The organism is Gilliamella sp. Choc6-1 (assembly GCF_001690385.1).
GTDB classification, from domain to species: Bacteria; Pseudomonadota; Gammaproteobacteria; order Enterobacterales; family Orbaceae; genus Gilliamella; species Gilliamella apicola_A.
Genome location: NZ_LZHI01000023.1, coordinates 1 through 57,671, shown reverse-complemented (window position 1 = coordinate 57,671; position 57,671 = coordinate 1). Strand labels below are relative to the sequence as shown.

The following is a 57,671-nucleotide window of genomic DNA, read 5'->3' as shown; positions in this document are numbered from 1 at the left end:
TCCAAGTATTATTGCCAGACGGCACTCAAGCTTATACCCGTAGTGGTGCATTTCAAGTTAACCAAAATGGTCAATTGGTGACAGCTGCTGGTTATGAAATACAACCAACCATTAGCATACCTTCAAATGCAACTAAAATGACGGTGGCACGGGATGGTGTGGTTAATGTAACATTGGCTAACCAATCAACACAAATTCAAGTTGGTCAACTTACTTTACATACATTCATTAATGACACAGGCCTTGAAAGTATTGGAGAAAATCTGTATTTAGAAACTGAAAGCTCAGGTGCACCAACTGAAAATACCCCAGGGTTAAATGGTGCTGGGCTGTTATATCAGGGGTATACAGAAACCTCAAATGTGAATGTTGCCGAAGAACTAGTTAATATGATCCAAGTGCAACGAGCATATGAAATAAATAGCAAAGCTATCTCAGCATCTGACCAGATGTTACAGCGGTTAAATCAATTATAAATCAAATAATATGATAAAAATCATGAGATACTTTTGCCTTGTTAGCATATTATTTTTAATTAGTTGTGCACAATTGCCTAAAAAATCTTTAATTAAAGGCGAAACCAGTATCGTGCCACAAATACCCGAAATTGTGAATACTACAGGCTCTATCTACCAGGCGGCACAACCAAGCAGTTTTGGTTATCAACCTATGTTTGAAGATCGCCGCCCGCGCAATATTGGTGACGTATTAACAATCATCCTACAAGAAAATGTCAGCGCCAGCAAAAGCTCTTCGATAAATGCAGGAAGAAATGGTGCAGTTAATTTAACTGCCAAAACCATTCCTACCTTTTTAGATGGTTTAGTAGGACGCAACAAAGCCGACACCGAAATGTCGGGCAACAGTGACTTTAAAGGATCGGGCGCAGCCAATGCTAAAAACACCTTTAGCGGCACTATAACCGTCACCGTTAAAAATGTCATGGTAAACGGTAATTTACAGGTCGTAGGTGAAAAACAGATCGCGATTAATCAAGGAACAGAATTTATTCGCTTTTCTGGTGTGGTTAACCCAAGAACAATCAGTGGTAATAATACCGTTATTTCAACACAAGTTGCCGATGCGCGTATTGAATATGTGGGTAATGGTTACATTGACGAAGTGCAAACTATGGGTTGGTTACAACGCCTATTTTTAAATCTTTCACCTTTTTAATGAATATCATTATGCTTAAAAAATTCTACCCAATTATTTGCATAACCATCATGATACTGACAATTGTACCTTACAGTTATGCCGAGCGTATCCGTGATTTGGTCACCATACAAGGGGTTCGAGATAACGCCTTAGTGGGTTATGGAATTGTTGTCGGACTTGACGGAACCGGTGACCAAACCTCACAAACACCTTTTACCATACAAAGCATTACCAATATGTTATCTCAATTGGGGATTACCGTTCCAACTGGTAGTAATATGCAATTAAAAAATGTTGCCGCAGTTATGGTCACAGCCAAACTACCGCCTTATGCACGCGTAGGTCAACAAATCGATGTAATTGTCTCTTCGCTTGGTAATGCCAAAAGTTTACGTGGCGGCACATTAATTATGACGCCCCTAAAAGGAGCGGATAACCAAATATACGCCATTGCACAAGGTAATCTATTTATTGGTGGAATGGGCGCAAGCGGTGGTGGAAGTAGTATTACGGTGAATCAAACCTCAGGAGCTACAATCCCTGGTGGGGCAATTATAGAACGAGAACTATCAACCCGATTAGATGAGCAAGACATTATCCATTTACACCTTAATCAGTTTGATTTTACACGTGCTTTAAAAATATCTGAAGCCATTAATAAATTACAAAAAAATACGGCTGTGGCCATGGATGGTATAACCGTCTCTGTCAAAATGCCTAAAGAAAACCAAGAACGCGTAAAATTACTCTCACGCATACAAAATCTTGAAATTGGCACTACACCTATTTCAGCTAAAGTTGTGATTAATACCCGAACAGGAGTAGTGGTAATGAATCAGAAAGTACAACTGGATAATTGTGCGGTTGCACACGGCAACTTATCGGTAGTCATCAACAATAATCTTAAAGTAAATCAACCAAATACACCATTAGCCGGCGGCGAAACTGCAGTCGTACCAGAAACACAAATTACAATAGAGCAAGACAGCGGTGCTTTACATAAAGTAGCTCCAGGCACTAATTTAAGCCAAGTCATTAAATCGCTGAATGTATTAGGAGCAAATCCGACTGAATTAATGTCGATACTTGAAGCATTAAAAAAAGCCGGCTGCCTACACGCAGCACTTGAAACGATTTAAAACTGTTTAAAGAGGCTAAAAACATCAAAAAGAAAGTATGTAATGAATAATAAAATTACCCAACAATTCAATCGATTTGCTTACGACTTATCGGGACTAAACCAGTTAAAACGCAATGCTATAACTGGTTCTACTGAAAGTATTAAACAAGTAGCAAAACAATTTGAATCCATATTTATTAATATGATGATGCAAAACATGCGAAAAGCTGTACCGGAAGGTGGTTTATTTAGCCCATCAACAACACAGCTTTTTACAGCAATGTTTGATCAGCAAATTTCACAACAAGCTGCGGGCAAAGGTCTAGGATTAGCTGAGATCATTACCAAACAGTTAATATCTAAAACATCGCCGTCTGTTAATGTAAATACTCATAATAATTTACAAGCTAATTCTAGTAACAATCAGACAAACCTACATTTAGCAAAATCATTATTTAGTGATACCTCATCGACTAACTTATCGCCTCAAGCTCTGGGACAAATGATATACCACAGTCTAAATACCAAAACTCAATCCTCTACAAATAACATACATGAGAAAGAATCGCTTAACTATATTGCCGAAGATTACGTCATACAATTTGTTCAAGAATGGCTAGAACCAGCCAAACAAGCCTCCAAAAGCTCTGGTATTCCTTATGAAGTGATTATTGCACAAGCGGCTTTAGAAACAGGTTGGGGACAAAAGCAGATAAAAACAGCGGATAATCAATCCAGCTATAACTATTTTGGTATCAAAGCGACATCATCATGGAATGGCAATTCGACCCGTTTAACTACCCATGAATTTGTCAATAATACCATGACAAAAATTAAAGATAATTTTAAAATTTACGAAAATAAAAAACAGGCACTAATCGACTATGTCAACCTACTGACAAAAACCCCACGTTACCGTGCAGTGGCAACCGCACCCGATGCTAGAACCGCCGCCAAAGCATTACAAGAAGCCCAATACGCAACGGATCCGAATTATAGCGATAAACTTATCCAGATCATTAATCGCATCGAACAAATTGCCAAAACTAAACCCATCACAACTATATCAGGATTTAAACAATTAGCATTCAATAAATAAGCGGCACATTATTGAACTAAAATATTACAAAACTAAGTACTGATAATGAGCCGAATAATTAACGCTATTTTGAACGATAAAAAAGGAGGCTGTGCCTCCTTAACATTGTAGATATATATTATTGTTATTAATTATTGTAGGTAAATTGATTTGTTCCAACTTATTTCATTTGAAACAATGACATATTTTGCATTGTCATAAATGTATATTGGGCTGCTTGTAAATTCGCTTGTAGCATTACATAATCTGAAATGGCTTCGTACCAATCAACGTCTTCAATTTGGCTAATTTGTGTTTCAAATTCGATATCTAAAGTTTTACCGAGTGTTGTTAATCGGTCCACTTCTTCTAATACCGATCCCCCTTTTGCTCTGAGGGTTGAAATATTATCAAAAGAGTTATCAACGCCACAGCTTGCTTTAGATAAGCCTTCTCTAAATTGTTTAATGGTATCTTCATTATTGTCACCCAGTTCGAGCGTTAAAGCCTCAATAGCATAATCGATACTAGCAAATATATTGCTTTCTGCAGGCGAACCGTCTGGCAGCTTCACAGTAGACCCTGACATAAAGGCTTCAACACCGGTGAAACTAAGTGATACTTCACGTGAATCATCGATAAAAACATTAATAGTGGTTGTGCCTCCAACATAATTGACCTGACCTGATTCATCAACAACAAAAGGAGGAGTGTCATTTTTATTACCAGCAAACAAATAGTTACCATTAGTGTCTTTAGAGTTCGCTAAAGCAACAAGTTGATCTTTTAAGCCTTGTAATTTATTAGCAAGATCACGCCTGTTCTCGTCATTTAATGTTTCATTACCAGCATAAACTAACATTTCTTGAATGTTTTGTATTACCGTATTAACTTCTTTCAATATGGTATCTTGGCGGCTAAGTGACTTATCAGCACTTTCACGAGCAGCTTGAAATTGACCATTTCTAGATTGTGCCTGCTTTAAGATTAATGACTGTGCAGCCCCCATCGGATCATCAGAAGGGGATAAAATCTTTTTACCCGTTGCTAAATGTAAACCTGATTTTTGCCACTTATTATTGGTATTTAAAATGCTATTTAAATTTTTTTGATACATTGAATTGGTACTTACACGCATTTTTTATCCTTTTATCACTTAGCTAAACTTAAAATGGTATCAAATAGCGTTGTTGCGGCATCAATAACTTTTGCATTAGCTTGATAATATTGCATATAAACCTGCATAGAGATATATTCTTCCTCAAGATTTACACCAGATATTGATTGATTTTGTTCATAAATCTGTTGCGTTATATTGTGGCTTGATTGTGCTGAAACTTTAGAAGTTTGTGTTTCACTACCAATATAATTAACCAACTTGTTATAAGCACTACTTAGTGTGGCAGTTCCATTAATTAATTTTTCATTCTGTATATCTAACAATTTAGTCACATTGCGGTTATCACCAGCACCATTTTCTTCATCATCAATACCGGTTGCCAATTTATCTACATCTTTGACTAACAACTCTAATGACGAAGCAATATCAGCAACAGGTTTAATTAGAAAAGAATCACCTTTAACCGGATTACCGGTTATTTCGATCGATAAACCATCAAAAACCAGTTTACCATTCTCAATTTGGGGAGTAATAGTTTGATTATCAGATAGCCTTGTTACAACCCAATCGCTTCCATTAAATTCGATTCTATAATCAGACGCTTTTACATTGTTAACTGAATCAAAATGAATTTTAGCTACAGCATTCCCTTGATTTTTAGAGTTGGTGATACTACTCGGTTGGCGATAATCAAATAATTTTTCACCAGCATTACCATTAATATCGACCCCAGACATATGTACTTCATTAAAACGCTCAGCTAAATTGAGTGCAATTAAGCCTAATTGATTGCGCGTTTGAGAAAGTGGTCCATCACGAAAAGTTAATATTCCATTTAATCGGCCTGATGCAATATTTTGACTTGTCAGTTCTTGAGTTGCACCAGAATTATGCGTATAAATAATAGTATTGAGTGAAGGATCCTCTTGCGAAGGTTGAACTGATAATAAATTCACTGACGAGCCTTGCACTAAACTTAAACCGTTAGATAACGACAGATTATATTGTCCATTTTGTTCGGTAACGGTGATGCCTATTATTTCACTTAACTGATTAACTAGTTGATCACGTTGATCAAGCAATGCATTGGGTTCATTGCCACCACTTACAGCTTGTAATTTTGATATTTTTTGATTTAACTCAGCAATTTGCTCTAAATAAGTATTTATTTGATCAACATTATTGGTTAGCTCTGTATTTATATTAGCAATTTGATTTTTCAGACTATTTTCAGTTTTGTTAAACTGCGCAACTAAAGAGGTCAAATCACTGATAACACTTTGCTTTGTTGATGCATCACCTGCATTTGAAGTTAATTTCTTTAAACTTGTAAAAAGATTATTCATTTGAGATGAAAGGCTAGTTTCGTTTTCGGCTAATAGATTATCAACTTTAGATAATTCATTATAATAAGCTTTTATTGAACCACTTTGTGATTCCGATTGACGCAACTGTCCTACTACAAATTGATTAAAAGCACGGTTAACTGCCGAGACTGATACGCCATTGCCAACAAAGCCAAAATTATGATGCGTTCCATTAGCTTGGGCTAAAACTTGTTGTTGACGATTGTAACCTGCTGTATGGGCATTACTGATATTATTACTAATTACATTAAGCATATTTTGCGCCGCATTTAATCCACTAATACCCGTATTCATCAATGAATTTGACATAAAAAAACTCCTAAATATAATTTTTATTAATAATATCAATAAAGCTAAATAGATTATTTTTTATATCGGCTTAATTTCTCAAAACTTTAGTAATTTTTGAAAAATTTTTAATACCTGCAACAAATAAACTCATTTATTATTTTTCATAATAGACATCTATTGTGATTATTTTGCTTCAATTGGCTTTGATTGCCTTAAAAAATCAATGCCTGTCATACTATTTTCTTCTTCAATATATTGTTGCGCTGCTTTATTTAAAATTAAGATACTAATACGGCGATTGGCGTCATTACTATAATTTGGATTGTTTAAGCCAACAGTATCAGCAAGTGCGATAATGCGAATAATTTTACCTGAATCTAATCCACCAGCAATCAGCTCTCTTCTTGATGAATTGGCTCTATCAGCTGATAATTCCCAATTACTATAACCACGGTCCCCTGTTATATATTGACGCTCATCAGTATGACCAGACAAAGTGATTTTATTGGGTAATGAATTGATAATAGGTGCCAATGCACGCAAAATTTCTCGCATATTGGGATCAATAGCTGCGCTACCGATATCAAACATTGGTTTATCATCTGAGGCTAAAATTTGAATACGTAGTCCCATTTCAGTTAATTCAATAATTAAATTAGGTGCTAGCTTTTTTAGGCGTGGATCTATTTCAAATATCTCGAAGATTTTACGGGCTGTTTCAATTAACTCTATCTGTTCAAGATGTTTTTTTTCCAATTCATATTGCTCCTCTAGGTGAGCAATATCATTTCTTTCTTCACCAAGTTGTTGAGTAACATCCTTACCACCACCAGGAATAGGGCTTTCACTGTCACTAATATTGTTACCACCATTTTGCCCCAGAATTAATGGCGTTCTAAAGTATTCAGCTATACCTTGTAACTGTTGTGGGGTTGAGTTGGCTATTAACCACATTACTAAAAACAACGCCATCATGGCTGTCATAAAGTCAGCATAAGCGATTTTCCAAGAGCCACCATGATGCCCTTCACCATGTCCCGACTTTTTTCGAGTTATAATTCTTATTGAGCTATTTTTCATTGTTAATTATTTTGATTTTGGTTGGTATTCTTATCTTTAACTTCTTGAATATATTTTTCTAATTCAAAGAAAGATGGACGCTCATCAGAAAATATCATTTTCCGTCCAAATTCAATACAAATTTGTGGAGCATAATCATGCATGCTTGCAATCAATATAACTTTGGCGCACTCAAGTATTTTGACTGAGTCAGCATTTCGTTGCTTTAATAAAGCCGCCAAAGGAGAAATAAAACCATAAGCAAGTAAAATACCCAAAAACGTTCCAACCATAGCGTGTGCTATTAACTCACCTAGCTCACTTGCTGGTCTATCCGCTTGAGCAAGGGTATTAATTACGCCCATAACAGCGGCAACAATACCAAATGCAGGCAACCCATCACCAATACTCGAAATGGCACTAACTGGTTTTTCTAATTCATGCACAAAAGTTTCAATTTCTTCACTCATTAGTGCTTCAATTTCATACACATCCATATTGCCACTAATTATCAACCGAAAATAATCTGTTATAAAATCTAAGATTCGAGAATTGGCTAAAATAAGTGGATACTGTTTAAATAGTTCACTTTCCTGAGGGTTATCTATATCAGTTTCAATGGATAATGAACCATTTTGGCGAATCTTAGTCAAAATAGTGTACATTAGATTAATTAATGTTAAATAAAGCGTTTTATTAAAACTCGAAGGTTTAAATAATTGTTTTAAGGCGTTAAGTGTAGTTTTTATTACTTTTTTTTCATTACTGACAATAAAGGCTCCGATAGCCGATCCCCCAATAATAAGAAATTCTAACGGCTGAAAAAGGACCGCTAAATAACCACCACTTAGCACATAGCCAAGTAAAGCAGAGGCGACAACAACAATATATCCTATAATAATTAGCATTGGCTTTCTTATTTCTCCATAAAATAACAATAAATAGGTTTTTATTCCTAAAATTTATTTAACTTGCTACCTGCTTTGCAAACGCTGTATTAAAACTATTAGGAATGGATAGTACCTGCAAACATTTAGCGTGATTATCTTTATGTGTCTTATGATTTTTTTCTGCTCTAGATGGTGGTTGACATAAGCTACATACAAAACTATTGTGTGGATGATAAGCATGAGTAATAAAACGCCCCTTGCATTCTTTACAGCAAGATTGTTGCATTACTTTACTTTCAACAAATTTGACTAAAATCCAAGCCCGAGTTAGCCCTAACACGGGCTCTTCATTGTGAGCAAATGGGCATTGTTCTAAATAAAGCTGGTAAGCTTTTAAAATCGTGTGGATACCTGGTTTTGTGCCATGCTTCACTAAAAAATGATAAGCATTATAAAAAATACTAGAATGAATATTTGGTTCCCATGTCATAAACCACGTGGTTGAAAAAGGTAATAAACCTTTAGGTGGTGGGCAACCTTGAATTTCTTTATACAATTTAATCAATTTTCCACGGCTTAAATTTGTTTCACTTTCAAGCATTTGGATTCTTGCACCCAGTGAAATTAAACGAATGGCTAATTGTACCTCTTTATATTTTTGAACAATACTTGTACATCTCATTCTATTTACCTACCTACTTATTGATTGAGTCTAATAGTAAACTAGATAAAAGAATCCCTGTATGCATCTGTTTAATATCGCTAACACGAGAGTCTTCAGTTAGTTTTTTAATCATTTCTGAATTTTCAAATCGTAATTGAAAATTTAATTGATTTGTTTCAGATAAAACTAACATTTGCGACGCAGTTAAATTACTAAGTATGTCAGCAGTTTCTTCATCAATACCTAATCGATACATCCCCATAACTTTATCTTTCTCAAGCATCCGTTGGCTTAACAGCAATGTTGAAAGATTCAAATGATGTATACATTTAAGAATATCGTTCTCTAGTATGTTACCCAATTTAATCACCAATCTTAGTTATCTTTAGTTCGCATTAAAAAAACAAAAACAGCAAAAATACAACATTAACTGTTTTTTTATATATAAAGTTACATTTTTAAACGAAAAAGGTCAATAAAAAAATCATTTCAATTTATTTTCGTTTAATTACACTTTATTTTACGCTGTTTAATTTTATTTTTCTATGGCTTCACTTTACTTTGTATTCTTTTTATCGCTTGGCTATGTAATTGGCTTACCCTAGACTCACTAATATCCATTACTTTTCCAATCTCTTTTAAATTGAGTTCCTCTTGATAATAAAGCGCTAAAATCATTTTTTCTTTTTCAGGCAAGTTTTCAATTTGTTGGGTTATTTGATCGCAAATTTCTTCATTGATAACAGACAAAAAAGGATCTTGATCCTCGCCATGATCAATAATAGCATCAATACTATCCCCCAATTTTTTCTGCATCTCATCATAAGAGCAAATCTGGCTACAATTTGAATCCAACAAAGCCTTGCGATATTCATAAATCGACAATTGTAAATATTCAGCGATTTGATAATCGCTTGGTGTGGTACCTAACCTTTGCTCTAATTCATTAATAGCACAGGTAATATCTTTAATTTGTTTTCGAGTTTGCCTTGATAACCAATCTCGACTCCGAAGTTCATCTAACATGGCGCCTTTTATTCTTGGTATAGCAAAAGTTGCAAAAGTATTGCCTTGCGAAGCATCATAACGCTTGATGGTATCTAATAAGCCGATATAACCGACTTGCAGTAAATCATCCAACTCTACTGTTGTGGGTAAACGAACGGCAAGTTTTAATGCTTCATTACGAACTAAATGGACATATTGTTGCCAATCGGTTTGATTCACTACACCTTGCGAGTTATATAAACTATCACCCATTTTTTTTAACCCATTTTAAAAAAATGCTTAATAATATTATGACGATAAGATGATAATTTAATGACAGGAATAAAGGGATAAAAATTGGGTAATTACAATTATTAGCCATAACAGCATTAAAAATGCCGTTATGGCTAAATTACATAATTGAAGTGCTCAAAGAATCAGATAGATAAATTCTTACAACAATAAAAATTACTGTAACAAAGAAAGAACAGATTGTGGCACTTGATTCGCTTGTGCTAATACAGAAGTACCTGCTTGCTGTAAAATTTGACCTCGAGTCATGTTTGATACTTCTGTTGCGTAATCAGCATCTTCAATACGGCTACGCGCAGAACTTAAGTTATTTACAGTATTATTTATATTAGTTACAGTTGATTCGAAACGGTTTTGTACCGCACCAAGCTGCCCACGTAATGCATCGATTTTTGATAACGCAGCATCAATAGTTTTTAATGGATCGGCTGTTGGTGTATCAGATACGTTAAATGCATTTAAACCAAGTTCAGTACTATCAATTTTTTTCAAATTGATTTCAATGGTTTCACCATCGTTTGCACCTACTTGGATTTTAAGTGTTTTATCTTCAGACAATACTTTTGAACCATTAAAATCAGTTTGTTTAGAAACGCGATCGATCTCATCTAAACGTTGATCGATTTCATTTTGAATTGATACTAAATCACTTTCAGAGTTGGTTCCATTTGCCGCTTGTACGGTTAATTCACGGATACGTTGTACGTTATTATTGATTTCATTTAGCGCACCCTCAGTAGTTTGCGCAAGTGAAATACCATCATTTGCATTACGAGCAGCTTGAGTTAACCCTTTAATATTTGATGAAAATCGGTTAGCGATTGCTTGACCTGCTGCATCGTCTTTTGCGCTATTAATACGCATACCAGATGAAAGACGTTCAATAGAAGTACTAAGAACGCTTTGTGAATTGTTAAGGTTATTTCTTGCCATTAAAGACATAGTATTAGTATTAATTACTTGTGCCATTTTTATCTCCTTTAATTTAATTTTTTAAATCAACGACATATTGAAAAATATGTTCAATATTTTTGCTGATAAATAATTTATCGGTAACAAAATAAGAAACTTTAATATTTTTAATAATTATCTTTTTTAAAAGCGCTATTTTAGTCATAAAAACAACCAATATTTATAAATAAATCATTTTGTTAATGTCGTTTTTAAACAATCTACTTAATGATGCTTTTTCATTCAAAAAATAAAAATATTTCTATGTATTAAATAAATCTTGAGATGATGGCTAAATTTTTGGAAAAACTGGTCGATATAAGGTGCATTAATTAAATAATTGTTATAGGAAGAATAAATCATGGCAATGAGCGCATTAGGAATTGGCTCTGGAATTGATCTTAATAGTATTTTAGACCAATTAGAAGCAGCTGAAAAAACACGTCTAACGCCAATTACAACGCAACAAAAATCCATTAATGCAAAAATTAGTGGTTTTGGTAAATTAAAAAGTGCGCTAACAACATTTAATAGTGCAACACAAAAACTTCAGAAAAAAGAGCTTTTTCAAAGTAGAACCGCGACAGGTGGTAATGACAATTATTTTTCAGTGAAAGTAAACAGCAAAGCAGTGTTAGGTAATTATGCTATTAACATTGATCAGTTAGCAACGTCTCATGGCATAGCAACTTCGCCACTCAATGATAAAAACGCTAAATTAGGTAATGATAATCAAACTCGAACTATCACTATTGAACAAGCAAATGGTCAAACACTTAATGTCACTTTATCTCAAGATGAGACATCATTAGAAGCAATAGCCAATGCGATTAACAATGCCCAAATGACTAATGAAGATGGCACAACAAGTCCGTCAACAATGAATTCAACCATTGTTCGTTCAGGAGCAGATGGCTATCAATTAGTCATTACATCGAAAGAAACAGGTGAACAACAAAGTATTACGTCTATTTCATCAGACGATGAAACCTTAAATAATATTATTGGATTTGATATTAATCAGCCTAACAATACCCACATGACAGAAGTGACAAAAGCGCAAGATGCTAAATTTTCGTTTAATGGCATTGCTATAACTAGTGGCTCTAATACTGTCAAAGATGTCATTAGTGGCGTTGATATTACGTTAAAAGAAACCACAACAACTAGCCAAAACCTTGCTATAACCGCTGATAATGAAAAACCTGAAGAAGCTATTAAAGAATGGGTAGAGGCATTTAATCAATTACAAACAACGATATCAACGTTAACAAAATTCACCATGAATGATACAAATTCAGACGAATTAAATAACGATAATGGACCACTTATTGGAGATTCAACCTTACGTAATATTGATCAAAGTATCCGCACAATATTTGCTAAAGGGCAGCCTGGTGAACTTTCTGTTCTAGCACAAATCGGCATTAACATGGATAAAGATGGCACCTTAAAGATTAACGAAAATGAACTAAAAAAAGCACTTAATGAAAATAGTGATGCGGTGGCAATACTATTTACAGGTGATGATAACGCAACTGGACTTGCCAATGAACTTTTTGAAAAAGTAAGCGGATTTATTGATAATGATGGCATGATTGATTCAGCAACTAATGGGTTAAATTCCACTTTAAAATCATTAGATAAACGTCACGAACAGGTAAGCAATTCCATCGAACAAACTATTGAGCGTTATCGCGTTCAATTTACCAAATTGGATATTTTAATTAATGAGTTAGATAGCATGAGTAATTATTTAACAACCCAATTTGACATGATGGCAAACTCGAAGAAATAAGGAAATAAAATGTATACAGGTGGATCACAAGCTTATAAACAAGTGAATTTAGAAACGCGTGTTAGCCAAGCATCACCTCATCAGTTAATTGTATTACTATTTGATGAGGCTCTTAACGCAATTAAACTAGCTAGTTTGTATATTCAAAAAGGTCATATTGCTGGCAAAGGTACTGCAATTTCGAAAGCGATTAATATTATTGATAATGGGCTTAAAAGCTGCCTAGATTTCGAAAAAGGTGGTGAAATTGCTGAAAATTTAGATCGCTTATATCACTATATTAGCCAACAATTATTACTGGCTAATTTGCATAATGATCAAGAAAAATTGCAAACTTGTTTTGATTTGCTCAACAATATTGCTGAGTCTTGGCGTGAGATTGCTAAATAAAATAGGATAATTATGCAAGGAAATAACTTATTAGAACAATATGAACAATTTAATTATATTGTTGAACAAATGTTAATTAATGCCCAAAGTGAAGATTGGGATTTATTAACCACTTGGCAAGAAAAATACCAACAGTTATCAGAAAACCTAATGAAAACAGGAATGCTAGAGAAAACAGAGATGTTCCCCGCTCAGCATCGAGACATGATAGCCATGTATATAAAAAATATCTTAAGTTATCAACAACAACTAATACAATTACTCAGCGCACGTCATAGGCAGTTAGGTACATTGATAGGAACAAATATCAGCCACCAAACGAAAATTGCCAATTATCAACAAATAGCACAATTAATTTAAAATAAATAAACCATATTAAAAATATACTAAAACCATAACTTATTTATTAATAAGTTATGGTTTACTAGCGATGAAATCAATTAAATATTCATATTCATAATTTCTTGATAAGCTGCAACCAATTTATTACGGACTTGAATACCAAACTGCAATGAAACCGATGATTTTTGCATATCGACCATGACTTCATTTAATGCAACATTAGGATCCCCCATTTCAAACGCTTGCGCTTTTTGATTTGCCTGCATTTGAGCTTGGCTTATTTTATTTAATGCATTTTTTAGTTCACCCAAAAAATGGTTATCTGCTGATATTGGTTGTTTTTGTGGAAAATTCGTGATTTGGTTTAGTTTTATTGGTGTAATACCATTAAAATCGTTCAAAATATTCATTAATATAAAAACTACTTGTATTTGTTTTGGTCAACATAGCAAGCAATTTAACATACAACTAAAAATCTAAAACCTTTAAGTAAGGGGAAAAGACTTTGCTTTTTTAACTATTGATTTTTTTAAATACACAGATAATAGACCCTAGAATTAATCTAATTAGTTTAGCGTTAGGATTTTTATGGCTGGCCAAACTGTCGGTACTAAAGACGAATCAATAGTAAATAAACTACCTTTTATCAACAAACTAAAGCAAAATCGAAAGATGCTACTTCTTATTGTAAGTGTAGTTATTCTATCGATTATCTGTTTAGCTTATTTATGGATAAAAGATGAGTCTTATGGCGTTTTATTCAGTAATTTAAATGATAAAGATGGTGGAGAAATTATTAGCCAACTTGATAAAATGAATATACCTTATAAATTTTCATCATCGGGCACAACTATCTTAATTCCTGACGACAAAATTTATGATACCCGCTTGCGTATTGCACAACAAGGATTACCTAAAGGTGGTGCGGTAGGTTTTGAATTGCTTGATAAAGAAACCTTTGGTATGAGCCAATTCAATGAACAAATTAATTACCAACGAGCATTAGAAGGTGAGTTATCAAGAACAATTTCAATCATTAGCAGCATTAATGACGCTCGTGTACATATAGCAATACCCAAACCTTCGTTATTTGTTAGGGAACGAAAACCCCCTTCTGCGTCAGTCGCTATAACATTATTACCAGGTCGCAGCTTATCACAAGGTCAAATCGATGCCATTATCCATTTGATTTCAAGTAGTGTACCTGAATTACAGGCAGATAAAGTAACCATTATCGACCAGCATGGTCATTTATTAACAGGCGATAGCTACCAAGGCAGAAATGCGAATGTTGCTCAATTAGAATTTAATGAAAGAATTGAAAATAATGTCCGAGAACGTGTTGAAAAAATTATTATTCCGATTTTAGGGAAAAAAAATGTCATGGTACAAGTCAATGCTGATATTGACTTTAGCCGACAAGAATCAACATCAGAAATATATGACCCTAATAGTGATATCGCAAATCAAACAATTCGTAGTAAACAACAAGTTGAAAATCGCCAATTAGCTAATCATACTAATATTGGTGGCGTACCTGGTGCATTATCTAATCAACCTGTACCCATACCAAGCGCACCAATTGATGGAAAAACAGAATCAGCAGAATCGGAAGACAATAAAAAATCCTATAATTTACAATCAAATAATACATTTAATTTTGAAGTAAACAGGCAAGTTGTTCATAGCAAAATCCCTGAAGGGCGAATTAAACGCTTATCCGTTGCGGTGTTAGTAAATTATAAATTTATAACAACGGAAGCTGAGGGTAAAGATGATAATGAAGAACAATCAGATGAAGATAAAACAACAGAAAAATGGGTCAAACTTGATAGTGATGAACTAAAAAATATTGAAGCATTAGCACGTCAAGCCATGGGCTTTTCTGAAGTACGCGGTGATACATTAACCGTCGCTAATTTAAAATTTACTGACCAAATATCAGAAGAAAACGAAAGCTTAGCCTTTTGGCAAACTCAAGAATTTTATGATATGACCAAATCAGGCATTAAATATCTGATCTTTATTTTCATTGCTTGGATACTATGGCGCAAAGTTTTACGTGGTATTTGGCTGAAGTTACAACGCCAACTATTTATCACTAGCGAAAAAACATCCGATTCACAATCAAGCGTAAGTGATGAAAAATTAGATTATAAAGCGCACAGCAAACAGCAACAAAAAATATTTGAAGATAATATGCATCAGCAACAATATATTCGAAAAATTGTTGAAAAAGATCCTCGTGTAATGGCTTTAATTATTCGTGATTGGATAAACAAGGAGGATATAGAATAATGAATTTAAGCGAATTGCAAAAAGCTGCCACTGTTTTAATGGTATTAGGTGAAGAGCTTGCTGCACAAGTCATGCAATACTTAAACACTAAAGAAGTACAACAGATTAGTAGTGCCATGATGTCACTACCGCAACTTTCACAGGAACAATTAAAAAGTATCCTTAATGAGTGTCAAAAAACCCTCGAAGAATGTGCCGTATTAAATACCGATACCAACGGTTATTTACGTTCTGTACTTGAAAGATCACTTGGAGCCGAAAAAGCAGATCGTTTAATCGATGAATTGTTAGAAACGGATCGAGAAGAAGCAACTGACGGGCTTGAAATGCTTAATTTTGTCGATGCTGCTCGAGCAGTTGATCTAATTAAAAAAGAGCATCCACAAATTATTGCCACTATTTTAGTTCACTTAAATCGCGATTTAGCAGCCGAAATTCTGAACTTATTTGATGATGAATTACGTAATGATGTTATGTTACGTATTGCAACTTTTGGTGGCGTGGAACCGTCAGCACTCAAAGTATTATCGACTTCTTTATCAACGTTATTACATGGTCAAAATATCAAACTAAGCAATATGGGTGGAATACGTACCGCAGCAGAAATTATTAACTTAATGAAATCACAGCAAGAAGAGTTAGTTATCAATGCATTGCGCGATTATAACAGTGAGCTTGCACAAAAAATTATTGATGAAATGTTCTTATTTGAAAATCTGGTGGAAGTTGATGATAGAAGTATCCAACGCCTACTTAAAGACATTGATAACGAAACGCTTATTATTGCATTAAAAGGTGCATCAACGGCATTACGCGACAAGCTATTAAGCAATATGTCACAACGTGCAGCATCTATTTTACGTGAAGATCTAGAAAACAGACCGCCTGTGCGATTATCTCAAGTTGAAACCGAACAGAAGAAAATCTTGGTTATTGCGCGTCGTTTAGCCGAAAGTGGTGAAGTTATCTTAAGTAGCGGTGATGATGAGTATGTTTAATCGATCAGATAAATCAGACTGGAAACCTTTGATTTTCAAGAATTTATCTATATCAACGCCATCACAAACAGATGAACAAATTAGCATTGAAACCATTGATGACAGTGAACCTGAATCAAATTCAATGGAAACAAAGAGCACTGAAAAAATAACACAAGAAGTCTTAGAGCAGCTAAAACAAGAGACAATAACACAAGCATATCAGGAAGGGTTTAAGGCTGGTAAAACCGAAGGTTTTGATGAGGGAAAACAAGCTGGTTATAAACAAGGATACCTTCTTGGGCAACAAGAAGGTCGTGAACACATTGAGCAACAACTTAATGATGAAAAAATAAAGACTGTGCAGGCAATGTGCGAATTAATTAATAACTTTCAGCAATCAATTAATGATATTGATGAATTAATTGTCCCAAAATTGTTTGATTTAGCATTAGCTGCTGCACAAAAAACCGTTGGTACGATTTCCAAAGTAAAACAAAAGCAATTAATGCACACCTTAAACACGTTTATTGAGCAAAGACCGATTTTTTCTCAACCTATTTCACTGCATCTCAATCCAACAGATTTGCAATGGTTAGAACCAATATTTAATGATGAAAAAAAACAATATCACTGGGAATTAGTTGCTGATCCTAATATTGAAATTGGTGGATGTAAAATTTTTAGCGATAACAATGAAATTGATGCCAGTACTACTCATCATTGGCAAATGATGGCTGACTGTTTACACAAGGATACACATTAACGTGAATTACGCATCTTTATGGGCTAATAAAATTAGTCAAGCAACACAGCAACTTCAATCCTTATCTTTAATACGACAATATGGACGTTTAGTAAAAGCATCAGGATTAGTCCTTGAAGCAGTCGGATTACAACTACCTTTAGGTTCTAATTGTTTTGTTGAGCGGCAATCTCATGATCAAATCGACGCAGTAGAATGTGAAGTTGTTGGATTTAATACACAAACACTTTATTTAATGCCTTTTGAATCGACTGATGGCATTTTATTAGGTGCAAGAGTTTATACCTCTCAATATGATTTAACACATTTTAGTCATAAATTATTACCCGTTGGTATGGCGTTATTAGGTCGAGTTATTGATGCTATGGGTAAACCATTAGATGGAAAACCCTTACCCGCTCATATCGAATATGCTGGTTTATCAAGCAAATCGCTTAATCCATTAAAACGCACCCCCATTCATCAAGTACTTGATGTCGGTGTACGAGCAATCAATGCATTATTAACCGTAGGGCAAGGTCAACGTATGGGCTTGTTTGCAGGTTCAGGGGTTGGCAAAAGTGTCTTACTGGGTATGATGGCACGCTATACTCAAGCTGATATTATTGTGGTGGGCTTAATTGGGGAACGCGGCAGAGAAGTTAAAGATTTTATTGAAAACATTCTGGGTAAAGAAGGGTTAGCTCGTGCCGTTGTTATCGCAGCGCCAGCTGATGTATCACCATTATTACGCTTACAAGGTGCAGCATACGCCACCAGAATTGCCGAAACTTTTCGCGATCAAGGGTTTAACGTTTTACTTATTATGGACTCATTAACTCGTTATGCAATGGCACAACGGGAAATTGCCTTAGCCATAGGCGAACCACCAGCAACGAAAGGGTATCCACCTTCTGTTTTTGCAAAATTACCTGCACTGGTTGAAAAAGCCGGCAATGCAGAAAATGGCAAAGGTTCAATTACAGCATTTTATACGGTATTAACCGAAGGAGATGATCAACAAGATCCCATTGCCGACTCGGCCAGAGCTATTTTAGATGGACATATTGTTTTATCACGAACTCTTGCTGAGTCAGGTCACTCCCCTGCCATTGATATTGAAGCATCAATCAGTCGGGTAATGACCGATCTTACCGCCACAGAAGATGAAAAAAAATCAAGATTATTTAAACAACTGTTTTCAAGTTTTCAACGAAACCGAGATCTAATTAATGTAGGCGCTTATGTCACCGGTACCGATCCCTTATTAGATAAAGCGATAACATTATACCCTACCATGCAAAAATTTTTACAACAGGGTATTGGTGAACATTGCTGTTATCAAGATGCTTATCAACAATTAAGTGCAATTGTTGATCCAAAATAAATCTATTAGGAAAGCACGACGATGAATAAAAACTCTTCACAACTTGCGTTTTTAACATTAAAAAAATTAGCACAAAAATCGGTAGATGATAGTTTGATCAAATTAAAAAAGGCCACTGACAATCATCAACATGCAAAATCACAACTCAATATTTTGAATAATTACTATTGTGAATATCAACAAAAATTAAGTGAAGCTTTATCAGAAGGGATTAAAGGATACGAATTGAATAATTTCAATGCATTTATTGCATCAATTGAACAAGGTATTGCAAAACAAAAAAAGCACCTATTAACTCTGGATATGAAGCAAAAACAGATAACCAATCAATTCAATCAATCCCAAAAGAATTTAAATACCTATAAAACATTATTAAATAAACAACATTATCGATACTTACAACAACAAAATCGTTTACAACAAAAGCTAACCGATGAATTTGCTCAGCAACAATTAGCAAGGAGAATATCAAATGAATATTAACCCTATTAATGATTTAAATTTAACCTCTTCTTGTCGTTCTGGAATTGTTGAAAACAATGCAATAACCAATAATAATGATTTCTTTCAACAAGTAAAACAACTTAGTGAAACACAAACAAATCAAAGTAAAGATTTTAATCAAACTAAGTTAGAAGGCGCTGATGATTGTAAAGACGAAAAAGATACTGATCTTTTAACGATAAGCTGTTACCCCATTGATATTCAGACAACCAATCAACAAATATTAACGGTTGAAAGTACGACACCAAATAACAATCAAATGTTATTGATAACAAATAATCTAAACCTTGAAGAAGTATCTGATGATAACTTATTTGATGTACAACCAGCCACATTTGAAAATGAACCGACAAAACAATTATTACTTACAATTCACCAAAGTGAAGAGTTAACCAATAAATCCATGCAAAAAAATGCTCTTCTGTCAGAATCTAACATGAAAATCGGGCATAAATTTGATCAAACGGCTGAGATAAAAACCAATATCAATCAAAAATTAATGGGCACCCAAAGTATAGCCAATAATAAGATGATAAAAGCCGATAACTGGCAAATTGAGTTTGAAGCAAGTCGAGATACTACACTAAATAGTGTCAAAGAAACGTTCTTTACAGCTGCTGCTGAAAATAAGCAAAATCAGATATTTCCTCAACCTAACATGGCACTGACTTCATTAACTGTTGATTTGCCAACACCTATGCATTCTTCAACATCTACACCTTTGCCAATAATGGGGAATATTGAAACATGGAAAACAGCATTAACAGAGAAAATTATTATGCTTAATCATCAAGATATGCAAACAGCTGAAATCAAATTACACCCGCAGGAGTTCGGCTCATTACATATTAAACTTGCCATGATTGACGATAAAATGAATCTTCAAATGATTGCAGCACACACTTATGTTAAAAATGTATTAGAATCAGCATTACCTACTTTAAGAACCTCATTAGAAGAACAAGGTATTATCCTTGAACAAACCGATATCAGTGAATTTTCAATGATGAATAATGCCGATGATCAGTCAGCAAGATATCAACAAACCCAAAATAAACAATCACCCGTAACATTATTATCGGATACTATCGAACAAAAATCTGAACAACACGATATTGAAAAAAATCAGTTAACAAAATCAGGGTTAAGCATATTTGCATAGCGAATCGGACGTAATAGATCATTATATTTTCGCTTACAAGAATAGTAAAAACGTTGAATAGGTCATATTTTTATAGCCTATTCTTCAAATCAATTCCATGAGCATAATTTATTATTTTTTTAATTTTAGCCGTTAAATTAGCGGAAAGTACTTTTACATTTTTACTGAGACAAGAATAATTATGTCAACCAATAAGAAAAAAATAAGTGTTGTAAATATAATACTTATCCTAATTACGCTGTTAGCTGTAGGTGCTTGTGGTTATCTATGGTTTCAAAATCAGCCAAAAGATACGCACCATATACAAGAAGAACAACCCGTTTTATCACCGGTTTTTCTAACTTTAAAACCATTTACGCTTTCACTACCAAAATCAGAAGATAATGCAGACATTAATAAAATTGTTTATGTTGGTATGGTATTACGTGTTGCTGATGAAAAACAAAAATCAATATTATTAGAATATTTACCTGAAGTAAGAAGTGACATATTGCTTTTAATATCAAAACAATATGTTAGTAACTTAAAACAAGAGTCAGGAAAGATCGATTTACAAGAAAAAATTAAAATGACTTTAACTCGGCAATATGATGCAAAACATTGGGTAAAAGTGGATGAAGTTTTATTTACTGATTTTATCTTAAGGTGATTATTATGCCTGATCAGAACGAAGAAAAAACAACATTAAATGAACCTGATGATACACAACCGGTATCCGATAGTTCAGTGATTATCGAAGAAAACAAAATTGAGTCATCTGTTATTTCGTATCCACCAGGCAAAAAAGCGAATGTTAAACCTTATGATTTATCGGTCAAGCATCGGTTTATACCAGAACGTTTAACTGCTCTAGAAATTATTAATGAGCGTTTTGCACGTCAGTTTAGAATTGGGTTATTTAACCGATTACGTCGTAATACTGATGTCATAGCTTTACCTGTTGAACCTCATACTTTTGAAGAGTTTTCTGACACTTCATCGGCAAATCATTTAAATTTAGTACATCTTAACCCATTAAGAGGTACGAGTTTATTTTCATTTTCGCCTGAATTAGTCTTTATAATTGTTGATTCATTATTTGGAGGTGATGGACATTCGCCGCAAATAGAAACAGAAGGTCGAGAATTTACGCACACTGAACAACAAATCATTAACAGAGTATTGGAATTAGCATTAGTTATTTATCAAAATTCATGGGCAGATGTCTACCCGATTGAAGCCCAATATGTTCGTTCTGAAATGCAAAGTAAATTTACTAATATTACTAATTCACCTGATGATATTGTATTAACAACCAAATTTAAAGTTGAAGTTGGTCACAGTAAAGCAACATTTTGTGTTTGTATTCCTTATTCAATGGTTGAACCCATTAAAGAATTACTAATAAAACCCCCTGCTGAGCAAAAAACGTATCAAGATGATAATGTCTGGATGAGTTCATTAACTAGTGGCATCAAACATTCAGCAGTCGAATTGGTCGCTAATTTTACCAAAATTAATACAACTGTAGATAAATTACTAACACTAAAAGTCAATGATATTTTAGTGATAGAAAAACCAACTAATATTGATGTAACTGTCGGAGGAGTGCCTATCTTAACGGGTAATTACGGCAAAATGAATAAACAATATGCAGTTCAAGTTGAACAGGTCATTAACCCTGTATTAGAACAATTGCATGAAGGAGTGTTTAATGACTGATATCAAACAAAATAGTGACGAGAATCAAAACGCCACCATAACAAACGATGAATTAATGACAAAAGAAGCTGTGTTTGAAACACTATCGCCACAACAAACAGAAGATAAACAGCAAGATATCAACCTTATCCTTGATATCCCTGTAAATTTGAGTGTTGAGCTTGGCAGAACAAAAATGGCGATTAAAGATCTATTAAATTTAACCCAAGGCTCCATTATTGCATTAGATGGGCAAGCAGGTGAGCCTTTAGATATATTAATTAATGGTTATTTAATTGCACAAGGTGAAATTGTGGTTGTGGGAGATAATTATGGGGTACGCATTATGGATATTATTACCCCATCAGAACGTGTACGCAGGTTGAGCCGTTAATGCCTGTTAACATCACAAATTTGGCTCAATCTCAGGCTACAATAACAAGCACAAATGCTCTATCAACGCCACCTTCAGAGTTTAATATTTACACACAAGTTGGAACGTCCATGGGGATGTCATTTATTGGTATTATCGGTGTTATTTTACTGCTTGGATGGTTAGTTAGACGCCTAGGTTTAAAAAAAACAACGAATCAATTTATGGACATAAAAGCCACATATAGCCTATCGCCCAAAGAGCATATTATTTTAGTTCATGTGGATCAACAGTTATTAGTAGTTGGCGTGACGCCTCAACAAATGACATTACTGCATACCATTAATGAACAACGTACTGAAATATTACTTTCGACAAAAACAAATAAGGCAAACTTTTCGAAAAATAATCTATTTCAGCAAATATTACAATCAACTTTAAAATCAAAAAAGGAGTAATAACAAGTGAGGTTAAAATTAATCATTTTACTAAGCTTATTGTTACTTAGCCTACCTAGTCATGCTGAGGTTTATCCTCTTTCTGTTATTACTCAAACGGCACAAAGTGGTGAACAACATTGGGCATTACCAGTAGAAACATTAGTTGTTTTAACATTACTGACATTTATACCAGCAATATTATTATTGATGACTAGCTTTACGCGCATCATTATTGTGCTAGGTTTGTTACGTAATGCGCTAGGCACCCCCTCTGCGCCACCTAATCAGGTTATTTTAGGAATTGCACTATTTATGACCTTTTTTATTATGTCCCCCGTTATTGATAAAATTTATCAAGATGCTTATATACCTTACTCGCAAAATCAAATCACTATGCAAGAGGGGTTAACTACAGCTGCTAAACCACTGAGGGAATTTATGTTAACTCAAACCCGTGAAAATGATTTATCGCTATTTGTTAACATGTCGCATGAAACGAATATTCAAACACGTGAAGATATCCCTTTAAAAGTACTTATTCCTGCTTTTGTAGTAAGTGAGTTAAAAACAGCTTTTCAGATAGGTTTTACAATTTTTATTCCTTTCTTAGTGATTGATTTAGTCATTGCCAGCACACTTATGGCATTAGGCATGATGATGGTGCCACCAGCAACGGTATCACTGCCATTTAAATTAATGCTATTTGTATTGGCTGACGGTTGGCACTTGCTATTAGGTTCATTAGCCCAAAGCTTTTTTAGTTAAAACTAACATTAGTTAAAAACAGTAGATGAATAAAGGCAAATTAGCTAAACATAATTCAATTAAGAAGTTATTTCATCAACCATTCATTAAACAAGGTAAAATTAAGGAATTATATGTCAACTGAATCTATTAGCGCCCTTGCAATACAGGCAATCAAAGTAGCAGCATCATTGGCAAGCCCTATACTTCTCGCCGCTTTAGTGACAGGCTTAATCATTAGTTTATTACAAGCGGCGACACAAATTAATGAAATGACATTATCTTTCATTCCTAAAATTTTAGCGGTGATTATTGTATTAATTGTGCTTGGACCGACAATGCTATCGACAATGACAGATTTCATCAAAATGGCTCTTACCAATATCCCTAATTTAACTAGCTAAATTTAATGAATCTTAATATTAATGATTTATTCAATATTGATTATTTTATTTTAATTCGCAACTGCTTTTTCCCGTTTGTGCGGATTCTAGCATTGATAATGGTTGCCCCCATTACCGGAGAAAGAGAAATACCCAAGCGAGTAAAAATAGGATTAGCTTTACTCATTGCAATTCTGCTACCTTTACCACAAATTAACGAAAATATAAGCCTCTACTCATTTGAAGGAATATGGGTTATTTCGCAACAAATTCTCATTGGTACTGTAATTGGTTTAACAATGCAATTTGCCTTTATGACAGTTAGGATGGCAGGTGAATTAATTGGTATGCAAATGGGGCTTGGCATGGCTACATTTTTTGATCCAATTGGTGGACCTTCAACCTCAGTATTATCTCGTTTAATTAACCTAACCGCTTTATTACTCTTCCTTAGCTTAGACGGCCATTTATGGTTACTTTATGGTTTAGCTAACAGTTTTGATATCATACCTGTTAGCAAAATACCACTAAACAGTAATGGGTATTTAATGCTAATTGATGTCAGCCGTCTACTTTTTATCAATGGAATCATGTTAGCTCTACCATTAATGACTCTACTATTAATCATTAATATGGCATTAGGATTATTAAACAGAATAACTCCTCAATTATCGATATTTGTTGTTGGCTATCCTTTAACTTTATTATTAGGGCTAATCATGCTAGCTTATTTAATGTCGATGCTACCCGCCTTTGCCGAGTTTATTTTTGAACAAATATTCGAACGTATTTCAATGATGCTAGGGGCATTTTTAAGATAAAGGAATTAACACTTAAATCAAATTTTCCCCAACAAACTAAAGTGAATACTATAGGTATAAAGAATAGAAAGATCTTTTTATTAAACTTAAATTACCTAAACTATCCCCCCAACAAATAGAAATCTAATTAAAAAAGCGAATTCACTATTGACGACAGATGGAGTTGTTCTGTTGATAAGGTCTCCATACGTATATCCTTACTAAAATAGCGGTAAGTAAAAAATAAAATGATCAATAGGGCAATAATGAAAAGGTAATGCTTACTTATTAGTCGCAGTTCCATCTTGTTTATTAACTTCAAGTAATATATCGACAACGGCACTCAAGGCAAATTTTTGCGTAGTTGACTCTTTGTATGCGGAAGCTCTATCGGTAAATGCATACGGGCTTTAATACGATCAATGGGGATTTTCACCGAACACTTAGGTACCGTGCCATCGCCATTTCCTTTTGCCGTTTTAAGAGTGTAACATTCGGTAATATTGCCTTTATAATATGTAATTCATTTGTGAAATAATAAAATTGATTATCGAAAAGTAATATGCCCTTTTTAAATAATCAAAGGAGTTAATCTTCGTCTTTAATTTAGTTCAATTCTACTATTTACGATAGGCAATAGCTGGGAATTTGTTAATTATCACAGCACTTATTTTGGAATAGTCTATAAAAGATATTTACGCGATAAGATAAAACCCATTTTTTAAAACCAGTTTAGATACCGCGTAAATTTTGATGATTTTATTTGCTTTTTTGCTCTTCACGAGTTAATTTTTTCATTTTTTGTTCAATGCGCTGGCGTTTTAATGGTGATAGATAATCAACAAAGAGCTTACCTTTTAAGTGATCCATTTCATGTTGAATACAAATCGCAAGCAATTCATCGGCTTCAATTTCGTAAGGTTTGCCATTACGATCGAGTGCTTTAATTTTGATTTTTTCAGCCCTTGGCACAAAACCTCGACAATCGGGTACCGATAAGCATCCTTCTTCAATACCTGTTTCACCTTCTTGGCTAATCACTTCTGGATTAATAATCACATAAACATGGCTTTTATCTTCTGTTACATCAATCACAATAATTTGTTCATGTATATTTACTTGTGTAGCTGCAAGCCCTATTCCATTTTCGGCGTACATGGTTTCAACCATATTATCAATAGTGGTTTGTAATTCTGGCGTAAACGCTGTAACAGGTTTTGCAATTTTGCGTAGTCGCTCATCAGGAAAACGTAATACTGGTAAAATAGCCATAAATTCTTCGATCTACTCCTCAAATGTTTGGGTTTTCAATATTGTGGACATTGTAAATGTTTATAGTGTCTGTGAATAGCCTTTGTTGGCTATTGATAATATTTATCTTATCAATTCAACCCCCATAATTATATTTGAATGATGAATAACAATAATGAGTAACTATGAATTTTTATTACGAATTTCAATGCTAGGGCAAGGTAAACTTGTAATTTTTAAAAAAATTAGCCAATTTTTTACAGCTGGTCTTCCAAAGAAGATAAAAAATGTTGATTTTATTTTGGATAAAATAGGGTTAAGCGAAACGCAAAAATTTTGCTTTTGGGATGTTTCTTATCTGCATTTTGAACCTATTCTGGACTGGTTATACAGTTCTGGCTTTCAAAAACACCTTATTTCTTACTGTGATGTTGATTACCCTTTATTACTTAAGCAGATCAAAGCCCCCCCACTTTTGCTTTTTGTTATAGGCAATAAACAATTATTGCAAACACCGCAAATTGCTATGGTAGGCAGTCGCCAATTTAGTGAATATGGAGCACAATGGGGACGATTTTTTGCTAGCGAATTGGCCATTAATGGGTTAACTATCACAAGCGGTTTAGCATTAGGGCTAGATGCGATTTGTCATCGAGGAGCGCTTGAAGTATCTGGCAATACAATTGCGGTTTTAGGCAGCGGTGTTGCAAATATTATGCCTAGAACAAATCTTAAACTTGCAAATGATATTTTGGCACAAAACGGCGCATTAGTGTCTGAGTTTTTACCTTTCAAGGAGGCAAGATCAGAATATTTTCCTAGACGTAACCGTATTATTAGCGGATTGAGTTTGGGCACTTTTGTGATTGAAGCTTCGGAAAAAAGTGGATCGCTAATCACCGCACGTTATGCGCTTGAGCAAAATCGTGATGTGTTTGCCTTACCAGGGGAAATTGATAATGAAAATTGCCACGGCACCCATTATTTAATCAAGCAAGGGGCTTATTTAGTGACGCAACCAACCGATATTTTAGAACACTATTGCGGTTATTTGTCGATTAATAATAGTTCAACCAATCAATATACAGAATCAACACAGACTGTTTTGTACCCTGACATTTTTGCTGTGATTCATCATGAGCCAATCCCTGTTGATTTGATTGCTGAGCAGGTAAATTTATCAATAGCCGAGATAACCGTTAAATTGTTAGATATGGAACTAGCAGGATTAATTAAAACTGTTACAGGCGGTTATATTCGCAATCGAGTCATTTAAAAAATTTTTTTAAAAGCTTTAGAAAGATAGGCTGTTAAATATAAACTCCGCCGATAGACATCGGCGGTATAAACTATTTTTATTTATCTTCAATTTCTAGCGCAATTTCTGAAAGAATAATGCCTGTATTATCAGCATAGACAAAATCCCCCGAAAAGAAGGTTACACCGCCAAAATTAACTCTAATGTCTAGTTCACCAACCCCTTGATCTTCAGCTCCCACTGGAATTGCAGCTAATGCTTGTATTCCAATTTCAGCTTCAGCAAGGTAATCCACCTGTCGAACGGCACCATACACAATAATTCCTTCCCATTGATTTTGAACGGCAATATCGATTAGTTCTGCGTCAATTAATGCACGACGAACAGACCCCCCTCCATCAATAACAAGGATTTTACCTGATCCATTTGATTGTAAAATTTCATATAGTAACCCGTTATCTTCAAAACATTTCACTGTTACGGCCTGACCTGAAAATGATGCTACGCCACCAAAATTACTGAATATTGGTTCCACCACGTTAACATCTTCTGGGTAATAATCACAAAGAATTGAAGTATCAAACTCCATAGTCAAGTCTCCTTTAGCCTTCATATTTAAGTTTATCTAGTATAACCCCAACATTGAGTAACACGATATTAAATTTAAATAAACGTGAACTAGCTCAACATAATACCAGAACAATAAAGTAAATTAGTTAATAAAGCAAGCTTGACCATCTGCAACAATAAAGGTGTGGCATCTTTTGCTGTTTTAAACCGAAAAACAGCAAAAATATGTTTGATAAACAGTGGTGATATCAGCATAAATAGCCATGCCCAAATCGATTGTAATGTATGGTAAGCAAATAAACTAAAGCAGAATAATGCAGCTATTAATAAGATGAGATGATAAATCTGCCCTAGCTTTTTTCCTATTAATACAATTAAAGTTCGTTTATGATTTTTTTTGTCACTTTCAAGATCACGTAAATTGTTAATATTGAGTACTGCAACTGATAATAAACCACAACCTAATGCTGGAAATATAATAAAAAATGACAATGTTTTGGTTTGTAAGTAATAACTTCCTATTACGCCGATTAAACCAAAAAATATTAATACCGATAAATCACCAAGACCTATATATCCATAAGGCTTTTTGCCAACAGTGTAAGTAATAGCAGCAATAATTGATAGTAATCCTAGCACGATAAAACCGTATAATTCATACAGGGTGTTACAAGCAAGAGTGAGTAAACTTATTCCAGCAAAAACACATAATATTATGTTAATTTGTAAAGCAATTTTTAATTGCTTGAGGGTAATTAAACCTAGCTGAATTCCTCTAGCGTGTGCAGTAAGATTTAGTTTGTCGGTCCCTTTAATGGCATCGCCATAATCATTAGCTAAGTTAGAAAGAATTTGCAATAACGAAGCTGTAATGATTGCCAGTAACATTATCCAAAAATTAAATTGATACTGCCAGTAAGCCAGTGCATTACCTACTACTATTGAACAAAGCGAAAGCGGTAGTGTTTTTAAGCGTAAACTGATCATCCATGGGTAATATTTCATGTACATTAATAATTTATTTAATTGAATAAAAATTTTTTAGCAATCATAACAGGAATAAAAACAGGGTTCACGCTATCAATAATGAAAATGCTATTTTATAAAAAGCGGTGATATTAGACGATGTTATTACTCTATTTCTATAAGATTGCTATGCTAATAATTACCGTTAACACTTCGAAGCACTGTTATTAAAACAATTTTTAAATTAGTGCTTATCATATATCGGTTGGAGATAATTAAACGTTACAATTTATCGATTGTTTTTTTCATGTAGTTTTCTTTTTTAAATAATCGGCGTGCTCGACCTTCTCTTAACGCTGAAATAAACAAACCTAATGCACTGTATATTATACCAAGTAAAAGTATCATAAAAATATTATATAAATTATCTGATAAGCCTAGCCCCATTTGGTTTACACCTGCAATCATGTTGGTTGCCCAAGTAGAAGGGAGTAAATAGGTGACAAATTGTACCCAATGTGGCATAGCATCAATTGGCCAAATCGTTCCTGAAAGGTAGAATACCGGTGTGGTCAAAAATGCTAATGTTAGGTAGATCATTTCAGTTCGACGTAAACATTCGGTTAATAATTTGCTTAATCCTAATGCGCCTAATAGTAAGGGGAAAGTCATGGTTAATATTTCAATGATACCAGCCAATTGTCGATAACCAAGTACCCAAGGCCATAAACCAAATAGCACAATAGATAAAAATAACCAGATTGGTAATAAACCACATAAGCTACCTAAAATTACAATTTTAGGCGGTCTACCTTGAGGTAAAGAGTTTAAGGTTATATTTATGCGTGTTGAAGCAATTAAAAAAGAGTGTTGTAATAGCATGACTAATAAGCCAGGAAAGGTAATAGCTGCAAAGCTTATTCCTGCATTGTAAAGAGGCTCAGTTTGTGCTTTTATTGGCGATAAAATAATTTTAATTTGCTCATCTGAAAATCCAGAATTACGCATTATTCGTGTGTTGTATTGGGTTAATATTTGTTGATAGATACCTTTAATATCCACTTGAATCAATCCATTTGCTAAACGGCTTGATGCATCACCATAAGCTGGAATAGTCACTTCTTCACCACTTAATAGTCGTTTTTCAAAATCTCTAGGTATTGTGATAACCGCAAAAAGCTTACGATTATTGATGTCATCATATGCTTGTAGCGAACTTTCGTAGATAATTGTGCCAATTTTAGAACTGGTTTCTAATGATCTTATTAAACCGCGGCTAGTCGGAGTGTGATCTTGATCAACAATCGCAACAGGTAAGTTAGTTATTGTGCCATTAATATAGACTAAGCTCATCAATGAAACAGATAATAGTAGTAGTAACCATATCGGTCGCATTAACATTAAAAAGAATATTTTTAAAAATGAAGACCAAAACATTTTAAGCATTTGATTTATCCTTTTGCTGTGAATGCAAACGCTTTACTAGCCGTTTTCTAACTAACACGGTAATAATGATTGGGTAGATCATTAATATACCACAGGTTTTAAACACAGATAGGTAATTCGAATGCCGTAAAAAGAGATCGAATAATTTGTTAAGCGCATAGGTTAATGGTTCGAGCGATGAAATAAATCTGGCTATCCAAGGCATTGAAAGTTCAGGCACTACAATACCTGAATAAGTTAAGGCAAGTCCAACCAGTATACCAATATAAGTATAGGCATCAATTGCGTTTTTGGTAAAAGTAAATAGTAAAATACCGATACTTTGTGCTGCAATCACATAGAAAAATACGACGGTCATCATGGCAAAAGGCGAACCAGATACTTTGGCGTGAGAAAGCACAACTAACAAGGCAATTTCGAAAATGAGCAACATTGTATACCAAATAGTATAAGGTGCTAATTTTCCTAATACAAAAGGGTAGTTTGCTCGTGTCCGTTTTGGTAATTGCGATAAAATATAAATTGTTGTTGTGATAACAAATAATTGTAATAAATGGACCACCGCTGAAAACTGCTGGAAATATAGAGAGTTACCACTTGCATTAAATAAACCATCATAATTAAAATTGACTTTCGCAAGTGGTGGAACTGGCAATCCAATACTGGTTGCCAATGTGGTTCGATACTGTGTATTTAATACTGCAATTAATCCCGAGTAATCCATAATAGAATATAACCCTGCGCTGTAATATAATGCATTATAATAAAGCATAGGTGTTGGTTGACGACCTGATAAGACATCCGCCTCGAAATTTGGTGGAATATATAATATGGCGTAAATTTTTGCTTTTTGTAAATCTCGTTCCGCTACTGAAAGTTGGTTATCATAATTGATAAGGTTTGCATGTGCTCCAGCATTAAGATTACGTACGATTTCGCGTGATAATGTGCTTTTGTCTTGGTCAATATAAGCAACAGGCAGATCAAACAATACACCTCGGTAGAAGATACTGCTAATTATGACGAAAATAAGCAGTGGTAAAATCCACATTAACCAATGAGAAGTAAATCGCTTAAATATTTGCAATACTTCTTGATTATATGCTGTTTTGAAACGATTCCAGAAATCTAACATTAATTGTCTAATTTCCATAAGGTGCTCATACCTGCACGTAAACCTTCAATATGGGTAAGCGGATATAGTCTAACTTCAAAGGTTTTTAAATCAAAATCACCTGTTGCACGCGTTGCTCGTTTGGTCGCATAATCTCCCATTGGCGCAATATATCGAATTTCAGCTTCTATTTCTTTATTACCTAATGCTGGCACTTCAAGCTTAATGTGATCACCTTTATGTACGTTAGGCATAATATTTTCCCGAAGATTAAATACAAAGTAAGCATCTGGTAGGCGAATAACTGTTAATAATGGGCTATTAGCATTAAATAATTCACCAACTTCCGCAGGTATTGAACCAATTTCACCACCAACGGGAGCTTTAACTTGTAAATCATCATATTGAATTTGTAGCTGTTTAAGTTGTTCTTCGGCTTCTTTTAATTTTGCTGCGTAAATTTCACGCTGCTCAGTACGATCACCATTTTTAGCTTGATCTAAATTAGCTTGTGCTGATTGAACTTGTTGAAAGGCGGCATCACGAGTTTTTAACGCGCTATCTAATATGGATTGTGATACATAACCTTTAGCTGAGATAGCTTTGTTTCGATTATATTCTTTCAATGCATTTTCATAATTAACTTTCGCTTGTTCAAGTAGCGCTTCATAATAGCGAATGCTTTCTTCTCGTGTGCCATGATTAGATAACGCAACTTGAGCTTGGGCTTGTTCACATGCCGCTTCCGCTGCCTTGACTTGGGCTAATAACTCTGGGCTATCAAGTGTGATAAGAATATCATTAGGTTTAACATCATCTCCACGGTTAACATGGATAAGTTGTACACGACCTTTGGCTTTTGACGCAATACTAACATTAGGTGCGTCAACTTCACCTTGTAAAATAAGTTGGCTATTGTGTGAACGTATTAATATCGTCATGGAGATTAAAATAACGATTAATACAATACTAATAAAAGTTTTTTTATTCATAAAATTCTTTATAGAGTGATATTAAAAAGATAAGACATAGAGAATTAAGGCAATTCTATGTAGAATTAAAATAACATACGAGAAAATCCTTCCGTGCATTATACGAAAAGTGCCTTAATTGCACAAGTTAACCCATACTGAATTTAAAATTGGCACAATATTTATCCTATATTTAATCGATTGGAAGCAAACTTTGTTATTAAAATAAACTATTTTAATAATTGTAAATATGGATTTTAATAGTTTTTATTTATAAATGATATTAGTCAAAAGGCTATAGATAAAAACCTACTTATTTAGTATGATATTTATAATTGTGATTATAAGGTAGAAAGAAAAGTATGAAAAAAATAATTATTGTTGGCGGTGGTGCTGGTGGTTTTGAGTTAGCCACTGATCTTGGCAATAAATTGGGTAAAAATCAAGAAGTCCAAATTACGTTAATCGATAAAAATAGTTATCACATTTGGAAACCCCTTTTACATGAAGTTGCAACAGGCGTACTAGATGAACAAGTGGATAATATCTATTATGCAGCACAAGCCCTACAACATCATTTTCAATTCACACAAGGTGCCTTTACTAATATTGACCACGATAATAAGCAAGTTGTTATCGTTGATTCTAATAATGAAACTATTTCTATTGCCTATGATATTTTAGTCATAGCAATAGGTAGTACTTCTAATGATTTTGGTACTCCAGGCGTTAAAGAACATTGTATCTTTTTGGACGATCAAAATGCAGCACTCCAGCTACGTGAGTTATTGTTATCAAAATTTGCTGATTTTTGCTCTAATACCAATAAGTTTGAAGACAAAATTCGTGTTGCCATTGTAGGCGGTGGTGCAACCGGTGTTGAATTAGCATCTGAGTTACCACATATGGTTGATGAATTTGGCACATGTCGACAAAATGGTATGTGCTCAGATCAATTAGATATATCAGTTATTGAAGCAACAGATCGTATTTTACCTGCTCTTCCTGAAAAAACTGCATTAAGTATTACCAAAACTTTAGAAAATCAAGGTATTCATGTGTTAACTAAAACGATGATTACTAAAGCAGAAAGAGATGGATTTTATCCCAAAGAAGGCGATACCATAAAAGCGGATATTATGATCTGGACAGCAGGTGTAAAAGCGCCTGATTATTTAAAACAAATTGCAAGTTTAGAATCAAGCCGTTCTAATCAATTAGTAGTAAAACCAACATTACAAACAACACGTGATGATAACATTTTTGTTATTGGTGATTGTGCTTATGCTATGCAAGATTCAGGTCGTGCATCACCACCAACAGCACAAGCAGCTCATCAAATGGCTAAAATTTGTTGTAGCAATATTATCCGTATGATAAACAATCAACCAATGAAATCCTTTAAATATACCGATAATGGGACCATTATTTCATTGCATAATACAGCACAAGGTGTCATTAAATTAGCTGGTAAAAGTGAAATGGGTGTTAAAGGTTGGTTTGCAATGATAATTCATCGTTTATTATATCGCATGCATCAAGCAAACTTAATTGGTATTTTTAGAACAATTCGTTTTTCTTGTGCTAGTAAAGTAATGTACAAAACCAAATCTTCTTCTATTTTTACCAAAAGAAATTAGCCCTCACTTTCTATTATTAATAGCTACTTTGAATATATATTTTTTGAAGTAGCTTTTTATATTTTCTGTAATATTGACTGTTTTTATCGGTAAGTTCAATGCATCCGATTTTAATGTTTATGTTGTTGTTAATAAATTTGATAACAAGTGTTGGTGATCAACCACAAAATAATGGGGGATTTGATTCTTTAATCTTCACAGTCAGGAAAGAGTAAAAATGTTGAACAAGAAAAAGACTCTCCTTATAGTTGTATAGGAATTATTTTTAATATAAATTAAAATGTTAGTTTCTCTAAATGGGAAGTAAAGGGATTTACAAGCCGCTAAAAAGCCGATTTCTCATGGAAAAATAAAAATTACATTATAAAATATTTAAAAACTCACAATTTATTTAATAATAAGATCACTAAATTCAATAAAGTAGCAAGCACTTTTGAAGTGCAAGCCTTATGATATCTGGTTTAACTGGAAGAATAATTACATTTACTATTGTGAATTAGTATGGAAGGTTGATGATACGGATACTTAATCTAAAAATTGGTAAGTTGCAGACATTAAAGAATTTTACCTTTCACTTCCTGTAGTAAAGCAGAAAATAAAAGGACGCCATGGCAGTAAAATCCTCTTTTACCAAGAATCAGCTATTTCCCTTGTTTCAATGTTTAATTCGCCATGATTGATAACCATTAGTTTAACGTAATGATAATTTTTTTATTGGTGCAAAACTTTTTCGATATAAATGGTTTATGCCATGTGTTTCAATTGCCGCTAAATGCGCTTTTGTAGGATAGCCTTTATGCTGTGCAAGGCCATATTGTGGGTAAAGTTTACCTAACTCAACCATTTCACGATCACGTGTAACTTTAGCTAAAATAGACGCTGCACTAATTTCTGCTACTAATAAATCACCTTTAACAACGGCTTGGGTTTGTATACCAAAATCAGGACAACGGTTGCCGTCAACTAATACAAAGTTGGGCTTTACTTTCAATCCAATCACTGCTCGTTGCATAGCTAGCATGGTGGCATGTAAAATATTTAATTTATCTATTTCTTCAACGGAAGCCCTTGCAACACACCAAGCTAAGGCATTTTCTTTGATGATATCAAATAGTTGTTCACGTTTTTTTTCAGTCAATTTTTTAGAGTCCGTTAAACCAATTATTGGTTTATTGGGATCTAAAATCACTGCTGCGGTGACTACATCACCACAAAGTGGACCACGCCCAACTTCGTCAACCCCAGCAATTAGTGTAGCATCAGGGTAAGTAAATTCTAATAACAAAGTAAATCCTCTAACATTACTCTACAGGTATTATTCTTTTAAAATATCCAATACAGCTTGTGCTGCTTGTTCATCAGCGTTACAACGGATTTGTTTATGCAATGTGAGAAAGGTATCTTTCAATGCTAAATTATCTTTCTCTAAAAAAGGGATAATATGGGTAACGATATTTTCTGGTGTGCAGTCTTGTTGTAGCAATTCGGGCACAATCTGTTTACCTGCTAAAATATTAGGTAAAGACACGTAAGGCGTTTTAATTAATTTTTTAGCTAGCCAAAAAGTAAATACTTTCATTTTGTAGCCAACCACCATTGGGCACTTAGCTAACATGCATTCTAATGCTACAGTCCCTGATGCTAAGATTGCGGCATTACTAGCAATCATTGCTTCACGAGCTTGTCCGTCTAATAGTTGCATTTTAAGTTCTGGTGCAACTTGTGCTTTAATTTGTTCAAACTCTTTTCGCCTTTTAGCATTAACTAGAGGTACCACAATATGCAAATCCGAATAACGCTTATGCAATAATTGAGCTGCTTTTAAAAATGGTTCTGATAATAAAGTGACTTCAGCATGACGGCTACCTGGCAATAAAACTAAACAACGACAATTGATTGGAACGCCTAATTGTTGACGCATAGCGGTTTGATCTGGTTTTAATGGAATATCATCTGCCATTTTATGACCAATGAAACGACATGGCACATTAAACTTGTCATAAAATACCTTTTCAAATGGAAGAAAAGCTAAAATAAGGTTGGTATTACGTTTTATTTTAAAAATGCGCTTTTGCTTCCAAGCCCAAACCGATGGGCTAACATAATGAATCGTTTTTATGCCTGCTCGCTTTAATTTTCCTTCTAACGGAAGGTTAAAATCTGGGGCATCAATACCAATAAATATATCAGGTTTAAGTGCTATTAAACGCTCGGTAATATCTTTGCGAATTGCTAAGATCCGGCGTAATCGGCCTAGTACCTCAATAATCCCCATAACGGATAATTCATCCATTTCATACCAAGCTTGACAGCCTTCGGCTTGCATTTTAGGACCAGCAATACCCACAAAGTGAATATTTGGATAATGTTTTTTTAGTGCAAGAATCAATCCTGCACCAAGAATATCGCCAGAGGCTTCTCCTGCAATGATCGCAATTGTTAACGGTTTATTTGTCATTAACGGATAATGCCGCGTGTTGAACGTGCAAAAAAGTCAATAAATAGTTTAATTTCTGGGTATTGCTTAGCAATAGTTTCAATTTCAATTTTTGCATCGTCTAACATTAAACCATTCCTATAAAGAATTTTATAAGCACTGCGTATGGCTTGTAATGCTTCCTTGCCAAACCCTCTGCGTTTTAAACCTTCGTAATTTACGCCATGTGGCGTTGCATGATTGCCTTGTGCAATAACATAAGGGGGAACATCTTGTGCAACACCAGAACAGCCACCAACCATAACATGGGCTCCAATTACACAAAACTGATGTACCGCAGTCATACCACCAATAATGACATAATCATCTAGTTGAACATGCCCTCCAAGAGTAGCGTTATTAGCTAAAATGCAGCGATTACCAACATGGCAATCATGTGCAATATGCGAATTAATCATCAAGAGATTATCGCTACCAATACGGGTTAACTCCCCTCCTTGTACTGTTCCACGATGGATAGTCACGCTTTCGCGAATCATATTGCGATCACCGATTTCAGTACGTGTTGGTTCACCTCGATATTTCAGATCTTGGTTAACTTCTCCGATGGAAGTGAATTGATAAATTTGATTATCCTTGCCAATTTTGGTGTGTCCGTTGATAACAACGTGTGACTTTAAAAACGTCCCGTCACCAATTTCAACATTTTCACCAATAAAGCAGAAAGGACCAATTTTGACGTTATCGCCAATTTTCGCACCTTTCTCAATCACTGAACTTGGATGTATTTCCGTTGCCATAGTGTTTCCTTGAAACTGCTTTTAGGATATTTTTAAAACAATATTATTTGCGAGCACACATCATTTCAGCTTCGCAAACCAAATTACCATCAACGGTGGCAACACCATGGAATAATGCAATACCTCGGCGCTCTTTAATATATTCAACATCAAGTATAATCTGATCACCTGGCACAACAGGCCGTTTAAAACGTGCTTTATCAATTGAAGCAAAATAATAAAGTTGCCCTGGTGATAGTTCTTCGATGCTTTTAAATGCCAATATACCTGTCGCTTGTGCCATGGCTTCTAAAATTAATACACCAGGAAAAACTGGTTTATTCGGGAAATGTCCCTGAAAGAAAGGTTCATTAACGGTGACATTTTTTATTGCCTTTAATGTTTTACCTTTTTCATAACTAATCACGCGATCGACCATCAAAAAAGGATAACGATGCGGTAATAAACTAATGATTTCTTCAATATCAAGGGTATTAAGTTCGGTAGTCAAAATAGCTATCCTTATATATTACTGTAAACTTTATACATTATAACTGAGGATAGCTATTTCACTCAAGAATGATTTAAGCACTGCAATCTATTTTATTGAAAACGTTAATAATATGTTAAAATAAATTTATTGCATAAATGATTGGTAAACGCTATATAATAGTATATAAAATATTATATAATAAAAAATTATTAGCCAGATTTTCAACTAGGAGAATTAAAAATGAAATCATTGATAAAAATAACATTACTAAGTAGTGCAATCATGTTAGCTTTAGCTGGATGTAATGAAAAAAATAAATTTGAAAATAAACATTTACCAGTAACTAGTCAAAGCACTACAAGTAATACTGCATTTTCAACTGATGCTCAAAAAGAAGCTTATGCATTAGGTTCTTCATTTGCTACCTATTTGAAAGGAAATCTAGAAAACGAACAAATTAACATTGATACTGATTATGTAGTTAATGGGTTTAACGAGACATTTCGCGGTGAATCTCGATTAACGAAAGATGAAATCCAATCAATTCTGGCGCAATTTGGTCAACGTCTTCAACAAGAAGCAACTGCACGTTTTGAAAAACAAAAAGCAGAAAATACAGCTAATGGTGAAAAATTTCGTACAAACTTTGCCAAACAACAGGGGGTAAAAAAAACCAAGTCTGGCCTACTTTATCAGATTGTTAAAGATGGTTCTGGCCCTCACCCAACTGCTGACGACACCGTTATTGTTCACTACACAGGTACACTAATTGATGGACGTAAATTCGATAGCTCTTATGACCGTGGTGAAACAGCAAAATTTCCACTTAATACTGTAATCAAAGGTTGGGTAGAAGGAATTCAACTCGTTGGTGTCGGTGGAAAAATTAAATTAGTTGTCCCACCAGAATTAGCTTATGGTGATCAAAATATCCCTGGTCTAGGCGATAAAACTGGTATTCAACCTGCTTCTACATTAGTTTTTGAAGTTGAACTCATTGGCATTGAGAATCAAAATACAAAATCATCTCAATCAACAAAATCAGCTAAATAATTTTGATTAGCTCACTTACCTATACGTTTGTTGTTACGGGTCCTGCCTATGGGACCCAATCCGCTTATTGTGCATATCAATTTGCACAAGCATTACTAACAAACACAATGCATAAAATTAAAAATATCTTCTTTTATGCAGATGGTATATATAATGGGAATCGGTTTACTGAGCCCGCTAATGATGAGTTTGATTTAGTTAAGGCATGGCAGGAACTAGCAAGCAAATATTCTATTACGTTAACAATTTGTGTCGCTGCAGCGCAACGGCGTGGCGTCATCGAAAGTAATCTTGCCGATCACTTTGAGTTAACAGGTCTTGGTGAATTAAGCGAATCCATTGCAACGACGGATAGAACGATTCAATTTTAAAATTAAGGCACTCAAATGAAAAAAGTGGCGATTATTATTAGCGCTCCCCCTCATGGAAATGCCAAAGGTCGAGAGGCACTCGATCTTGCTTTAGCTATGTCAGATATTAATCAGGTATCAGTATTTTTTATTGGCGATGGAGTGTTTCATCTGCTACCGGATCAAAAACCGCAGCAAATTTTAATGCGTGACTATATTGCCACATTTAACATGCTTGAACTTTATGATATTGATGATGTGTATGTATGTGAAGACTCACTTAAAATTAGAAATATTAACAAAATGACTCGAAATATTCCTAGCAAAATGATTACCCCCCAAGCAATAGCTCAATTATTAACCATTCAAGATGTAATTTTACGGCTTTAATTTAAAACTAAAGCTTATCTTTATGATATATAATATTTCTCTCTTAGTAAAAACTCCAGACAGAAATATAAAAGAGTGCTAATAATTTTAAGTAAGGTTCATATAATCCATTTAATTGAATTATATGGATAAATATATGGATGCAATAAATAATCCACCCTATTTTCAACAATATTGCTTTAACAGAGCGGATTATTATCGTGCTAAGTAATGGCTAATTTATTTCGATTAATTAGACTAACTTTTTCATTTCATCTGCAATTTTTTCTGCTTGTTGACCAACCACAATTTGTATACCTGTTTTACCTAATTTAATTACAGCCATTGCACCTAAAGCTTTAGCAGCTTGTTCATCAATAAGATCTGAGTCCTTCACACTTAAACGTAAGCGCGTAATACAAGAATCAATATTGGTTAGATTTTCTTTGCCACCCACAATATTTAAATATTGTTCAGCAAGCTTAGTTGTATCACCAACAATTTGTTTTTTCTGGGTTTGTTCAGTTGATGAAACCGTAGTATCTTCATCTTCGCGACCTGGTGTTTTAAGATTGAATTTTACAATCACAAAGCGAAACACTATATAGTAAACCACAAAAAATACTAGACCTTGAAGAATTAGCATATACCAATGCACAGCAAGTGGATTGCGGCTTGAAAGCAACATATCAACTAATCCGGCACTAAAACCAAATCCAGCAATCCATTGCATGGCAGCTGCGATGTAAAGTGAAATACCTGCTAAAATAGCATGTAAAAAATAAAGTGCAGGTGCAACAAACATAAAAGCAAACTCTAATGGTTCTGTTACACCAGTGAAAAATGCAGCAAATGAAGAGGCTAACATGATTGAAGCAGTTTTATCTTTATTACCTTTTTTAGCGGTATGGTACATTGCTAATGCAGCTCCAGGTAAACCAAACATCATAACAGGAAAAAATCCAGCTTGGTAACGACCAGTAATTCCCACTGTTGCTAATCCATCTTCAATTGATTTTTGCCCACCTAGGAAATTAGGAATATCATTAATACCTGCAACATCAAACCAAAATACTGAGTTTAAAGCATGGTGTAAACCGACAGGAATAAGTAAACGATTAAAGAATCCATAAATACCAGAACCTACTGAACCCAGCTCTTTAATATATTTACCAAAAGAAACTAATGCATCATAAATAGATGGCCAGATAAAATATAAAACAGCAGAAACCAATAGCATAACTATCGATACGATAATAGGTACTAGCCTTTTACCACTAAAAAATGCTAATGCTTTATGTAATTCAACAGAGCTAAATCGGTTATATAACTCAGCTGAAATAATACCAACCAGTATTCCTACAAACTGATTATCAATCTTTTGAAATGCAGGAGAAATATGTAATTGCCAATCACCAATACTGGTATCAATACCATTAAATAATGCAATAGAATTAGGTGAAAGCAGCGTGGTTACGACTAGAAAACCGACTAATCCTGCTAACGCAGCAGAACCATCTTTATCTTTAGACATCCCATAAGCAACCCCAACAGCAAAAAGTATTGGCATTTTTTCAATAATTGCACCACCAGACTTAATTAAAAAAGCAGCAACAATACTATTTTGCCCCCAACCATTAGGATCTATCCAATACCCAATACCAAGCAGTATTGCAGCAGCAGGTAAAACTGCGACAGGCACCATGAGAGAGCGCCCAATACGTTGCAAATAAGCTAAAATTCCCATAAATTTAACCTCATATATTTATTTGAATTATATCTAATATCGTTTTTTTATTAAACATTTTAGATATAAGTAAATGGACGATTATATTTCATCTTATATTATTTTACTTCGCAAATTAATTATTCATTTTATGTGATTTTAATCACGATTTTTTTTGATTATTTATTTTAATATAGTAATATTAAGCAAACATTTTTTACTTTAGAAAAAAAGAAGTTATTTAATTATATCAGATGAAGGAGTATTTCATGAGGTTAATTCCTTTACAAAATGCCAAAGAAGTGGGGGCTTGGGTTGCTGAGCGTATTGTTAATAAAATTAATCAATTTAATCCAACAGCAGATCGTCCATTTTTATTAGGTTTACCGACAGGAAGTTCACCTCTAGTTATGTATCAGCAATTAATTAAACATTATAGAGCTGGTAATGTTAGTTTTAAACATGTAGTGACTTTTAATATGGATGAATATGTTGGGATTCCAGAAGATCACCCTCAAAGTTATCACACATTTATGTACGAAAATTTCTTTAATCATATTGATATTGATAAAAACAACATCCATATATTAAATGGCAATGCTCCAAATATTGATGAAGAATGCCGTCAATATGAAGCTAAGATCAGAGCTTATGGCAAAATCAATATTTTCGTTGGGGGTGTTGGGCAAGATGGGCATATTGCTTTTAATGAACCAGGCTCATCTCTTTGTTCTCGTACTCGTATTAAAACGTTAACAGAAGATACTCGTATTGCAAATTCTCGTTTCTTTGATAATGATGTAAATCAAGTTCCAAAACATGCACTGACTATTGGTGTTGCAACTTTAATGGATGCACAGGAAGTCATTTTATTAGTTTGTGGTCATAACAAGAGCTTAGCTCTTCAAGCTGGTGTTGAAGGCTCTATTAATCACCTTTGGACAGTAACTGCGCTTCAAATGCATCCAACATCAATTATTGTTTGTGATGAACCAAGTACGGATGATCTTAAAGTAAAAACGTTAAAATATTTTAAACAAATGGAAGCTGATAATCTTAAAGTAACCATTTTATAAAGGATAAATCAATGTACGCATTAATAAATTGTCGTATTTATACTGGTTATGAGATTCTTGAAAATCACGCGGTTATTATTGACGGCGATAAGATTGCAAAAATCTGTAAACAAAACGAATTACCTTCAGATATCACTATTGAAAATTTACAAGGCGCAATGCTTTCTCCAGGTTTTATTGATATTCAAGTCAATGGTTGTGGAGGTGTACAATTCAATGAGACGCTCGATGCATTAAGTGTTGAAACATTAGAAGCAATGCAGGCAACAAACCTTATTTATGGCTGTACTAGCTATTTGCCTACATTAATTACCTCAACTGATGAATTTATGATAAAAGCTGTTAAGGTTATGCGTGAATATTTAGCCACACATCCAAATCAGGCCTTAGGTTTGCATCTGGAAGGACCTTATATTAGCCCTGAAAAGAAAGGCATTCATGACGAAAACATCATTCGTCAACCTTCTCAAAAAATGATTGATTTTCTTTGCGAAAACGCAGATGTAATAAAAATTATCACGTTAGCACCAGAACGAGTTGAAAGTCATATTATCAAACAACTAGTAAATGCAGGTATTCATGTATCGGTTGGTCATTCTAATGCACATTATGATGATTGTCGTCGTGGATTTAATGATGGTATCCGTTTGGGGACTCACCTATTTAATGCAATGCCTTATATTTCTGGGCGTGAACCAGGTGTAGTTGGAGCAATTTATGACGAGCCAGAAGTTTATGTGGGCGTTATTGCTGATGGTCAGCATGTTAGTTGGGCAAATATTCGTAATAGCCACAAAATTAAACAAGATCGTTTGATTTTAATTACCGATGCAATGCTACTTGCTGGATCCAATTTAGAGTCAGGAGTGTTTGCAGGTAAAACTATTTATTATAAAGATGGGCGATGCGTTGATAAAAATGGCACATTAGGTGGTTCGTCCTTAACCATGATTGAAGCTGTAAAAAATGTAGTTGAATATGTTGGGATCGCCTTAGATGAAGCATTAAGAATGGCAACTCTTTACCCAGCCAAAGCAATTGGTGTTGATAAAAAACTTGGAACCATAAGTGAAGGGAAAATTGCCAACCTTGTTGTATTTCGTCACGATTTTACAATCGTTGAAACGGTTGTTAATGGAAAAATGAGTCATTAGAATGTAAGGATAATTAATGAAAATTTTGAGATAAAGTATGTCATTTAATTATCTACACTTAGTCGGAAATGCTGAACTTATCAAACAGCTAAATTATGCTATGATTTATCGTTTGATTGTTCAGCAAGCTCCGATTTCTCGTATCCAGCTTGCTGAAATAAGCCAATTAGCACCAGCCAGTATCACAAAAATCACCCGACAGCTGATTAAAAATGAACTAATTAAAGAAGTCAATACTCAACAATCGACCGGTGGTCGACCTGCGGTATCAATACAAGCTAAATTCAGTCATTATCAAGCGATTGGCATTCAATTAAGTCGTTCTCATGTAACCATTGAACTTTATGATCTTGGAGCTAACAGCTTAGCATTAGAAATCCATCCGCTTACTACCTTTGAACAGAAGCTTGCACAGGAATATTTAATTGGATTAATTGAACAATTTATTCAAAAAAAGGGGAAACAAATTAAGCATCTTGTTGCTATCTCGGTTGTGCTTCCTGGTTTGATTGATTCAGTGCGTGGTATCATTCGTTATATGCCCCATATTCAAGTTAACGCATGGTATTTAGCTGAAATATTACAAAAGCAGTTTAATGTTTCTATATTTCTTGGTAATGATATTCAAAGTTTAGCATTAGCTGAAAGTTATTTCGGCTCGACACAAGGTGTTGATGACTCGATTTTAATAAGAGTTCATCGTGGTGTAGGCTCAGGCGTTATTGTTAATCAACAACTGCTAACTAATCATAATCAAAGCGCTTGTGAAGTCGGACACATTCAAGTCGATCCATTAGGTGAACGTTGCCATTGTGGTAACTTTGGTTGTTTAGAAAACCGCGTAGTCAATAAAGCCATTGAACACCGAGGTAGGCTAATGATTAAGCAAGGCTATGTATCCAAATTAACAGTTGAGCACTGTGACATTAATCATATCTGCCGACATGCAAATCAAGGAGATGCATTAGCTATAAAACTGATCAAAGATGCGGGTGAAAACCTTGGTAGAGCGATTGCAATTATGGTTAACATCTTCAATCCTCAACGAATCGTGCTAGCAGGAGAACTCACTAAATCGCCAGAAATACTATTAAATGCGGTAACTAGTTCATTAAACACTCAAAGCTTGGAAGAACTACGCAAAAACCTTACCATTACTTGCTCATCACTTAACGATAGATCAGCGATTGGTGCATTTGCACTAGTGCAGCAAGCTTTATTTAATGGATCATTATTAATGGCATTATTGGACGATAAAGAACAGTAGTTTATTAGAATAAAAATACAGCCCGATAAATCGAGCTTTTTTATTCTAATTTACGCTAAAATATGCAACATTCTACGTAATGGTTCTGCCGCCCCCCATAATAATTGATCACCAACAGTAAAAGCAGAAAGGTAATCTTTGCCCATATTCAATTTACGTAAGCGCCCAACAGGTGTTGTTAAAGTACCTGTTACTGCTGCAGGGGTAAGTTCACGCATCGAAAGATTACGATCATTCGGCACAACTTTTACCCAATCATTATGAGCAGCAAGCAGCTTTTCAATTTCAGAGACGCTAATATCTTTTTTCAATTTAATAGTAAAAGCTTGGCTATGACAACGTAGTGCTCCAATACGAACACAAAGTCCATCAACCGGAATAATTTGACTGGTACCTAAAATTTTATTGGTTTCTGCCTGCCCTTTCCATTCTTCTTTGCTTTGACCATTATCAAGCGCCTTATCAATCCAAGGAATTAAACTTCCTGCTAATGGCACACCGAAATTATCAGTTGGTAAACTACCATCACGCATTTTTTGGGTCACTTTTCTCTCAATATCTAAAATAGAAGAATGAGGATCTTGTAGTTCTTTGGCAACCTCTGCGTTTAATACTCCCATTTGGGTAAGTAACTCTCGCATATGACGAGCACCACCGCCCGAGGCGGCTTGATAAGTTGAAACAGAGATCCACTCAATTAAGTTTTCAGAAAATAAACCACCGAGTGACATTAACATTAAACTCACCGTACAGTTGCCACCCACGAAAGTTTTGATGCCTTTATTTATCGCTTCATGAATATTAGCTTTATTGACTGGGTCAAGAACGATAATGGCATCATTTTCCATTCGTAGTGTTGATGCTGCATCTATCCAATACCCTTGCCATCCCGTCGCACGTAATTTTTTATAGACTACGGAGGTATAATCCCCACCTTGGCAAGTAACTATAATATCTAATGCTTTTAAGGCATCAATATTATTAGCATTTTGTAATATTCCTACTTTACCACTAAATGTAGGAGCGGCCTGACCCGCTTGAGAAGTAGAAAAAAAGATAGGGTTAATATGATCAAAATCATGTTCTTCAATCATACGTTGCATAAGAACCGAGCCTACCATTCCACGCCAACCAACAAAACCAACATTTTTCATAATGTATTTCCAAAAGTAGAGGTTATATGAAGAGATATTTTCTATTAAAGCAAAATATCACCATAAAACAAGTTAGATAAGAATTATTTTTGTTGATAAGAAAATGATAACGTGGCGTTATATAATTTTAGATTTTCATCTTTAATGCATTATTTAATGCATTAAAATTGCGATTATAGTTAGCAATCCATGAATTATGGAATAAGCAAAATTAAGGAAATATGATCCTATCATGACAATCAAATTTTTTTTGGGGGGAGGGTAAATGAACCAGAAAGATCGACTCGATTTATTATCAGCTCTAATAGTTTACAAACCAGGCAATAAAGATTCCTGCTCTAAAATAGGTTTTTATTTAAAATTGGTCGGCGAGAGAGGATTCGAACCTCCGACCCACTGGTCCCAAACCAGTTGCGCTACCAAGCTGCGCTACTCGCCGTTAGATACCATTTACGCTATGCATAAATAAAATGGGGTGGCTAATGGGACTCGAACCCACGACAACTGGAATCACAATCCAGGGCTCTACCAACTGAGCTATAGCCACCGTAGAAGTAGGACGAAATATTACGCATAAAAAATAATATTGTCCAGAAGATTTTTTAAAAAACTTACTAATTGATTATATAAAAACCGGTTAAACATTTAGCTAGCCATCATGTTTTTTATAAATCAAGGTTTATGTGACATTATATTAATAGGTTATTTATCGATTACTTTCGTCCTGCTATTCACAATCCCTCTTTAAATGATTAATTGAAGCTTCCACTTTATTATGAATAATGCTTTGATTATTCGATTTTTACTTATAATACTCGGCAATGTTGCACCCATTCTATTTTTTATAACATTATACGCCTTGTAAGCATCAATTTTTTGATATCATTTATCAAGATAGTACTATAGCGGTAGCTAATGATAAAGAGATTAGTTTTGTACAATCAAAAATGGGAAAGCTTCACCTTTCACTAATTTAATTAGCTACTATCATACTATTTGTTATTCTATTTTTTAGTAGTAATGTTAAAAGATGAAAAAATTAACAATTTATTTAATTATATTTTATTATAAATTAAGTAAGTTTTAAATGATGTGATTTTACAATGGCTATATAATGATTTTATCGTTTATAGCTAATAGGCTTATTTATAAAAACGTTATTTAATTGAATTTTATATTAAATTTAGATTAAACCTGCGGTTTGCAGCAAACTCCTTTACATTATTAAATAGTAAATAAAATAACCAGTAACAGCTCAAAATATGTAATATTTTAGTAAAGTTACCTGACTTTTTTTTTATTATTGTAATAATATAAATACTTAAAATTAAATAATAATGGCGATTATGATAAATATTTTATTAATTGATGATGATATTGAACTATCACAGATGCTTAGTGAATATTTGACCAACGAAGGTTTTAATATCAAAAGTGTTTATTTGGGTAAAGACGGTATTGATGCAGCGTTATCGGGTAAATATCGTGCAGCAATTTTAGATGTAATGTTACCTGATATTAATGGTATTGATGTTCTTAAGAGTATCCGTCAGAACTGTAATATGCCAGTTATTATGTTAACGGCTAAAGGTGATAATATTGATCGCGTTTTAGGATTAGAATTAGGAGCTGATGATTATATTCCGAAGCCATGTTATCCTCGTGAATTATTAGCCAGATTACGTGCGGTTCTACGTCGCTTTGATGAGCGCTCAGTGGAAACAGTTGATGATAAAAAATATCATTTTAATGGTTTAACACTAGATCTTCCTCAACGGTTATGTACTTGGAATGGGCAAGTTATTGATTTAACTTCTACCGAGTTTAATTTGCTAGTATTACTTGTAAAACACAGCGAGCGAGTAGTTACTAAAGAAGAACTGTCTGAAATCGGATTAGGTAGAGCTAGGGAACTCTATGATCGTAGTGTTGATGTGCATATCAGTAATATTCGCCAAAAATTACACCAAGTTGCACAAAATATCGTGACCATAGAAACTATTAGAGCAGTTGGTTATCGTATCCGTTAATGCAATAGTAGAGTTGATATGAATCGTCGATTATTTTGGAAAATACTCGTTATCTTTTGGACTATTTTCTATCTTACTTTCCAATTGACTTGGATTGCGTTTTCTTATTATATCGAAAATAAAAATCAACGATTTCTCAATCATATGCCAACAAAAGTTGATATGATTGCTCAGTTATTACATGTAGCTGGGGAAGATGAAACACTTAATTTTGTAGCACATTTGCCTGAACGCGAACGAATGTTACTTTCAATAAAGTTGATCTCTCCTCAGAATGACCAAGTTAATATCATCACAGATGAATTAGAACCACCAACGTATATTTACCAACGTACGGCAATTGCCCCCGATGGTACAATTTACGCTGTTTCGTTTAAAGAAGATAAAGATAAAGACGATCATGTTAAAAAAGCGCTATTTAATATGCCGATGCCAATTGTGTTAATGGGGGTCTGTGTAGGGCTTGTTTTCAGTCTCTTTTTAGCATGGAACTTGACCAGACCTATGCGACTATTAAGGCAAGGTTTTTTCCGAGTATCTCAAGGCGATCTTACTGTCAGATTATTTAATAAATTGAAACCTCGTCGCGATGAGCTTAGTGAGCTAGGCAAGGATTTTGACATGATGGTTGAACAACTTAACATCTTAATATCAGATCGCCAGGCACTCCTTCATGATGTATCTCATGAACTTAGAACACCACTAGCTCGGTTACAATTAGCGATTGGTCTTGCGCAGCAAAATAAGCAAAATATTGATACAGCTTTAGAAAGAATAGAGTTAGAGTCACAACGATTAGATCAATTAATTGGCGAAATTTTAAATTATTCTCGCGCTGAAATGAATAATCGAACTGACGAGTATTTTGATTTAAAAGACCTAATCCGTGTTGTAATTAATGATGCCAATTATGAAGCTAATCATCAATCAATTCATGTTCACTCTGTATTGTCACCAGTCGCCCATTCTATTGTTAAGGGGAATTCAGAGCAAATTCGTCGAGCAATTGAAAACATTATCCGGAATGCTATCCGCTTTTCTAGACCTGGGCAAACTGTAGAAGTATCGTTAAAAGAAGTAGGCAAGTATTTACAAATTGAAGTTAAAGATCGCGGTCCAGGTGTTGAACAGAGTAAGCTATCAAGCATTTTCGAACCTTTTGTGAGAATTCAATCACCACAATTAGGAAAAGGTTATGGTTTGGGGCTTGCGATTGCTAGAAAGACGGTTATCATGCATAACGGTACCATTCAAGCCACTAATCGTGATGACGGCGGGCTAATCGTAACAATATGCTTACCTTATTGGCGTAAGCTTTAGCTTTATAAAAAACAGTTAATAAAATATTAGTAGCAGTCATTATTGACAGTTAATACGTACTCTTTAACTAGTTTTTCTAGCTCAATTTTATCATGACCTATAAAATCTAAAACTTGTGTAATTGTGTTTGGATAGTGTTCTAATATTGCCTTATATTCTGCAATATACTGGCTAGCAATAGGTTTATATGACCAATGCCATTCTTCTGGCTGATACCCACCTTTTCGTCCTTCATTGAAGGCTTGGCAAAAACCATACTTGGGCATGTTTTCTTGAAGCCATTTATATAGAATAATGCCTTTTGGATCATATTGAAAATATTCCGATGAAACACTGGTAATATCAATATCAGTTCCCCAATGATGACGAGAAGTTCCCGGCATTGATGAGTATTGTAAAATTTCTTTAGCAATTTTTTGTGGGTCACTTAACTTTGGTAATAATGCATTCCATTTACGCTGCCAAATCGAATTTTGATACATGTAATTACGTGTTGCACTAACTACAATAAAAGGAATGTTTGGATAGGATTTTCGAAAGTCATGATAGGCTTTAATTAACTGCTGTGTAGCTTCTTTTTGGAGATACATCCCCTTTTTATTTACCTCTAACACTGTTGAATCCAGTGAGATAAAATTATCATCCTTTTTTTCGTCAAATTGCCCAAGCAATTTAGTTAATGGAATTGTTTGTGCCATAGCTGTAGTTGAGCATAAAAGTAAGGTTAGCATTTGGGTTAATTTGAATTTTTTTTTCAATTTTGCTGATCGTTTTTTCATTCTAAATATTAGTTATATTCTATTAGCCAGATTTTGTGAAAAACAGTATAATCCTTTCCCTAAAAATTGAAATAGCCATAATGTGTAAAAACGAGGCCACATGTTAATATCATCTACATCAAATATATCTACTAATTGCTCAAACTTAACAAACACAATGAATCCTAATACAACCAATCTCAATATAAATAAACTAACAAACGAAAAAATAAATTTATTGAATTATACTCGCCAGCAATTACGTGAATTTTTTATTTCATTAGGCGAAAAACCATTTAGAGCAGATCAAGTAATGAAATGGATCTACCATTTTGGTATTGATAACTTCGATCAAATGACAGATATTAATAAAAAGTTACGTGAACAATTAAAAACACTAGCTGAGATCAAAGCCCCTAAAATTGCTATAGAGCAGCGCTCATCTGATGGCACTATCAAATGGGCGCTTGATGTAGGTAATAACCAGATGATTGAGTCTGTTTATATCCCCGAGCGCGATCGCGCTACACTATGTGTTTCCTCGCAAGTAGGGTGTGCACTTGAATGCAAATTTTGTTCAACTGCTCAGCAAGGTTTTAATCGTAACTTAACCGTTTCTGAAATTATTGGGCAAGTATGGCGTGCCTCAAACGCGATCGGAGTTACAGGTAAATTGGTTGATAGACCTATCACTAACGTAGTAATGATGGGCATGGGCGAGCCATTACTTAATTTATCAAATGTCGTCCCAGCAATGGAAATCATGTTAGATGATTTTGGTTATGGTCTTTCCAAAAGGCGCGTTACGCTCTCGACCTCAGGCGTAGTGCCAGCATTAGATAAACTCGCCGGTATGATTGACGTGGCACTAGCCATTTCGCTTCATGCTCCTAATGATGTTATTCGTAGCGAAATCATGCCGATTAATCAAAAATATAATATGTCCATGCTACGCGATTCGATTCTGCGATACCTTTCAACATCCAATGCTAACCATGGTAAAGTCACTATCGAATATGTACTTCTTAATCAAATAAATGACAGTGTTGAGCATGCTCATGAGCTTGCAGTATTCTTAAAAAATGTACCAAGTAAAATTAATTTAATTCCTTGGAACCCATTCCCTGGTGCACCTTATTCAAGATGTTCAAATACACGAATTGATCGCTTTATGAAAACATTAATGGGGTGTGGATTTACTGTGATAGTCCGTAAAACACGTGGTGATGATATCGATGCTGCATGTGGTCAATTGGCGGGAGAAGTAGTTGATCGCACTAAAAGAACACTATACAAAAGGCAAAGCCTTGCTCAGCAAACAGAATAAACAAATACACATAAAAACTTAGAAAGGGAAAATTAATGAAAAAGTTTGTAATATTATTAGCTTATTTTGCTATATTAACTTTATTTGGATGTCAAATGAAAAATAATGAAGAATTTGACCCAGAAGTAGCAGCATTAGCAAGAATGAGATTAGGACTAGGTTATTTGGCTAAAGCGGATGAATCAGAAGAAAATATTAAAGCCGCACATTATAATTTTAAATTAGCAGCACAATATTCCCCTAATAATCCTCAGGTAATGTTAGCCATGGCAATGTTTGATCAGCACGTTGGCGAATTCCAAGAAGCTGAACAGATTTATAAACGCATTACCTTAATGGAACCAGGCAATGCTTTATATCACGTTCATTATGGTTCTTTCTTATGTGGTAGGGATCGTTATCAAGAAGCAAAACAGCAATTTGAACAAAGCATTGCGCTTGATCACCATCACTGGAAAGCCGACACTTATGAACAATATGGCTATTGTGCAATACAAAATGATGATCAAGAAACAGCTAATTTAATGTTCAGGCAACTTTTTCAATATGATGCTAGTCGTCGAGACAACGTCATAAAAACAGCTAAGCTTTATCAAAGTAAAGGTGATAAGAAGATAGCTAATTATTTATTTTCAATAACAAAAAGTAAATAATTATTAAAGAGTAATAAATTTTTTATAATTATAAGCAAGAGTATATGTCATGAGTTTTTTGGCTATTTTGTTATTAGCACTGGCAATGTCCACCGATGCCTTTGCTGTGGCTTTGTGCCGAGGGGTTTCACTTAAATCAATGCCATTTATAAGTGCGCTAAAAATCGGACTTTTATTTGGTTTTGTTGAAGCTATTACTCCTTTACTTGGCTGGTTAGTTGGCTACATTGCCCTTCAATATATTGAACAATGGGATCATTGGGTTGTATTTGCTGTCATGCTATTTTTAGGAATTAATATGATATATAACAGCCAGAAACAGTCGGATGGAAATTGCCAAGAAGATGAATTAACATCATCAAAAAAATCTTTTCTAACGCTAATTTTTACAGCAATTTCAACCAGTATAGATGCATTTGCCGTTGGTGTTGGCTTAGCATTAGCAAGTGTTAATATCTTTTTTTCTGCATCAATGATTGGACTAGCTACCTGTACAATGGTTACTATTGGGTTATTATTGGGTAATAAAATTGGCTGTTTAATTGGTAAACGGGCTGAGCTTTTTGGTGGATTAGTGCTTATCTCTATTGGGTTAATCACACTTTATCAACATATGACAATTTAGTATTTTAAATAAAAAAATATTTTTATATAGCTAAGTTTCGAATGTTTTATAAATCGGTATATTCTATCTAAAGCAAATTACGACTTAAACCCGCTATTCTCCTCAAAAATGATTGAAGAAAACTATCTTAGCTTCCTTTAATTGTTACAAAACTATAGGCTTCTATACTATGAAGTATTTATATCCTGCTAAGTGGATCTCATTTTTCAGTTGCAACTTCGGTAATTCTTTTTTGTCACTCTACTTTTTCTCTTCTTTAACATTGGATAATGCACTTCATATTTTACCTTTTTCTCCTAGGTATAAAAAGTATCGGTAATTTCAATAAGCGATTTAATTTTTTCAAACCTGTTAAAGTCATTACCAAAGTCTCTATAAGCTTTTTGTAGACAATAAACACCAGTATCAATCATTTAAACACGTGATTTTGCATCTTTTCCAAAATAAACTATAGCAATTCTTTGAAATGATTAACTGACTAAATTTAATTCCGTAATTTTTTACTTAGGGCTTAATTTTTACAATAAAAATCATTTTTAATATAAGAAAATATCAGTATATAAGATAATATTTAGATCATAAAAAACATCCACGCTATGCGTGGATGGTATATTTGGTATGTATATAAAGTAGAGTGGTTTTTTGCGAAAAATTACATCATTCCGCCCATACCACCCATGCCACCCATACCACCAGCAGCACCTAAGTCAGCCTTATCATCTTTAGGTAAATCAGTTACCATACATTCAGTTGTAATCATAAGACCAGCAACAGATGCAGCATATTGTAATGCACTACGTGTTACTTTAGTTGGATCTAAAATACCCATAGCAATCATATCGCCATATTCTTCAGTTGCGGCATTGTAACCATAGTTACCTTTACCACCTTTAACGGCATTAACAACAACAGATGCTTCTTCACCACAGTTAGTAACGATTTGACGTAATGGAGCTTCCATCGCACGAAGTGCAACTTTGATACCAACATTTTGATCTTCGTTTGCACCCTTAAGTTCTGAAATAGTAGTTGCTGCACGAACAAGAGCAACACCGCCACCAGCTACAACGCCTTCTTCAACTGCCGCACGAGTTGCATGTAATGCATCTTCAACACGAGCTTTCTTCTCTTTCATTTCAACTTCGGTAGCGGCACCAACTTTAATTACTGCAACACCACCAGCAAGTTTTGCAACGCGTTCTTGAAGTTTTTCTTTATCGTAGTCTGAAGTTGATTCTTCAATTTGTTTACGAATTTGTTCAACACGCGCAGAAATTAAAGATTCTTCACCAACACCATCAATAATAGTTGTATTGTCTTTGTTGATTACAACACGTTTTGCTTGACCTAAATCTTCAAGAGTAGTTTTTTCGAGTTCTAAACCGATTTCTTCAGAAATGACAGTACCTGCAGTTAAGATTGCAATATCTTGTAACATTGCTTTACGACGATCACCAAAACCAGGAGCTTTAACAGCTGCAACTTTAACAATACCGCGCATAGTATTTACGACTAATGTTGCAAGTGCTTCGCCTTCAACGTCTTCTGCGATAATCAATAAAGACTTACCTGCTTTAGCTACAGCTTCAAGCACTGGTAATAATTCGCGAATGTTAGAAACTTTTTTATCAGCTAATAAAATATATGGGCTATCTAATTCAACAGTTGCAGTTTCAGGTTTATTAATAAAGTATGGCGATAAGTAACCGCGATCAAACTGCATACCTTCAACAACATCAAGCTCATCTTGTAAACCAGTACCATCTTCAACGGTAATAACACCTTCTTTACCTACTTTTTCCATTGCCTGAGCAATTAAAGTACCAACAGTTTCATCAGAGTTAGCTGAAATTGTACCTACTTGAGCAATGGCTTTAGAATCCGCACATGGCGCAGATAATTTTTTAAGCTCTTCAACAGCTGCAACAACAGCTTTATCAATACCACGTTTTAAATCCATTGGATTCATGCCAGCGGCGACAGCTTTTAAACCTTCATTAACAATTGCTTGAGCAAGCACGGTTGCAGTAGTTGTACCATCACCTGCTGCATCATTCGCTTTAGAAGCCACTTCTTTAACCATTTGTGCTCCCATATTTTCGAATTTATCTTCTAATTCGATTTCACGAGCAACAGAAACACCGTCTTTAGTAATTGTTGGTGCACCAAATGATTTATCTAATACAACATTACGTCCTTTTGGACCTAAAGTCACTTTAACTGCATCAGCTAATACATTAACGCCTTTAAGCATTTTAATGCGAGCGTCATTACCAAATTTTACATCTTTAGCTGCCATTTTCGTATTTCTCCTAAATTCTGTATATAAATTAAATTAGTTGTCAGTTATGCCTGTACAATAGCTAAAATATCGCTTTCAGACAAAATAAGTACTTCTTCGTTATCGATTTTTTCTGTTTTAACGCCGTACCCTTCATTGAAAATTACGATATCCCCCACTTTTACATCTAACGGCTGTACTTGACCATTTTCTAAAATGCGACCATTACCAACAGCTAAAACTTCACCACGAGTTGATTTACCTGCTGCTGAACCAGTTAAAACAATACCGCCAGCTGATTTTGATTCTACTTCTTTGCGTTTAATGATCACACGATCATGCAATGGACGAATTTTCATTAGTTATCTCCTAGCACTAATTTTTAATTAAGATAATTTTTAACAAAAATCATAAAATTATAGTTTTATGATATAGTGAATTGTAGATGGGGATCATTTTATATTCTTCAAGAGAGGAATTATAAAAAATTTGCCAATCGATTATTTATTCATCATCCTTTCGAACAAAATTGCCCTCGATAATATCATCAGGTCGGTTTATCGTTGTTGAAGAGGTAACTTTTGACTTCATAGGCATTTTTCTAACAATAAATTTCACTAAATATTCTTGAACATGGGGGATTAACAAAATCGCGCCTAAAATATCAGTCAAAAAACCAGGAATCAGCAAAAAGAAACCAGCAAAAAATAAAGCAATGCTTTTAATCACTTCATTTTTTAAACTTTGTTGGCTAACAATTTTTTGCTGCATAATACTAAAATTTTTTAAACCTTGTGTTTTAACTAATGAAAAACCAATAATCGAAGTGGCAAGAATGCAGATCAATGCAAGAAAAACACCAATTGAATTAGCAATGATTACAAAAAACTTAATTTCACAATAAACATAAATAAAAAAAACAGTAAAACCAATAAATCGCATATAACAATTCCCATAATATATTGTGATATTGTTAGATTATAGCTAACAATATAAAGGCTATAAGTTATTTTTCAACCAAACAACCTATTTTTTAAAAAAATCTCACAAAAAGAATTGACGAATAACCTAAGATAGTGTTTAATGTGCATCCATTGTTGCCCGGATAGCTCAGTCGGTAGAGCAGGGGATTGAAAATCCCCGTGTCCGTGGTTCGATTCCGCGTCCGGGCACCAATCACCAAATTCTAAGACCTGCTTCTAGCAGGTTTTTTATGCCTAAAGCCTTTTCAAATAAGCCTTTCACCTTGTTTCACTACTCAACCGAATTCAACTGAAATTACCTCAAATCAAGCGGAAAATCGGATACAAACCCGGATACATTTGGTTCGATAATGGCGTGTATCCATAAAATGGCTTTAAAGCCTTTGTTTGTAATGCTTAAGAGAAATTGCTTTTATCTAATTTATGCTGAACTGATTTATAATGCTCACTAATTAATACTTCCAATAAACGTTGTTGACTATATTGGTAATGGTCTAATAATTGGTCTAATTGTTCTTTTATTTTTATATCAAGTTGAACGTTGATTGATTTAACACCTTCCTTCTCTCTAAATTTTTTTTGACTTAAGGCTTTTTTATAATCAATACAAAATACTTTGTGTGTATCTTCGTTACATGCATAGAAATAATCATGGATAATAAAAATAGCATGATATTTTTCCGCAATACTTGTTGGCACTATGTAATTCATATATAGATCATATTGCCAAGGCGATTTATTTTTCAGTTTTGTTAAAATATAGTTCCATGTCCAATTAATTTGTTGTTCATCATCAATTGAAAACTTAAAAGGAACTTTGATTTTTTCAATAATTGACCATGCTGATTTTATATTATTAATCGCTATAAAACGTATGTCATCATTGTTTAATGATGCAATATATTCTTTAACGATTTTCGCTCGCATGTCAGAACTAGATGGGATAAGTTTTAATGGTGTATTGATTAAATCTGTGGCGAGTGGAGGCATTGCCGGAGGGCAAGGGTTTATTCTTATAATATCATCATCTATTTTTACTTGATTTAGCATAATAGATAGCCATGAATAATAGCATAATCTATCATTTTCTAACCAACTAAAGTCATCAATATCTTGCTTACATGAAGCAATCATTTCATTAATAAAATTGTTTAATCCTTTTTCATCATAACGCAAAGATAAAATATATTGATTTAAAAAATCGCAGTATTCTGATGGTGTTCTAATTTTATATCCAGGACGTATTGTAACTATCCCCTAAAATAGTACAGCAAAAAAGTAGAAAATTCTCTATGATAAAAGTAAAAGAGGATTTAATGATGAAAAAAATGACTGAACATCAAATCGTCGCTATTTTAAAAGAAGCTGAAGCGGGTATTCCGGTTAAAGAACTGTGCCGTAAATATGGCGTGGGTAATTCAACTTTCTATAAATGGCGAGAAAAATACGGCGGAATGGAAACTTCGGATATCAAACGCTTAAAGGAGCTGGAGGCTGAAAATCGCAAGCTTAAGCAGATGTTTGCCGAACTGAGCTTAAAATCCCAGCTTCAGGAAGAAATCATAAAAAAGCTTTAGTGCCCACAAAGGCACGTAAAACG

General features: G+C 34.2%; 59 protein-coding genes, 3 tRNA genes and 1 pseudogene (1 of these 63 running past the window's edge). 35 read left to right on the top strand and 28 right to left on the bottom strand.

What is annotated here, in order from left to right; genetic code table 11:
• The 4 genes in view from flgG to flgJ are tightly spaced (at most 42 nt apart) and all read left to right on the top strand, a layout consistent with a single transcriptional unit that may run on beyond the window.
• Positions 1 to 476 carry the 3' portion of a flagellar basal-body rod protein FlgG gene (gene flgG, locus A9G36_RS02870; RefSeq protein ID WP_065568833.1) on the top strand. Its footprint begins 307 nt before the window's first position, so the window shows 476 of its 783 coding nt (coding positions 308-783); its start codon lies beyond the left edge, outside the window; the stop codon is at positions 474 to 476.
• A 10-nt stretch (positions 477 to 486) separates the two neighbouring features.
• Positions 487 to 1,176: a flagellar basal body L-ring protein FlgH gene (locus A9G36_RS02865; protein WP_034947200.1), complete on the top strand. Its 690-nt coding sequence runs from the start codon at positions 487 to 489 to the stop codon at positions 1,174 to 1,176.
• 11 nt (positions 1,177 to 1,187) lie between these two features.
• Positions 1,188 to 2,297, top strand: a complete 1,110-nt coding sequence (locus tag A9G36_RS02860) for a flagellar basal body P-ring protein FlgI (RefSeq protein WP_065585385.1) — start codon at positions 1,188 to 1,190, stop codon at positions 2,295 to 2,297.
• Positions 2,298 to 2,339: 42 nt separating this feature from the next.
• On the top strand, positions 2,340 to 3,377 hold the full coding sequence (flgJ, locus tag A9G36_RS02855) for a flagellar assembly peptidoglycan hydrolase FlgJ (RefSeq protein WP_065585375.1): 1,038 nt from the start codon (positions 2,340 to 2,342) through the stop codon (positions 3,375 to 3,377).
• Between the two features lie 160 nt (positions 3,378 to 3,537).
• Here the strand turns inward: flgJ and flgL are convergent, their stop codons facing one another.
• The 8 genes from flgL to A9G36_RS02815 all read right to left on the bottom strand — a co-directional run bounded on the left by flgL (position 3,538) and on the right by A9G36_RS02815 (position 11,015).
• A complete protein-coding gene (gene flgL / locus A9G36_RS02850) occupies positions 3,538 to 4,494 on the bottom strand; it encodes a flagellar hook-associated protein FlgL (protein WP_034947203.1) in 957 nt (318 codons plus the stop codon).
• A 14-nt stretch (positions 4,495 to 4,508) separates the two neighbouring features.
• The gene (gene flgK / locus A9G36_RS02845) at positions 4,509 to 6,152 is read right to left on the bottom strand and encodes a flagellar hook-associated protein FlgK (protein WP_065585374.1); all 1,644 of its coding nucleotides are present in this window, start codon (positions 6,150 to 6,152) and stop codon (positions 4,509 to 4,511) included.
• 165 nt (positions 6,153 to 6,317) lie between these two features.
• Positions 6,318 to 7,214 (bottom strand): flagellar motor protein MotB, encoded by an 897-nt coding sequence (gene motB, locus A9G36_RS02840; protein ID WP_065568830.1) that lies wholly within the window; start codon positions 7,212 to 7,214, stop codon positions 6,318 to 6,320.
• A 2-nt stretch (positions 7,215 to 7,216) separates the two neighbouring features.
• The gene (gene motA, locus A9G36_RS02835; RefSeq protein ID WP_065568829.1) at positions 7,217 to 8,101 is read right to left on the bottom strand and encodes a flagellar motor stator protein MotA; all 885 of its coding nucleotides are present in this window, start codon (positions 8,099 to 8,101) and stop codon (positions 7,217 to 7,219) included.
• Positions 8,102 to 8,159: 58 nt separating this feature from the next.
• Positions 8,160 to 8,765 (bottom strand): flagellar transcriptional regulator FlhC, encoded by a 606-nt coding sequence (gene flhC / locus A9G36_RS02830; RefSeq protein WP_051825338.1) that lies wholly within the window; start codon positions 8,763 to 8,765, stop codon positions 8,160 to 8,162.
• Between the two features lie 13 nt (positions 8,766 to 8,778).
• On the bottom strand, positions 8,779 to 9,117 hold the full coding sequence (gene flhD, locus A9G36_RS02825; protein ID WP_237745936.1) for a flagellar transcriptional regulator FlhD: 339 nt from the start codon (positions 9,115 to 9,117) through the stop codon (positions 8,779 to 8,781).
• 173 nt (positions 9,118 to 9,290) lie between these two features.
• Positions 9,291 to 10,007, bottom strand: coding sequence for an RNA polymerase sigma factor FliA (locus A9G36_RS02820; RefSeq protein WP_034947212.1), 717 nt, complete (start codon positions 10,005 to 10,007; stop codon positions 9,291 to 9,293).
• Between the two features lie 195 nt (positions 10,008 to 10,202).
• Positions 10,203 to 11,015 (bottom strand): flagellin N-terminal helical domain-containing protein, encoded by an 813-nt coding sequence (locus A9G36_RS02815; protein WP_034947215.1) that lies wholly within the window; start codon positions 11,013 to 11,015, stop codon positions 10,203 to 10,205.
• Between the two features lie 343 nt (positions 11,016 to 11,358).
• Here A9G36_RS02815 and fliD point away from each other — a divergent pair, with 343 nt between their 5' ends.
• The 3 genes from fliD to fliT are packed head-to-tail and all read left to right on the top strand — an operon-like array spanning position 11,359 to position 13,545.
• Positions 11,359 to 12,795 carry a flagellar filament capping protein FliD gene (gene fliD / locus A9G36_RS02810; protein WP_081296661.1) on the top strand — a complete coding sequence of 479 codons (1,437 nt, stop codon included), beginning with the start codon at positions 11,359 to 11,361 and terminating at the stop codon, positions 12,793 to 12,795.
• A 9-nt stretch (positions 12,796 to 12,804) separates the two neighbouring features.
• Positions 12,805 to 13,185, top strand: coding sequence for a flagellar export chaperone FliS (gene fliS / locus A9G36_RS02805; RefSeq protein WP_034947221.1), 381 nt, complete (start codon positions 12,805 to 12,807; stop codon positions 13,183 to 13,185).
• A 12-nt stretch (positions 13,186 to 13,197) separates the two neighbouring features.
• A complete protein-coding gene (gene fliT, locus A9G36_RS02800; protein ID WP_034947224.1) occupies positions 13,198 to 13,545 on the top strand; it encodes a flagellar protein FliT in 348 nt (115 codons plus the stop codon).
• Positions 13,546 to 13,625: 80 nt separating this feature from the next.
• On the opposite strand, the gene fliE is transcribed toward fliT, so the two are convergent.
• Entirely contained in the window at positions 13,626 to 13,937 is a 312-nt protein-coding gene (fliE, locus tag A9G36_RS02795; protein ID WP_034947227.1) for a flagellar hook-basal body complex protein FliE, read from the bottom strand.
• A gap of 178 nt (positions 13,938 to 14,115) precedes the next feature.
• Here fliE and fliF point away from each other — a divergent pair, with 178 nt between their 5' ends.
• The 13 genes from fliF (at position 14,116) to fliR (ending at position 25,041) form a co-directional block, all read left to right on the top strand.
• Positions 14,116 to 15,825, top strand: a complete 1,710-nt coding sequence (gene fliF / locus A9G36_RS02790) for a flagellar basal-body MS-ring/collar protein FliF (protein ID WP_065568827.1) — start codon at positions 14,116 to 14,118, stop codon at positions 15,823 to 15,825.
• Positions 15,825 to 16,823 (top strand): flagellar motor switch protein FliG, encoded by a 999-nt coding sequence (fliG, locus tag A9G36_RS02785; protein WP_065568826.1) that lies wholly within the window; start codon positions 15,825 to 15,827, stop codon positions 16,821 to 16,823. The genes fliF and fliG overlap by 1 nt, the downstream gene beginning before the upstream one ends.
• Positions 16,816 to 17,568 (top strand): flagellar assembly protein FliH, encoded by a 753-nt coding sequence (locus tag A9G36_RS02780; RefSeq protein ID WP_176701006.1) that lies wholly within the window; start codon positions 16,816 to 16,818, stop codon positions 17,566 to 17,568. The genes fliG and A9G36_RS02780 overlap by 8 nt, the downstream gene beginning before the upstream one ends.
• Before the next feature lie 31 nt (positions 17,569 to 17,599).
• Positions 17,600 to 18,934, top strand: coding sequence for a flagellar protein export ATPase FliI (gene fliI, locus A9G36_RS02775; protein ID WP_065585384.1), 1,335 nt, complete (start codon positions 17,600 to 17,602; stop codon positions 18,932 to 18,934).
• Between the two features lie 21 nt (positions 18,935 to 18,955).
• Positions 18,956 to 19,417 (top strand): flagellar export protein FliJ, encoded by a 462-nt coding sequence (gene fliJ, locus A9G36_RS02770; RefSeq protein WP_065568824.1) that lies wholly within the window; start codon positions 18,956 to 18,958, stop codon positions 19,415 to 19,417.
• On the top strand, positions 19,407 to 20,600 hold the full coding sequence (locus A9G36_RS02765) for a flagellar hook-length control protein FliK (protein WP_065585372.1): 1,194 nt from the start codon (positions 19,407 to 19,409) through the stop codon (positions 20,598 to 20,600). Before fliJ ends, A9G36_RS02765 begins: the two co-directional genes overlap by 11 nt.
• 181 nt (positions 20,601 to 20,781) lie before the next feature.
• A complete protein-coding gene (locus tag A9G36_RS02760) occupies positions 20,782 to 21,249 on the top strand; it encodes a flagellar basal body-associated FliL family protein (protein WP_034947244.1) in 468 nt (155 codons plus the stop codon).
• 5 nt (positions 21,250 to 21,254) lie between these two features.
• Positions 21,255 to 22,301, top strand: coding sequence for a flagellar motor switch protein FliM (gene fliM, locus A9G36_RS02755; protein ID WP_051825344.1), 1,047 nt, complete (start codon positions 21,255 to 21,257; stop codon positions 22,299 to 22,301).
• Complete coding sequence (gene fliN, locus A9G36_RS02750) at positions 22,294 to 22,674, top strand: flagellar motor switch protein FliN (RefSeq protein ID WP_034947247.1); 381 nt, start codon at positions 22,294 to 22,296, stop codon at positions 22,672 to 22,674. Before fliM ends, fliN begins: the two co-directional genes overlap by 8 nt.
• The gene (gene fliO, locus A9G36_RS02745) at positions 22,674 to 23,111 is read left to right on the top strand and encodes a flagellar biosynthetic protein FliO (RefSeq protein WP_065568822.1); all 438 of its coding nucleotides are present in this window, start codon (positions 22,674 to 22,676) and stop codon (positions 23,109 to 23,111) included. Before fliN ends, fliO begins: the two co-directional genes overlap by 1 nt.
• A 6-nt stretch (positions 23,112 to 23,117) precedes the next feature.
• Complete coding sequence (gene fliP, locus A9G36_RS02740) at positions 23,118 to 23,858, top strand: flagellar type III secretion system pore protein FliP (protein WP_065568821.1); 741 nt, start codon at positions 23,118 to 23,120, stop codon at positions 23,856 to 23,858.
• A 113-nt stretch (positions 23,859 to 23,971) separates the two neighbouring features.
• On the top strand, positions 23,972 to 24,241 hold the full coding sequence (gene fliQ / locus A9G36_RS02735) for a flagellar biosynthesis protein FliQ (RefSeq protein WP_034947256.1): 270 nt from the start codon (positions 23,972 to 23,974) through the stop codon (positions 24,239 to 24,241).
• Between the two features lie 5 nt (positions 24,242 to 24,246).
• Positions 24,247 to 25,041, top strand: coding sequence for a flagellar biosynthetic protein FliR (gene fliR, locus A9G36_RS02730; protein WP_051825346.1), 795 nt, complete (start codon positions 24,247 to 24,249; stop codon positions 25,039 to 25,041).
• A gap of 738 nt (positions 25,042 to 25,779) precedes the next feature.
• Here the strand turns inward: fliR and def are convergent.
• Positions 25,780 to 26,292, bottom strand: coding sequence for a peptide deformylase (def, locus tag A9G36_RS02725; RefSeq protein ID WP_034947259.1), 513 nt, complete (start codon positions 26,290 to 26,292; stop codon positions 25,780 to 25,782).
• Positions 26,293 to 26,446: 154 nt separating this feature from the next.
• Between def and dprA the strand changes: the two genes are divergently transcribed.
• Entirely contained in the window at positions 26,447 to 27,547 is a 1,101-nt protein-coding gene (gene dprA / locus A9G36_RS02720; RefSeq protein WP_218055749.1) for a DNA-processing protein DprA, read from the top strand.
• Between the two features lie 79 nt (positions 27,548 to 27,626).
• Here the strand turns inward: dprA and rraA are convergent, their stop codons facing one another.
• The 5 genes from rraA to A9G36_RS02695 form a co-directional block, all read right to left on the bottom strand.
• Positions 27,627 to 28,118, bottom strand: coding sequence for a ribonuclease E activity regulator RraA (gene rraA, locus A9G36_RS02715; protein WP_034947261.1), 492 nt, complete (start codon positions 28,116 to 28,118; stop codon positions 27,627 to 27,629).
• Between the two features lie 89 nt (positions 28,119 to 28,207).
• Positions 28,208 to 29,110, bottom strand: coding sequence for a 1,4-dihydroxy-2-naphthoate polyprenyltransferase (locus A9G36_RS02710; RefSeq protein WP_065568820.1), 903 nt, complete (start codon positions 29,108 to 29,110; stop codon positions 28,208 to 28,210).
• 237 nt (positions 29,111 to 29,347) lie between these two features.
• Complete coding sequence (locus A9G36_RS02705; RefSeq protein ID WP_034947265.1) at positions 29,348 to 30,511, bottom strand: ABC transporter permease; 1,164 nt, start codon at positions 30,509 to 30,511, stop codon at positions 29,348 to 29,350.
• Positions 30,504 to 31,664: an ABC transporter permease gene (locus A9G36_RS02700; protein WP_034947268.1), complete on the bottom strand. Its 1,161-nt coding sequence runs from the start codon at positions 31,662 to 31,664 to the stop codon at positions 30,504 to 30,506. Before A9G36_RS02700 ends, A9G36_RS02705 begins: the two co-directional genes overlap by 8 nt.
• A complete protein-coding gene (locus tag A9G36_RS02695) occupies positions 31,646 to 32,617 on the bottom strand; it encodes an HlyD family secretion protein (protein WP_034947271.1) in 972 nt (323 codons plus the stop codon). Before A9G36_RS02695 ends, A9G36_RS02700 begins: the two co-directional genes overlap by 19 nt.
• A gap of 341 nt (positions 32,618 to 32,958) precedes the next feature.
• On the opposite strand from A9G36_RS02695, the gene A9G36_RS02690 reads away from it, so the two are divergent.
• Positions 32,959 to 34,236 (top strand): NAD(P)/FAD-dependent oxidoreductase, encoded by a 1,278-nt coding sequence (locus A9G36_RS02690; RefSeq protein WP_065568818.1) that lies wholly within the window; start codon positions 32,959 to 32,961, stop codon positions 34,234 to 34,236.
• 691 nt (positions 34,237 to 34,927) lie between these two features.
• Here A9G36_RS02690 and rnhB read toward each other — a convergent pair.
• The 4 genes from rnhB to fabZ are packed head-to-tail and all read right to left on the bottom strand — an operon-like array spanning position 34,928 to position 37,963.
• Positions 34,928 to 35,521, bottom strand: coding sequence for a ribonuclease HII (gene rnhB, locus A9G36_RS02685; protein ID WP_034947274.1), 594 nt, complete (start codon positions 35,519 to 35,521; stop codon positions 34,928 to 34,930).
• A gap of 30 nt (positions 35,522 to 35,551) precedes the next feature.
• On the bottom strand, positions 35,552 to 36,694 hold the full coding sequence (lpxB, locus tag A9G36_RS02680; protein ID WP_065585371.1) for a lipid-A-disaccharide synthase: 1,143 nt from the start codon (positions 36,692 to 36,694) through the stop codon (positions 35,552 to 35,554).
• Positions 36,694 to 37,473 (bottom strand): acyl-ACP--UDP-N-acetylglucosamine O-acyltransferase, encoded by a 780-nt coding sequence (lpxA, locus tag A9G36_RS02675; protein WP_034947280.1) that lies wholly within the window; start codon positions 37,471 to 37,473, stop codon positions 36,694 to 36,696. Before lpxA ends, lpxB begins: the two co-directional genes overlap by 1 nt.
• A 43-nt stretch (positions 37,474 to 37,516) precedes the next feature.
• Positions 37,517 to 37,963, bottom strand: a complete 447-nt coding sequence (gene fabZ / locus A9G36_RS02670; protein ID WP_034947282.1) for a 3-hydroxyacyl-ACP dehydratase FabZ — start codon at positions 37,961 to 37,963, stop codon at positions 37,517 to 37,519.
• 222 nt (positions 37,964 to 38,185) lie between these two features.
• Between fabZ and fkpA the strand changes: the two genes are divergently transcribed.
• From fkpA to tusC, 3 genes are read left to right on the top strand one after another with little or no spacing between them, the layout of a single operon-like run.
• Positions 38,186 to 38,998, top strand: coding sequence for an FKBP-type peptidyl-prolyl cis-trans isomerase (fkpA, locus tag A9G36_RS02665; RefSeq protein WP_065568816.1), 813 nt, complete (start codon positions 38,186 to 38,188; stop codon positions 38,996 to 38,998).
• Complete coding sequence (gene tusD / locus A9G36_RS02660) at positions 38,998 to 39,369, top strand: sulfurtransferase complex subunit TusD (protein ID WP_141670321.1); 372 nt, start codon at positions 38,998 to 39,000, stop codon at positions 39,367 to 39,369. Before fkpA ends, tusD begins: the two co-directional genes overlap by 1 nt.
• Before the next feature lie 15 nt (positions 39,370 to 39,384).
• Entirely contained in the window at positions 39,385 to 39,738 is a 354-nt protein-coding gene (tusC, locus tag A9G36_RS02655; protein ID WP_034947288.1) for a sulfurtransferase complex subunit TusC, read from the top strand.
• Positions 39,739 to 39,970: 232 nt separating this feature from the next.
• On the opposite strand, the gene nagE is transcribed toward tusC, so the two are convergent.
• On the bottom strand, positions 39,971 to 41,464 hold the full coding sequence (gene nagE, locus A9G36_RS02650; protein WP_065568815.1) for an N-acetylglucosamine-specific PTS transporter subunit IIBC: 1,494 nt from the start codon (positions 41,462 to 41,464) through the stop codon (positions 39,971 to 39,973).
• 248 nt (positions 41,465 to 41,712) lie between these two features.
• Between nagE and nagB the strand changes: the two genes are divergently transcribed.
• The 3 genes from nagB to A9G36_RS02635 are packed head-to-tail and all read left to right on the top strand — an operon-like array spanning position 41,713 to position 44,940.
• Positions 41,713 to 42,519, top strand: a complete 807-nt coding sequence (nagB, locus tag A9G36_RS02645) for a glucosamine-6-phosphate deaminase (protein ID WP_065568814.1) — start codon at positions 41,713 to 41,715, stop codon at positions 42,517 to 42,519.
• 11 nt (positions 42,520 to 42,530) lie between these two features.
• The gene (gene nagA, locus A9G36_RS02640; RefSeq protein WP_065568813.1) at positions 42,531 to 43,673 is read left to right on the top strand and encodes an N-acetylglucosamine-6-phosphate deacetylase; all 1,143 of its coding nucleotides are present in this window, start codon (positions 42,531 to 42,533) and stop codon (positions 43,671 to 43,673) included.
• Between the two features lie 37 nt (positions 43,674 to 43,710).
• The gene (locus A9G36_RS02635; protein WP_065568812.1) at positions 43,711 to 44,940 is read left to right on the top strand and encodes an ROK family protein; all 1,230 of its coding nucleotides are present in this window, start codon (positions 43,711 to 43,713) and stop codon (positions 44,938 to 44,940) included.
• Positions 44,941 to 44,990: 50 nt separating this feature from the next.
• Here A9G36_RS02635 and asd read toward each other — a convergent pair whose 3' ends face one another.
• The 3 genes from asd to A9G36_RS02620 all read right to left on the bottom strand — a co-directional run bounded on the left by asd (position 44,991) and on the right by A9G36_RS02620 (position 46,641).
• The gene (asd, locus tag A9G36_RS02630) at positions 44,991 to 46,094 is read right to left on the bottom strand and encodes an aspartate-semialdehyde dehydrogenase (protein WP_065568811.1); all 1,104 of its coding nucleotides are present in this window, start codon (positions 46,092 to 46,094) and stop codon (positions 44,991 to 44,993) included.
• Positions 46,095 to 46,456: 362 nt separating this feature from the next.
• Positions 46,457 to 46,533: transfer RNA gene (locus A9G36_RS02625), tRNA-Pro, on the bottom strand.
• A gap of 32 nt (positions 46,534 to 46,565) precedes the next feature.
• Positions 46,566 to 46,641: transfer RNA gene (locus A9G36_RS02620), tRNA-His, on the bottom strand.
• Positions 46,642 to 47,443: 802 nt separating this feature from the next.
• On the opposite strand from A9G36_RS02620, the gene A9G36_RS02615 reads away from it, so the two are divergent.
• On the top strand, positions 47,444 to 48,124 hold the full coding sequence (locus A9G36_RS02615) for a response regulator transcription factor (RefSeq protein WP_034947655.1): 681 nt from the start codon (positions 47,444 to 47,446) through the stop codon (positions 48,122 to 48,124).
• Positions 48,125 to 48,142: 18 nt separating this feature from the next.
• Positions 48,143 to 49,444, top strand: a complete 1,302-nt coding sequence (locus A9G36_RS02610; protein WP_034947306.1) for an ATP-binding protein — start codon at positions 48,143 to 48,145, stop codon at positions 49,442 to 49,444.
• A gap of 26 nt (positions 49,445 to 49,470) precedes the next feature.
• Here the strand turns inward: A9G36_RS02610 and A9G36_RS02605 are convergent, their stop codons facing one another.
• Complete coding sequence (locus A9G36_RS02605) at positions 49,471 to 50,202, bottom strand: M15 family metallopeptidase (RefSeq protein WP_162174527.1); 732 nt, start codon at positions 50,200 to 50,202, stop codon at positions 49,471 to 49,473.
• Between the two features lie 178 nt (positions 50,203 to 50,380).
• Between A9G36_RS02605 and A9G36_RS02600 the strand changes: the two genes are divergently transcribed.
• Genes A9G36_RS02600 through A9G36_RS02590 form a run of 3 tightly spaced genes read left to right on the top strand, consistent with a single transcriptional unit; the run spans position 50,381 to position 52,807 of the window.
• Positions 50,381 to 51,529: a bifunctional tRNA (adenosine(37)-C2)-methyltransferase TrmG/ribosomal RNA large subunit methyltransferase RlmN gene (locus A9G36_RS02600; RefSeq protein WP_141670322.1), complete on the top strand. Its 1,149-nt coding sequence runs from the start codon at positions 50,381 to 50,383 to the stop codon at positions 51,527 to 51,529.
• Between the two features lie 35 nt (positions 51,530 to 51,564).
• A complete protein-coding gene (locus A9G36_RS02595; protein ID WP_051825355.1) occupies positions 51,565 to 52,182 on the top strand; it encodes a tetratricopeptide repeat protein in 618 nt (205 codons plus the stop codon).
• A gap of 49 nt (positions 52,183 to 52,231) precedes the next feature.
• Positions 52,232 to 52,807 carry a manganese efflux pump MntP gene (locus tag A9G36_RS02590; RefSeq protein ID WP_034947312.1) on the top strand — a complete coding sequence of 192 codons (576 nt, stop codon included), beginning with the start codon at positions 52,232 to 52,234 and terminating at the stop codon, positions 52,805 to 52,807.
• Positions 52,808 to 53,459: 652 nt separating this feature from the next.
• Here A9G36_RS02590 and groL read toward each other — a convergent pair.
• The 3 genes from groL to A9G36_RS02575 form a co-directional block, all read right to left on the bottom strand.
• Positions 53,460 to 55,106 (bottom strand): chaperonin GroEL, encoded by a 1,647-nt coding sequence (gene groL, locus A9G36_RS02585; protein WP_034947316.1) that lies wholly within the window; start codon positions 55,104 to 55,106, stop codon positions 53,460 to 53,462.
• Between the two features lie 47 nt (positions 55,107 to 55,153).
• Complete coding sequence (locus tag A9G36_RS02580) at positions 55,154 to 55,447, bottom strand: co-chaperone GroES (protein WP_034915350.1); 294 nt, start codon at positions 55,445 to 55,447, stop codon at positions 55,154 to 55,156.
• 145 nt (positions 55,448 to 55,592) lie between these two features.
• The gene (locus tag A9G36_RS02575) at positions 55,593 to 56,030 is read right to left on the bottom strand and encodes an FxsA family protein (RefSeq protein ID WP_034947319.1); all 438 of its coding nucleotides are present in this window, start codon (positions 56,028 to 56,030) and stop codon (positions 55,593 to 55,595) included.
• A 157-nt stretch (positions 56,031 to 56,187) separates the two neighbouring features.
• Between A9G36_RS02575 and A9G36_RS02570 the strand changes: the two genes are divergently transcribed.
• A tRNA-Phe gene (locus tag A9G36_RS02570) sits at positions 56,188 to 56,263 on the top strand.
• A gap of 204 nt (positions 56,264 to 56,467) precedes the next feature.
• Here the strand turns inward: A9G36_RS02570 and A9G36_RS02565 are convergent.
• A complete protein-coding gene (locus tag A9G36_RS02565) occupies positions 56,468 to 57,205 on the bottom strand; it encodes a hypothetical protein (RefSeq protein ID WP_065585370.1) in 738 nt (245 codons plus the stop codon).
• 182 nt (positions 57,206 to 57,387) lie between these two features.
• On the opposite strand from A9G36_RS02565, the pseudogene A9G36_RS02560 reads away from it, so the two are divergent.
• A pseudogene (locus tag A9G36_RS02560) lies at positions 57,388 to 57,642 on the top strand (transposase); the annotation flags it as partial.
• Positions 57,643 to 57,671: the final 29 nt, after the last annotated feature.

Excerpts from the sequence above, each read along its gene's own strand:
- A9G36_RS02865 (WP_034947200.1), top strand. The coding sequence starts at position 487 with ATGATAAAAATCATGAGATACTTTTGCCTTGTTAGCATATTATTTTTA.
- A9G36_RS02860 (WP_065585385.1), top strand. The coding sequence starts at position 1,188 with ATGCTTAAAAAATTCTACCCAATTATTTGCATAACCATCATGATACTG.
- flgJ (WP_065585375.1), top strand. The coding sequence starts at position 2,340 with ATGAATAATAAAATTACCCAACAATTCAATCGATTTGCTTACGACTTA.
- flgL (WP_034947203.1), bottom strand. The coding sequence starts at position 4,494 with ATGCGTGTAAGTACCAATTCAATGTATCAAAAAAATTTAAATAGCATT.
- flgK (WP_065585374.1), bottom strand. The coding sequence starts at position 6,152 with ATGTCAAATTCATTGATGAATACGGGTATTAGTGGATTAAATGCGGCG.
- motB (WP_065568830.1), bottom strand. The coding sequence starts at position 7,214 with ATGAAAAATAGCTCAATAAGAATTATAACTCGAAAAAAGTCGGGACAT.
- motA (WP_065568829.1), bottom strand. The coding sequence starts at position 8,101 with ATGCTAATTATTATAGGATATATTGTTGTTGTCGCCTCTGCTTTACTT.
- flhC (WP_051825338.1), bottom strand. The coding sequence starts at position 8,765 with ATGAGATGTACAAGTATTGTTCAAAAATATAAAGAGGTACAATTAGCC.
- A9G36_RS02820 (WP_034947212.1), bottom strand. The coding sequence starts at position 10,007 with ATGGGTGATAGTTTATATAACTCGCAAGGTGTAGTGAATCAAACCGAT.
- A9G36_RS02815 (WP_034947215.1), bottom strand. The coding sequence starts at position 11,015 with ATGGCACAAGTAATTAATACTAATACTATGTCTTTAATGGCAAGAAAT.
- fliD (WP_081296661.1), top strand. The coding sequence starts at position 11,359 with ATGGCAATGAGCGCATTAGGAATTGGCTCTGGAATTGATCTTAATAGT.
- fliS (WP_034947221.1), top strand. The coding sequence starts at position 12,805 with ATGTATACAGGTGGATCACAAGCTTATAAACAAGTGAATTTAGAAACG.
- fliT (WP_034947224.1), top strand. The coding sequence starts at position 13,198 with ATGCAAGGAAATAACTTATTAGAACAATATGAACAATTTAATTATATT.
- fliE (WP_034947227.1), bottom strand. The coding sequence starts at position 13,937 with ATGAATATTTTGAACGATTTTAATGGTATTACACCAATAAAACTAAAC.
- fliF (WP_065568827.1), top strand. The coding sequence starts at position 14,116 with ATGGCTGGCCAAACTGTCGGTACTAAAGACGAATCAATAGTAAATAAA.
- fliG (WP_065568826.1), top strand. The coding sequence starts at position 15,825 with ATGAATTTAAGCGAATTGCAAAAAGCTGCCACTGTTTTAATGGTATTA.
- A9G36_RS02780 (WP_176701006.1), top strand. The coding sequence starts at position 16,816 with ATGTTTAATCGATCAGATAAATCAGACTGGAAACCTTTGATTTTCAAG.
- fliJ (WP_065568824.1), top strand. The coding sequence starts at position 18,956 with ATGAATAAAAACTCTTCACAACTTGCGTTTTTAACATTAAAAAAATTA.
- A9G36_RS02765 (WP_065585372.1), top strand. The coding sequence starts at position 19,407 with ATGAATATTAACCCTATTAATGATTTAAATTTAACCTCTTCTTGTCGT.
- A9G36_RS02760 (WP_034947244.1), top strand. The coding sequence starts at position 20,782 with ATGTCAACCAATAAGAAAAAAATAAGTGTTGTAAATATAATACTTATC.
- fliM (WP_051825344.1), top strand. The coding sequence starts at position 21,255 with ATGCCTGATCAGAACGAAGAAAAAACAACATTAAATGAACCTGATGAT.
- fliN (WP_034947247.1), top strand. The coding sequence starts at position 22,294 with ATGACTGATATCAAACAAAATAGTGACGAGAATCAAAACGCCACCATA.
- fliO (WP_065568822.1), top strand. The coding sequence starts at position 22,674 with ATGCCTGTTAACATCACAAATTTGGCTCAATCTCAGGCTACAATAACA.
- fliQ (WP_034947256.1), top strand. The coding sequence starts at position 23,972 with ATGTCAACTGAATCTATTAGCGCCCTTGCAATACAGGCAATCAAAGTA.
- fliR (WP_051825346.1), top strand. The coding sequence starts at position 24,247 with ATGAATCTTAATATTAATGATTTATTCAATATTGATTATTTTATTTTA.
- def (WP_034947259.1), bottom strand. The coding sequence starts at position 26,292 with ATGGCTATTTTACCAGTATTACGTTTTCCTGATGAGCGACTACGCAAA.
- dprA (WP_218055749.1), top strand. The coding sequence starts at position 26,447 with ATGAGTAACTATGAATTTTTATTACGAATTTCAATGCTAGGGCAAGGT.
- rraA (WP_034947261.1), bottom strand. The coding sequence starts at position 28,118 with ATGGAGTTTGATACTTCAATTCTTTGTGATTATTACCCAGAAGATGTT.
- A9G36_RS02710 (WP_065568820.1), bottom strand. The coding sequence starts at position 29,110 with ATGTACATGAAATATTACCCATGGATGATCAGTTTACGCTTAAAAACA.
- A9G36_RS02705 (WP_034947265.1), bottom strand. The coding sequence starts at position 30,511 with ATGCTTAAAATGTTTTGGTCTTCATTTTTAAAAATATTCTTTTTAATG.
- A9G36_RS02700 (WP_034947268.1), bottom strand. The coding sequence starts at position 31,664 with ATGGAAATTAGACAATTAATGTTAGATTTCTGGAATCGTTTCAAAACA.
- A9G36_RS02695 (WP_034947271.1), bottom strand. The coding sequence starts at position 32,617 with ATGAATAAAAAAACTTTTATTAGTATTGTATTAATCGTTATTTTAATC.
- A9G36_RS02690 (WP_065568818.1), top strand. The coding sequence starts at position 32,959 with ATGAAAAAAATAATTATTGTTGGCGGTGGTGCTGGTGGTTTTGAGTTA.
- lpxB (WP_065585371.1), bottom strand. The coding sequence starts at position 36,694 with ATGACAAATAAACCGTTAACAATTGCGATCATTGCAGGAGAAGCCTCT.
- lpxA (WP_034947280.1), bottom strand. The coding sequence starts at position 37,473 with ATGGCAACGGAAATACATCCAAGTTCAGTGATTGAGAAAGGTGCGAAA.
- fkpA (WP_065568816.1), top strand. The coding sequence starts at position 38,186 with ATGAAATCATTGATAAAAATAACATTACTAAGTAGTGCAATCATGTTA.
- tusC (WP_034947288.1), top strand. The coding sequence starts at position 39,385 with ATGAAAAAAGTGGCGATTATTATTAGCGCTCCCCCTCATGGAAATGCC.
- nagE (WP_065568815.1), bottom strand. The coding sequence starts at position 41,464 with ATGGGAATTTTAGCTTATTTGCAACGTATTGGGCGCTCTCTCATGGTG.
- nagB (WP_065568814.1), top strand. The coding sequence starts at position 41,713 with ATGAGGTTAATTCCTTTACAAAATGCCAAAGAAGTGGGGGCTTGGGTT.
- nagA (WP_065568813.1), top strand. The coding sequence starts at position 42,531 with ATGTACGCATTAATAAATTGTCGTATTTATACTGGTTATGAGATTCTT.
- A9G36_RS02635 (WP_065568812.1), top strand. The coding sequence starts at position 43,711 with ATGTCATTTAATTATCTACACTTAGTCGGAAATGCTGAACTTATCAAA.
- asd (WP_065568811.1), bottom strand. The coding sequence starts at position 46,094 with ATGAAAAATGTTGGTTTTGTTGGTTGGCGTGGAATGGTAGGCTCGGTT.
- A9G36_RS02610 (WP_034947306.1), top strand. The coding sequence starts at position 48,143 with ATGAATCGTCGATTATTTTGGAAAATACTCGTTATCTTTTGGACTATT.
- A9G36_RS02600 (WP_141670322.1), top strand. The coding sequence starts at position 50,381 with ATGAATCCTAATACAACCAATCTCAATATAAATAAACTAACAAACGAA.
- A9G36_RS02595 (WP_051825355.1), top strand. The coding sequence starts at position 51,565 with ATGAAAAAGTTTGTAATATTATTAGCTTATTTTGCTATATTAACTTTA.
- A9G36_RS02590 (WP_034947312.1), top strand. The coding sequence starts at position 52,232 with ATGAGTTTTTTGGCTATTTTGTTATTAGCACTGGCAATGTCCACCGAT.
- groL (WP_034947316.1), bottom strand. The coding sequence starts at position 55,106 with ATGGCAGCTAAAGATGTAAAATTTGGTAATGACGCTCGCATTAAAATG.
- A9G36_RS02580 (WP_034915350.1), bottom strand. The coding sequence starts at position 55,447 with ATGAAAATTCGTCCATTGCATGATCGTGTGATCATTAAACGCAAAGAA.
- A9G36_RS02575 (WP_034947319.1), bottom strand. The coding sequence starts at position 56,030 with ATGCGATTTATTGGTTTTACTGTTTTTTTTATTTATGTTTATTGTGAA.
- A9G36_RS02565 (WP_065585370.1), bottom strand. The coding sequence starts at position 57,205 with ATGATTGCTTCATGTAAGCAAGATATTGATGACTTTAGTTGGTTAGAA.